This window comes from Micromonospora sp. LOL_024 (assembly GCF_048060415.1).
GTDB lineage: Bacteria > Actinomycetota > Actinomycetes > Mycobacteriales > Micromonosporaceae > Micromonospora.
On sequence record NZ_JBHMIS010000028.1, the window covers coordinates 1 to 57,671 of the forward strand.

Here is a 57,671-nt window from a genome sequence, read left to right on the forward strand (position 1 = left end):
GTCGCTCACACGACCTCATAACCGCCGTGACCAGCAGTTACCCCAGAACGCAATAGCCCTGGCCCCGGAGCAGGCCGCCTTCCTGACATTCCTGACCCGGCTACTCGACGCCCGACACGCGGTCGAGGTGGGCACCTTCACCGGGCTCTCCTCGCTGGCGATTGCCCGAGGGCTGGCCGAGGGCGGGCTGCTGACCTGCTTCGACATCTCCGAGGAGTACACCGGCATCGCCCGCCGCTACTGGGCACGAGCCGGCGTCGACGACCGGATCGACCTGCGCATCGGGCCGGCCGGCAAGACTCTGCGGGACCTGCCGAACGAGCGTTACCTGGACTTCGCCTTCATCGACGCCGACAAGACTGGCTACCCGGTCTACTGGGCCGAACTGGTGCCCCGGATGCGGGCCGGCGGCGTGATCGCCGTCGACAACGTGCTGCGCAGCGGCCGGGTGGTGGCGCCGCAGAGCGTCGACGACCGTGCGATCGCGGCATTCAACGACGAAGTGCTCGCCGACGTGCGAGTGGATGCGGTGATGCTGCCCATCGCCGACGGCCTGACCCTCGCCCACGTGCACTGACATGCGTGCGCCCGCCAAATGCCCGTCAGCGGACGCTGCGGGCGAACTGGCGGGCCGCCCAGTAGACGCCGGCAGCGGCGAGCACCGCGATGATGCTCAGCCCCTGCCACACCCGGTCGTCGCCGACATCACCGTTGAACAGCGCCCGAGTGCCGTCGACCGCCCAGGAAAACGGGTTCCACTTGGCGACGCCCTGCAACCAGCCCGGAGCGAAGGCGAGCGGCAGCAGGATGCCGGAGAGCAGCAGCACCGGCTGGGCAACAGTGTTCATCAGCGGCGCCAGGGCATCCTCGCTCTTAACCTTGAGAGCGACGCCGTAGGAGACCGCCGAGGTCATCAGCGCGATCAGGGCGAGCATCAGGAACGCCAGCAGCAGGTCGCCGATGAACACGCGCAGGTCGAACAGGAGCGCCAGCAGTGTGATGATGACCGCCTGCGCCAGCAGCGACACGACGTCACGCAGCGAGCGGCCGAGCAGCAGGGCAAGCCGGCTGACCGGGGTGACCCGGGACCGCTCGATCACCCCGGCCCGCAGTTCGGCGATCAGGCCGAAGCCCTGGAAGAGGCCACCGAAAATGGCCAGCAGCACCAGCAGCCCGGGCACAAAGATCTTGTAAGCCTCGGCCTGGGTGGGTGCGCCGAGCGCGGGTTTGAGCAGGGGGGCGAAGAGAAGCAGGTACATCACCGGTTGGAAGATGCCGACGAAGACCCACACGGGATTGCGGAGCAGCAGGTGCAGCTGCCGCTGGAAGATCAGCCAGGTGTCGCGGGCGAGTTTCATCAGTTCTCCTGGTCGGGGTCAGGACTCGCGCAGCGAGCGGCCGGTCTTGGTGAGGAAGACGTCGTCGAGGCTCGGGCGGTGCAACTCGATGGACTTGAGGTCGAGCCCGGCACCGTCGATCCGGCGCAGGATCCGGGGAATGGCGGTGGCGCCGTCGTCGACGAAGAGCCGCAGGCCGCCCTCCTCCAGGGTTTCCAGCCGGCTCACGTACTCCTCGCCGTCGAGCAGCTTCTCGGCCTCACCGGTCGCGACGATGTCCAGGCCGACCAGCACGACGTCACCGGAGATCTCCCGCTTGAGGTCGGTCGGAGTCCCCTCGGCGACCAACTCGCCCTGATCCATGATCGCGATGCGGTCGCAGAGCGCGTCGGCCTCGTCCAGGTAGTGGGTGGTGATGAAGACGGTCATCCCGTCGGCGCGCAGCCGCCGAATCTCGTCCCACATGTGTGCCCTGCTCTGCGGGTCGAGCCCGGTGGTGGGCTCGTCCAGGAAGACGATTTTCGGCTCGTGGATGATGCCGAGCGCGATCTCGACGCGGCGCCGCTGGCCGCCGGAGTAGGTCTTGCATTTGCGGTCGGCGAACTCGGTGAGCTGGAACGCCTCCAGGGCGCGGGCGGCCCGCCGGTGCGCCTCGGCCTTGCCGATGTCGTACATCCGGGCCTGGAGCACCAGCTCCTCGCGTGCGGTGGACTCGTCCCAGGTGCTGCCGCCCTGGGCCACGTAGCCGATCCGGCGGCGTACCTCGCCCGGATCCTTCAGCAGGTCGGCACCGGCGATGGTGGCCTGGCCGCCGTCGGGTTCGATCAGCGTCGCCAACATCCGCAGGGTGGTGGTCTTGCCTGCGCCGTTCGGGCCCAGGAATCCGAAGATCTCGCTGGCCGGCACGTCCAGGTCGACGCCGCGTACCGCCTCGACGGTCTTCGTCTCCCGACCGGCCCGGCTGCGGAACGACTTCCGCAGCCCTCTGGTCTCGATCATCTTTGCTCCCCGCTCGTGCTCCCCGCCGATGACCTTCGTCGGCCACCATAGTCACCGGCAGTCGACCACATCGGTGTGACACCACGCCGCGACCAGCCTGGCCGGACGTGCGCCATCCCACACTGAGCGATCGTTAGGGCCGCTGGGGTGGCCGATAAACTCCCGGTCAGTAACCCGCCGGGAGGAGCCACCAAGGTGCGCAAGGTACTCATCGCCAACCGGGGCGAGATCGCTGTCCGGGTCATCCGCGCCTGCCAGGACGCCGGCCTGGGCAGCGTCGCGGTGTACGCGGACTCTGATCGGGATGCCCTGCACGCCACGCTCGCCGACGAAGCGTACGCGTTGGGCGGCGACACCGCAGCCGATTCCTACCTGAGCATCGGCAAGCTGATCGAGGTGGCCACCCGCTGCGGCGCCGACGGCGTGCACCCCGGATACGGCTTCCTCGCCGAGAACGCCGACTTCGCCCAGGCTGTCCTCGACGCCGGCCTGACCTGGATCGGCCCCGCCCCGCAGGCGATCCGCGACCTCGGCGACAAGGTCACCGCCCGGCACATCGCCCAGCGGGCCGGCGCTCCTCTGGTGCCCGGCACCGCCGACCCGGTCGCCGGCCCCGACGAGGTGGCGGCCTTCGCCGTCGACCACGGCCTGCCGGTGGCGATCAAGGCGGCCTTCGGCGGCGGCGGGCGCGGGCTGAAGGTGGCCCGCACGATGGAGGAGATTCCGCAGCTGTTCGAGTCGGCCACCCGCGAGGCGGTCGCCGCCTTCGGCCGAGGCGAGTGCTTCGTCGAGCGGTACCTCGACCAGCCGCGGCACGTCGAGGCGCAGGTTCTGGCCGACCAGCACGGCAACGTGATCGTGGTGGGTACCCGGGACTGCTCGTTGCAGCGCCGGCACCAGAAGCTGGTCGAGGAGGCGCCTGCGCCGTTTCTCACCACCGCGCAGCGGGCTCAGATCCACGACAGCGCCAGGGCGATCTGCCGGGAGGCCGGCTACCACGGTGCCGGCACCGTGGAATACCTGGTGGGCAACGACGGCACCGTTTCCTTCCTGGAGGTCAACACCCGGCTACAGGTGGAGCACCCGGTCACCGAGGAGACCGCCGGCATCGACCTGGTGCGCGAGCAGTTCCGTATCGCCGACGGCGAGAAGCTGCGGTTCACCGAGGACCCGATCGCGCGCGGACACTCCATCGAGTTTCGGATCAACGGCGAGGACCCGGGCCGCAACTTCCTGCCCGCCCCCGGCACGGTCACCGCACTGCGGCTGCCCACCGGCCCCGGGGTGCGGGTGGACACCGGGATTTCGGCCGGCGACGTGGTCGGCGGCAACTTCGACTCCCTGCTGGCCAAGCTGGTCGTCACCGGCGAGACCCGGACCGAGGCGCTGGAGCGGGCCCGCCGGGCGCTTTCCGAGATGGTTGTCGAGGGGATGGCGACGGCGCTGCCCTTCCACCGCCTGGTGGTCCGGGATCCCGCCTTCACCGCCGAGCCGTTCAGCGTGCACACCCGCTGGATCGAGACCGAGTTCGCCAACACCGTGCCACCGTTCGCCGCCGCCGGGGCCGTCGCGGTGCCGGCCGAACGCGAGACCGTCGTGGTGGAGGTGGCCGGCAAGCGGCTGGAGGTCAGCCTGCCCGCCGGGCTCGGTGGCGGTACGCCCAGTTCCGCGTCGGCCGTGCGGAAACCTGTCCGACGCGCCGGCGGTGCCACCGTCGGTGCGGCGGCGAGCGGCGACGCGCTCGGCTCGCCGATGCAGGGCACCATCGTGAAGATCGCGGTCGCCGACGGGGACACCGTCGCCGAGGGGGACCTCGTCGTGGTGCTGGAGGCGATGAAGATGGAGCAGCCGTTGTACGCGCACAAGGCGGGCACGGTCAGCGGCCTCTCGGCCGAGGTGGGCGCGGTGATCACCTCTGGCGCCGCCATCTGCACCATCGCCTGAGGGGTGGGGGGCTCAGCGGGGGGCGTCGGCGGCGACCGCGCAGACGGCGGTGCTCACCGCGGTCAGCACCGGCGAGTCGAGCCGCCGGTGCTGCCGGTGGAACGCCTTCGTACTGTGGTTCACCGCGCTCGGTGCGGGTACGTGCCGGCTCGTCCCGCTGCTCGCGCGCACCCGAATCTGACGGTCCTCGACGGCGTGATCGCGGTGGTGATGGTCGCAGTGGCCGTGGCCCTGCTACCTGGTTGAGCAATGATGGCCGGGTGCAGTTCCTTGATGGCGCGATTCCCGGGTACGACCTGACCTACAACGACGTTTTCATGGCACCGGCCCGTTCGAAGGTGGGCTCGCGGCTCGATGTCGACCTGGCCACCGGCGACGGCACGGGCACCACCATCCCGCTGGTGGTGGCGAACATGACGGCGGTCGCCGGCCGGCGGATGGCGGAGACGGTGGCCCGGCGTGGCGGCATCGCGGTGATCCCGCAGGACATCCCGATCGACGTGGTGGCCGAGGTCGTCGCCTGGATCAAGCAGCGGCACCTGGTGCACGACACCGCGATCGCGCTGGGGCCAACCGACACCGTCGGTGACGCCATCCACCTGTTGCCGAAGCGGGCGTACGGCGCGGTGATCGTGGTCGACGAGGCGGGCCGGCCGATGGGCGTGGTGACCGAGGCCGACACCGTCGGCGTGGACCGTTTCGCCCAGCTGCGGCACGTGATGTCAGCCGAGTTGCACACCGTGCCGGCCGACGCGGACCCGCGTACCGGCTTCGACCGACTCTCGGCCGGACGGCGCCGGCTGGCACCCGTCGTCGACGGCGAGGGACGGCTGGTCGGCGTGCTGACCCGGCCCGGCGCGCTGCGGGCGACGCTCTACCGGCCGGCGGTGGACGACCTCGGCCGGCTGCGGATCGCGGCGGCGGTGGGCATCAACGGTGATGTGGCCGGCAAGGCCGCGGCGCTGTTGGAGGCGGGAGCCGACACCCTGGTCGTCGACACCGCGCACGGCCACCAGGAACGGATGATCTCCGCCCTGCGGACCGTACGCGGGCTCGACCCGGCCGTCCCGGTGGCCGCCGGGAACGTGGTCACCGCCGAGGGGGTACGCGACCTGGTCGAGGCGGGTGCGGACATCATCAAGGTCGGCGTCGGGCCGGGCGCGATGTGCACCACCCGGATGATGACCGGGGTGGGCCGGCCACAGTTCTCGGCGGTGCTCGACTGTGCGGCGGCAGCCCGCGAGCTGGGCCGCCACGTGTGGGCCGACGGTGGGGTACGGCATCCCCGGGACGTGGCGCTGGCGCTGGCCGCCGGGGCGTCGAACGTGATGATCGGTTCCTGGTTCGCCGGCACCTACGAGTCCCCCGGTGACCTCTACACCGACGAGGAGGGCCGGCGCTACAAGGAGAGTTTCGGGATGGCCTCGGCGCGCGCGGTCAGCGCCCGGACCGCCGAGGACAGCCCTTACGACCGCGCCCGTAAGGCGATCTTCGAGGAGGGCATCTCGTCGGCCCGGATGTACCTGGACCCGACCCGGCCCGGGGTGGAGGACCTGATCGACGAGATCATCTCGGGGGTGCGCAGCGCGTTCACCTACGCCGGTGCGCGCAGCCTCGAAGAGTTCCACGAACGGGTGCTGGTCGGCGTCCAGAGCACCGCCGGCTACACCGAGGGGATGCCGCTGCCGACCAGCTGGTGAAAGCTGGCCGGCACCCGGTCTCAGTCGATGGGCAGCAGGTCGCCGGTGCGGGCGGCCACCACTGCGGCGACCAGGCCGATCATGTCCGACTCGGGCAGCGGTTCCAGTGCCCGGCCGTCGCGTAGCCGCAGCGCCACCCGGCCGTCGGCCGCCTCCCGCGCGCCCAGCACCGCGACGTACGGGATTCGTCGGCGGGCCGCGTCACGGACCCGGGCGCCCAGCGATCCACCATGGTCCACCTCGACCCGTAGCCCCACCTCGGTGGCTCGACGGGCCAGGTCGACGGCCACGCCGGCCTGACCGTCGCCGACCGGCAGGACCACCATCTGCACGGGGGCGTACCAGGCCGGGAAGGCTCCCTGGTGCACCTCGATCAGGTAGGCGAAGAGTCGCTCCATGCTGCCGACAAGGCTGCGGTGCACCATCACCGGCCGCCGCCGCGCCCCGCCCGAGTCGTGGTACGACAGGTCGAACCGCTCCGGCTTGTCGAAGTCGAGTTGAACGGTGGAGATGGTCAGCTCCCGCCCGGCGGCGTCCAGCACCTGGATGTCGATCTTCGGGCCGTAGAAGGCCGCCTCGCCCGGCGCATCGGTGTAGGCCACCTGACCGAGTGCGGCGCGGAGCAGTTCCTCGGCCCGGGCCCAGTCCGCGTCGCCGCCGACGTACTTCTCCCCCGGCCCGCGCCGGGACAGCCGTACGCCCGCCGGACGCACCCCGAGCGCGTCGTGCGCCGCGCGGATCAGCCTGAGGATCTCCGACACTTCCTGGCCGACCTGCTCCAGCGCGCAGAAGTTGTGCGCGTCGTTGAGGGTGATGGCGCGTACCCGGGACAGCCCGCCGAGGACCCCCGAACGCTCCGCCCGGTACATGCCGCCGATCTCGGCCACCCGCATCGGCAGGTCCCGGTAGGAGCGGCCACGGGTGCGGTAGACCAGTGCGTGGTGGGGGCAGAGCGCCGGGCGCAGCACCAGCTCGTCGTCGGCCTCGCCGAGCCGCATCGGCGGGAACATCTCGGCGGCGAAGTAGCCGAGATGCCCGGAGGTCTCGAACAGTTCGCGCCGGCCCAGCGGCGGGGTGTGCACGTGCTGGTAGCCGGCTCGGCGTTCCAGGTCACGCAGGTACTCCTCGATGGCGTGCCGGGCGGCGGCGCCGGCCGGCAGCCAGATCGGCAGGCCGGCACCGGTGAGCGGATCGGTGGCGAACAGGTTTAGGTCCCGGCCGAGCCGGCGGTGGTCGGTCATGTCGCGCTCCTTGGCGGTACGCCCCGACGCGACCTTCACCCACGACGTACGAGGCCCCGGGCGGTTCGCCCGGGGCCTCGGTAGACGGAAGACGTCAGTGCGGCGCGCCAGGCTTCCCCGGCGTCGTCGTCAGCACCGCACCACACATGCCGTGACCGTACTCCCGCGCCACGCGCCGCCGCACCTCGTTAACCGGGCGGCCCGGACGCAGGCCCGCGCTTCGGGGTCGAGCGGCGATCGGGTGGATCGGGGCCGGGCCGCTGGCACGGGACCTGCCAGCGGCCCGGCGGCGGCTCGGGCATCAGGAACGCGGGACCTGATGCTCACCGGGCCACGCGCCGACAACGGTACGCTGCCGGAAGACGATCTGGCGACCGCCCAATTCCAACCACCTTCGTCGATATTCAGATGGTCGGCCGAGTGCCCGCCGACACCTGCGACCCCGTTGAGGCGAGGTGTCGCTGGTCACGGCCGGCCAGGGCAGGTCGGGGTGACGCCCGACACGCCGTCAGGATCGGAACGTTCCGATCGGAGAAGTTCGCGAGGTGGCGCAGGTGCCCGAACTACTCACCCAGGTGGCGTCGCCGGGCCTAGCGTACCTCGCACTGTTCGGCCTGCTGCTCGTGGACGCCTTCGTACCGGTGGTGCCCACCCAACTGCTGATGCTCACCGGCGGCGCGCTCACCGTGCACGGCGGGTTGAGCCTGCCGTGGACCGTCGCCGCCGGAGCACTCGGCGTGCTCGCCGGGGACCTGGGCTGCTACCTGCTGGGCCGTGGCGCACCGGGACGGCGGCCACCCCGGCCGGTCGGCACCGGGCGTACCCGGCGGATGGCCGGCCGGGTCACCCGAGGCCTGCGCCGGTCCGGGCCGGTGACGATCCTGCTCTGCCGCTTCGTGCCCGGCGGTCGGATGGCCGCCTGCTTCGCTGCCGGCCGCAGCCGGTACCCACTTCGGTTCTTCCTGCCCTACGCCACCGTCGCGGCGGTCGCCTGGGCCTCCTACGGCGGGCTGCTCGGGCACCTGGGCGGTGCGGCGCTGACCGGGTCCACCTGGCAGATGGTGGCGATCGCGGCGGTGGCCGCCGCCGGCTTCGCGCTGACCGGCTGGGCGCTCGCCCTGGTCGCCGCCCGGCTGACCCGGGCCCCTGCCGGGACGCCCGCCGACTGAACGGACCGGCGGGCGGCCACCCGGACCCGGCCAGGGAGATGCCCGATCACGGGTAGGGGTGGTCCCTGGGATCGATTTCGGTGCTCGTCCCGGATCCGCCTGGGGTGTCGCCAACGACAGGCTGAGGTATGCCCGGAAACCGAAACGGCGGGGTACTGGCTCTCGGCGGGATCGCCCTCGCGGCCCTGCTCGCGATCGTCGGACACCTGGGGGTGGACGGCTTGGACCCGGTGAGCCTGACCGTCAGCGACTACGCCGTCTCCGACTCCGGCGGAGTCATCCACGTGGCCATGCTCCTGCTCGCCGCCGCCTCCGCGATGCTCGTCCCGGCCCTACGCCAGCTCGGTGCGCCCGGAGTGACCCGGGTAGGCGCGGTCGGCGGTGGAGAAGCCCGTGCCGGGCGGCGGGGAATGGTCGCCGAGGTGCTGTTGGCGGCCTGGGCGGGTGGGCTGCTGGTGGCGGGGTTGGTGCCGACGAATCCGCCTGGCACCGAGATGAGCACCGCCGCATACGTGCACCGGTACGCCTCGGTGGTCGCCTTCCTGGCCCTGCCGGTCGCCGGCTGGCTGCTCGCCGCCCGGCTCCCCACCGACGCCCGCGCCCGCCACTGGCTGCGCGCGCTGACCCTGGCCAGCCTGCTGCTGGCCGCCGCCATGGTCTGGTCCGCCTATCCCGGAGACCGAGCCCTGTACGGCCTGATCGAGCGCGCCCTCATCCTCACCGAAGTCGCCCTGCTGACCCTCCTGGCCGTCATCCTCGCCCCCGCAGCCGTCGATCATGCAGTTGTGGCACCCCGCGAAAGCCGCGAACCGGCACAGATCAACAACCACAACTCCATTATCGGCGAGCCGGATGGGGTGGGGGTCACTCCAGTTCGTGGAGCATCAGTTGGCGGGCGGCCTCGGTGACCGAGCCGGAGAGGCTCGGGTAGATGGTGATCGTCTGGGCCAGCTCGTTGACGGTGAGGTTGTTCTCGACCGCCATGGTGATCGGGAGGATCAGCTCGCTGGCCTTGGGGGCGACCACCACACCGCCGATCACCTGGCCGCTGGCCGGGCGGCAGAACAGCTTGACGAAACCGTCCGCGATCTCGTCCATCTTCGCCCGGGCGTTGCCACCCAGCGGCAGCATCACCTGACGGGCCGGCACCCTGCCCGCATCCACCTCGTCCTGCGACACGCCGACCGTGGCCAGCTCCGGATCGGTGAAGACGTTCGCCGCGACGGTACGCAGCCGCAACGGCCGGACCGCCTCGCCGAGCGCGTGCCACATGGCGATCCGGCCCTGCATGGCGGCGACGCTGGCCAGCGGCAGTACCCCCGTGCAGTCGCCGGCCGCGTAGATGCCGGGCACGTTGGTCCGGGAGACCCGGTCCACCGTCACGTACCCGCCGCGGGCCAGCTCGACGCCGTACTCGGCCAGGCCCAGTTCGGCGGTGTTGGGGATCGAGCCGACCGCGATCAGCGCGTGCGAGCCGGACGCCTTACGGCCGTCGGAGAGCTCGACCTCGACGCCACTGTCGGTGCGGCGGACGCCCTCGGCGCGGGAGTTGTTCAGGATGCTCATGCCCCGGGTCCGGAAGACCTGTTCGATCGACTGGGCGGCGTCGGCGTCCTCGTGCGGCATCACCCGGTCCCGGCTGGAGACCAGGGTCACCTCGACCCCCATCGCCAGGTACGCGCTGGCGAACTCGGCGCCGGTCACCCCGGAGCCGACGACGATCAGGTGTTCCGGCAGCTCAGGCAGGTCGTACACCTGCCGCCAGGTCAGGATGCGCTCGCCGTCGGGTACCGCGGTGGGCAGTTGGCGGGGGGTGGCGCCGGTGGCGATCAGCACCGTGCCGGCGTCGATGGCGTACGCCGCCTCCTCACCGTCCGGCGTGACGATCACCCGGTGGGTGTGACCGAGCGCGTCCTCACCGAGCCGGGCCCGCCCGGCGACGAAGGTGACCCCGGCCTTGAGCAGTTTGGCGTGGATGTCGGCGGACTGCGCCAGAGCGAGCCGCCTGACCCGCTCGTGGACCGTCCGGGCGTCGACGGTGACCGCTTCCAGGCCGTCGGAGTGCACCCCGAACACCTCGGTGTCGCGGTACCCGGTCACCACCTCGGAGCTGGCGATGAACGTCTTCGACGGTACGCAGTCGGACAGTACACAGGCACCTCCGGCGCCGTCGGTCTCCACGACGGTGACGTCGGTGCCCAACTGGGCGGCCACCAGCGCCGCCTCGTAGCCCGCCGGCCCCCCGCCAATGATCACGATCCGGCTCACCACGACCGCCCTTCGTCGATGCTCACAGTGACTTTCTTCTCCCCGACACGTCCGACACGCACCGCCGTGTTCTCCTCCGGCCGCCGGCCGGGCTATCGTCATCGCCGTGCGTCACTACGCCGCCTACGGCTCGAACCTGGACCCCGCTCGGATGCGGGCCTACTGTCCGCACTCCCCGATGGTCGGCATCGGTTGGCTGGAGGGCTGGCGGCTCACCTTCGCCGGCGATGACGTGATCGGCTGGGAGGGCGCGGTCAGCTCCGTGGTCGAGTCTCCCGGCGACCGGGTGTTCGTGGCGCTCTACGACATCCACCCGTACGACGCGGCCCAGTTGGACGAGATCGAGGGCGTCACCTCCGGCACGTACCGGAAGCTGACCGTCCGCGTCTCGACGCTGGACGGCGAGGTGACCGCCTGGGTCTACGTCTTCGACGGCTACGAGGGTGGCCTGCCCACCTCGTGGTACCTGTCGGAGATCGCTAACGCTGCTGAGAAGGCGGGCGCGCCCGACGACTACGTCACCGAACTGCGGTCCCGCCCCACCGGCACCGCATCGGCGTAGCGCGTCTCCCACTCCCCCAGTCTGCTACCGCCCGCCATCGCGGCAGGCGGCGACCCCGAACCTGGGGGGATCCATCACAGCCCGGTACGGCCCACGCCGCCGCGCCGATGCCCGCCCCGACGCCGTGCGGTCGCGGTTTCAGCGTTGGGTGTGCGCCCGCGCGACGGCCAGCAGCTCGACCAGTTCGGCACCGTCGACCGGGCCGAGCGCCACGAACGCGGGCGCGACGAGGCGGTCGGTCACCGCCTCGGCCCACAGCCGCCGCCGCACCAGCGGCCCGACCGATGGGTACGGCGGCGGCCAGCCGCAGGCCATCGCGCCGTTCTCGCCCTCGGGACCGGCCAGCACCGCCTCCAACGGGGTCATCCCGCTGGCGCGTACGGCGACCAGGTGGGCGCCGGTGAAGTGTTCCCGCATCAGGCGCAGCCCGACGGCCAGCCGGGCGCCGGCGCTCCGGGCGTCTGACGGCATGGCCCGCCAGGCCGCGAAGAGTGGCATGGCGCTGGCGTCGGCCGCCGCTACGGCCTGCTCCACCAGCGCCGCGAGCCGGTCGGCGAAAGGCAGGTCGGACAGGGTCTCCTCGCCCCACCGGGCACACTCGGTCAGGCTGGCGGCGGCCACCTCGGAGGGTCGTACGGTGCGGATCGCGGCGTCCCACCCGTCGGCCACGGCCTCGGGGGCGATGAAACCGAGGGCGGCGGCCACCGTCTCGGCCCGCACGTCACCCAGCGCGCCGGCCCGCCCGGTGATGTAGAACGCCCAACCGGAGATGCCGAGCAGCCGTGCCCGGCGCAGCGTGGTGGGACAGCGGTTGTACTCCTCGCCGAGCGCGAGCACTCCCGGCTTGCCTGCGGTGGCGACCTGTTCCGGTGTCATCCGTCACCGGCCGTGTGGGATCCGACCGAAGGTCCGGCCGTGTGGGATCCGACCGAAGGTCCGGCCGTGTGGGATCCGACCGAAGGTCCGTCCATGGGGGATCAGTCTGCCGGTCTGTCGCCCACCTCGGCATCCCCCTCCTCGACGTCCAACGCCTCAATCGCGGCCTCGACCTCGCCGCTGCGGCGTCGGGCGGCGCTGGCGGCCCGTTCGGCGGCCCGTCGGGCCAGCCGGGAGCGGCTGAGTTCCTGTTCGGCGACGGCCCGGCGACGTTCCAGCTCGGCCAGCTCCGTCTCGACCGCATCCAGGGCGGCGACCCCGTCGCGTTCGGCCGCCACCGCGCCGGCCAGCTCCGTCTCGGCCCGTTCCTGGTCGGTACGCGCCAGCGCCAGCTCCTTCTCCACCGCCTTGCGGCGCCGGGCCCGATCGGCGCGGGCGGCCCGCTCGGCCTGTTCGGCGCGGACCACGCCCCGATCCGGCGCCCGTTGCCGGGCCGGCGGGACGACCGGCGGCTCATCCCCGCCGGTGACCAGGCGCAGCTGTGGCCGGGGCACCTCGCCGAACCCGGCGTAGTGGACCGAGCGCAGCAGCCGCCCCGAACGCACCTGTTCGGCGACCTCGACGTCGGAGAGGGCGGCGTTGAGGGTCGCCTCGACCTCGGCCAGCGGCAGCTTCCCGCCCGGCGGGGCGCCCGCTGCGTCGGCGGCGAGCCGGCGTACCTCGGCGACGAGCGCGCCCACCACGGCCCGCCGCTGAGCGGACAGCTCCCGCAGCCGCGGGCCGCGCAGCTCGCGCTGGGCCTCGCGGAGGGATTCGGCCAGGTGCGCCAGGTCGGCCACCAGGTCCGGCCGTTCGAGGGCGAGCAGGTTGACCAGCCAGGCGGCCACGGTGGGCCGGCGGAGCCGGGCTATTTCGCGGGCGGTACGTGGGTCGCCGGCACGGCGGGCCTGCGCGGCGGCGGTGTCCCGGACGGTTACGAACCGCTCCGGTGGCGTGCGGTAGAGCTGCTCGACGAGGTCGGACGGTGGACCGGACATCGGCTCAGCCGTCGATCCGACTGCCCGGCTCCAGCCGCTGGTACTCGCTGCCGGACAGCGCGGTGTACTGCCGGTCGAGCACCGCGTAGCCGTTGCCGTTGAGTAGGGCGTCGTGCAGCGCGAAGACCCGCCGCGGGGCTACCGCCCGGATGAAGTCGACCACCTCGGAGAACTTCGACCAGGGCGCGTGTATCGGGGCGAACAGTGTGTCGACCTGGACGTCGTCCGGGGCGAACAGGGCGTCGCCCGGGTGGTAGACGACGTCGTTCAGGAGATATCCGAGGTTGTCGATCACCGGGATGTCGGGGTGGATCACCGCGTGTCGGCCACCGTAGGCGCGTACCGGGACACCTGCGGCGGTGAACGACTCGCCGGGGGTGACCGGGCGCAGCGCCTGCGCCGCGTCGCCGAGGGTGCCGGCCAGCGCCGCCGGGCCGTGGATGACGATCGGGCGTCGCTCCAGCTGACGGTTGACCGCCTCGACGTCGAGGTGGTCCGGGTGCTCGTGGGTGATCAGCACCGCGTCGGCCCCGTCCAGCACTTTCGCCGGCTCGCTGAACACCCCGGGATCGACGACCAGCACACCACCGTCGTGCTCGACCCGCAAACACGAGTGAGCGTACTTGGTGAGCCGCATCGTGATGCCTCCTTATCGAATCGTGATGTCCTCAGCGCAGTCTGCCGGAACCCGTGTGGTGGCGCGCGACGTCCGAGCTATCACCCACCCGGGTCTGAGGAAGGGGAACGGGATGACGAAGAACAGCACCCGCCGTCGCGGGACCACGGCGGTGTCCGCGTTGGTGACGCTGCTGGTGCTCGCCGGCTGCGGTGGTGGCCGCGGCGGCGACGATTCAGAAACGGCGGGCATGGCGGCCGACGCGGTCGCGCCGGCCCAGGAGGGTGCCGCCGCCGTGCCGGGTGAGGCCGTTGCGCCCGACAGAGCCCAGGGCGAGGTCGCTGCGCCCGGCAGGGCCCAGGGCGAGGCCGGGGCGGCGACGGACACCCGGGTCGACCAGCGGGCCATCATCTACACCGGTTCCATCCGGGTGCAGGTGGACGACGTGGATGCCGCCGCGCGGGACGCCACGGCTGCGGCCACCCGGGTCGGCGGCTTCGTCGGCGGGGACCAGCGCAGCAGCTCCGACGCCGACGCGGTCGCCGAGTTGGAACTGCGGGTGCCGGCGGACCGCTTCCACCCGGTGGTGGAGGAGCTGGCGGGCCTCGGTCGCCAGGAGCGCCGTGAGATCGGCACCCAGGACGTCACCGAGGAGACCATCGACCTCGACGCCCGGATCACCAGCCAGCGTGCCCGGGTCGAGAGCGGGCGGCGGCTGCTCGCCCAAGCCAACTCGATCAGCGACCTGGTGAGCATCGAGAACGAGCTGGCCCGCCGGGAGGCCGACCTCGCGTCGTTGGAGGCGAAGAAGCGGCGGCTGGGCGACCTGACCGCACTGTCCACGATCACGGTCACCCTGGTGGGGCCGGGCGTCACGACCGCCGTGGAGGAGGAGAACCAGATCGGCTTCCTGGTCGGGCTCGACGGCGGCTGGAAGGTCTTCCTGGCCTCGATGACCATCCTGCTCACCGCGCTCGGGGCGGTCCTGCCGTGGCTGCTCGTCCTCGGCGTTCCGCTGGGGGCGGTGTGGTGGCTGAGCCGCCGGCGGCATCGGAGCCGGGACCCGCTGCCGGAGCTCGTCGCGCCGGCCGACACGCCGCCGCCGAGTGTCAGCGCACCGCCGCCAGTGCCTGGAGCGCGGTCTGCACCATGAGCCGTACGCCGGCCGGGATGGCGCGTTCGTCCACGTCGAACGACGCCCGGTGCAGGTCCACGTTCGGCCCGGAGCGGCCGACCCCGAGCCGGGCCAGGGCACCGGGGACGTACTCCAGATACCAGGAGAAGTCCTCACCGCCCATGCTCTGCGGGGTCTCCGCGACGCCCTCCGGGCCGAGCGCGGCAGTGGTGGCCGCGGTCAGCACCCCGATCGCCCGCGCGTCGTTGCAGACCGGCGGCCGCCCGCGCAGGTACTCCAGATCAACCGTGGCTCCGGTCGGGGCGATGACGTCCCGGACCACCTGAGAAACGATTTTCGGCGCTGACTCCCAGGCGTCGCGGTCCATCACCCGCAGCGTGCCGGAGGCGGACGCCTCGGAAGGGATGACGTTGTACCGGGTGCCGGCGGAGGCGTGACCGAAGACGAGCAGCAGCCCGCTGTTGGCCGGTACCCGGCGGCTGACCAGGGCGGGCACCTCGGTGATCAGCCGGCCGAGCGCGTCGACCAGGTCGACGGTCAGGTGCGGGCGGGCGGTGTGCCCGCCCGGACCGGTGAGCCGGACGGTGACGTTGTCGGCGGCGGCGGTGATCGGCCCGACCCGTAGGCCCACCTGCCCGACGGGCAGGTTGGGGTCGCAGTGCAGCGCGAAGATCTGCGTCACGTCGTCGAGACCGCCGGCCTCGATCACCTCCAGCGAGCCGCAGGGCAGGATCTCCTCGGCGGGCTGGAAGATCAGTCGTACCCGGCCGGGCAGCTCGCCCAGGTCGGCGAGCTGCGCGAGCAGCATGCCGACACCCAGCATGACGGTGGTGTGCACGTCGTGCCCGCAGGCGTGGCAGACCCCGTCGACCGTGGAGCGGTACGGCACGTCCTTGACGTCGGTCAACGGCAGCGCGTCGATGTCGGCGCGCAGCGCGATCACCGGCCCGTCGGGGCGGCCGTTGATGTCACAGATGACTCCGTTGCCCTTGGGTAGCAGGCGCGGGTGCAGCCCGGCCAGGGTGAGTTCCCGGGCGATCAGGGCCGCCGTCTCGAACTCCGCGCCGGACAGTTCCGGATGCGAGTGGATGTGACGGCGCGTGGCGATCAGGCCCGGTACCCGGAGGGCGAGCAGGTGATCCAGCTCGAAGGGAAGGGGCAGGGAACCGGACGGTCCCGCCGGCCAGGACGGCGCCAGCTGGTTGCCGGTTGGCATCGTCAACGCACTCGTCACGTCGAATTCTCTTCGATCACTAGGAATGGATGGATCATCGGGAACAGCTGACAGCAGCGTAGACCTCCGACGGTAACTCTGCGCAACCTCGTTCCGGTGATGGTCGGACCGCACAGCGTCACGTATGCCCTGCTGAGAGCGCCCGGAGGTGTGCTGGACAGCAGGTAGATCGCGCTCGAACGCCACCATTCGCCCCCCACCTCCTACAACGCGTAATCATGTCTGCGGCTTGAGAATCTCTCCGAAACCCATCGCCGTCGTTCCGAATTGTCGCATTAGTCGCGTCAATGAACTGACCGTACGACAATTACCCGACCACGCTCGGCGACCGACACCCGAGGACGCTCACATGCCCGGACGTCATCCGACCGCACAACATGTGCGTCCACCTGATCACGGGAAGCGGAATACCCGGGACCGACCGGTCGACACGCTGCGCGACCGGAACGGGCGGACAGGAAGGCGCGACGCGGCGGATCAGAAGCGGTCGGTGGGGCGGTACCGACCCCAGACCTCACGCAGCGCGCCACACACCTCACCCACGGTGGCCCGCTCGCGCAGCGCCGCCTTCATCGGGTGTAGTACGTTCGAGGTACCAGAGGCCGCCGTACGCAGCTCGGCCAGGGCCCGCTGCACGGCGGCGTCGTCCCGCTCGGCCCGCAGCTTGGCCAGCCGATCGGCCTGCGCCGCCTCGATGGTCGGGTCCACCCGCAGCGGCTCGTAGGGCTCCTCCGCGTCGATGGTGAACCGGTTGAGTCCGACCACCACCCGCGCCCCCGAGTCGATCTCCTGGGCGATCTCGTACGCGGACTGCTCGATTTCCCGCTTCTGGAAGCCGGCCTCGATTGCGTCCACCGCCGACCCGTGCTCGAAGACCCGGGCCATCAGCGCGTCCGTCGCCGCCTCGATCTCGGCGGTCATCGCCTCCACCACGTATGACCCGGCGAACGGGTCGACGGTGGCGGTCAGGTCCGTCTCGTACGCCAGCACCTGCTGGGTGCGCAGCGCCAGCCGGGCCGCCTTCTCGGTGGGCAGGGCGATCGCCTCGTCGAAGCTGTTGGTGTGCAGCGACTGCGTGCCACCGAGCACCGCGCCGAGCCCCTGCACCGCTACCCGGACCAGGTTCACCTCGGGCTGCTGGGCGGTCAGTTGCACGCCCGCGGTCTGGGTGTGGAAGCGCAGCATCAGCGACTTGGGGTTGAGCGCACCGAACTCGTCGCGCATCAGCCGGGCCCAGATCCGTCGGGCCGCCCGGAACTTCGCCACCTCCTCCAGCAGGGTGGTGCGGGCGACGAAGAAGAACGACAGCCGGGGGGCGAAGTCGTCCACGGCCAGGCCGGCGGCGATCGCGGCACGCACGTACTCCACGCCGTTGGCCAGCGTGAAGGCGATCTCCTGTACCGGCGTGGCCCCGGCCTCGGCCATGTGGTAGCCGGATATGGAAATCGTGTTCCACTTCGGCACCTCGCTGCGGCAGTAGCCGAACGTGTCCGCGACCAGCCGCAACGAGGGCTTCGGCGGGAAGATGTAGGTGCCCCGGGCGATGTACTCCTTGAGGATGTCGTTCTGGATGGTGCCGTTGAGCGCCGAGCCCGGCACCCCGTTCTCCTCGGCGACGAGTTGGTAGAGCAGCAGCAGCACCGAGCCCGGGGCGTTGATCGTCATCGAGGTGGAGACCTTGTCCAGCGGGATGCCGGCGAAGAGCAGCCGCATGTCCTCGATGGAGTCGATGGCCACGCCGACCTTGCCCACCTCGCCGTGCGCGATCGGGTCGTCGGAGTCGTAGCCCATCTGGGTGGGCAGGTCGAAGGCGACCGACAGGCCCATCGTGCCGGCCCGCAACAACTGGTGGTAGCGCGCGTTGGACTCGGTGGCGGTGCCGAAGCCGGCATACTGGCGCATGGTCCACGGTCGGGAGGTGTACATGGTGGGATAGACCCCGCGGGTGTACGGAAACACTCCCGGCGCGCCCAGCCGGGAGTCCAGGTCTCCGGGGAGGTCGGCCGCCGTGTAGACGCCCTTGATCGGGAAACCGGACTCGCTCGACCGTTCACTCATTACCGGATGGTAGGACGACCAGGGCGGGTTCCGCGTGAGGGATACCGCACACCACGTCGTCACCGCGCGACAAGAGGTGAGTGGTCGCACACGTACCGTCGAGTAACGGAAACGTCCGCCGCGCCGGCTTTCGCATCGGGCGTCTGAACCAGCAAGATAGGGGGGTTGTGTCCCAGCCCTCTCGACTTCCCCCGGTGGCATTTCTGTGACTCAGATCCCGACGTGGAGCGGCGGACCGATCAGCATCCCCACCAACGGACGCGCGACAACCGGCACCGTCATCGGCGACCGGTACTCGCTTCGTTCCGCGGTGGGCAACGGTGGCATGGGCACGGTGTGGCGGGCCACAGACACACTTCTGCGCCGTGACGTGGCGGTCAAGGAGGTCGTCCTCCCGCCGGGACTGGCCCCGAGTGACCGCGACGCGATGTACGAACGCACCCTGCGCGAGGCACGCGCCGCCGCCGCCATCGCCCACCCGGCCGTCGTGCAGGTGTACGACGTGGTCACCGAGGCCGGCCGGCCGTGGATCGTGATGGAGTTGCTCGACGCCCGCAGCCTCGCCGACATGGTGATCGAGGATGGACCGATCACCCAGCGGGTCGTCGCCAAGATCGGGATCGCGCTGCTCGGCGCGCTCGAAGTGGCGCACGCGATCGGGGTGCTGCACCGCGACGTCAAGCCCGCCAACGTGCTGATCTGCTCGGACGGGCGTTGCGTGCTGACCGACTTCGGCGTCGCCCGGATGCCCACCGACGTGCAGCTCACCACCCCGGGCATGGTGCTCGGCTCACCGCACTTCATCTCGCCCGAGCGCGCCATGGGGCAGGAGTTCGGGCCGCCGAGCGACCTGTTCTCCCTCGGCGTGACCCTCTACACGGCGGTGGAGGGCCGGCCACCCTTCGACCGGGGCGACCCGATCGAGACGATGCACGCCGTGGTCGAGGACCCGCCGGCTCCGCCGCAGCGCAGCGGCCCGCTCACCCGCGTGCTGATGGGCCTGCTGGAGAAGGACCCGGCTCGCCGGCTGGACGTGCACACCGCTCGCGCCATGCTGCGTGAGCTGCTGGCCGGCCCACTGAGCAACGCCGCCGCCGGAGTCAACTCGATGACCGACCAGTACTCGGTGATGCCGGTGCCGCAGCCCACGCCGATCAGCGCGCCGGCCGCGCCGCCGCAGGCCGCCCTCTCCGGGCAGATCGGCGGCCGGGCGATGCTCGGTCCGGGTGAGTCGCTGACCGACCGACTTGCCGCGCTGCGCCGGGGTGAACGCCCCGGTCAGGGCACGGTGGCCGGCACCAGCGCGATGGACGACACCAGCGCCCACCAGGTTGCCCGACCGGGACGGCAGGGTGCCGCCCCGCCCGGTGGCCGCACCTACGGCGGTGGCGACGCCACCCAGCGGATCGGCGGCGGTGGCGACGCGACCCAGCGGATCGGCGGCGGTGGCGACGCCACCCAGCAGCTCGGCGGCTACGGTGCCGCACAGTGGCCGGCCGCGCCCAGCCAGCCGTACGGCGCCCGGCCTGCGGAGCCCGGCGGCAGCAGCCCACTCGACCGGGCGAAGGCCGCCGGCAGCCGGGCGGTCGGCACCGTGAAGGGCTGGCCGCGCAAGATGCAGCTGGCCGCAGCCGGTGGCCTCGCGGTGCTGCTGCTGATCAGCATCGTGGCGCTCTCCGGCGGCGACGACGACGCACCGCCGGCCGCCCCCGTCGCCGAACCGTCCAACTCCGCCGAGGCGGGCCCCGCCATCGAGATGCAGGAGCACTCGGGACGCGGGGTGCAGATGCAGGTACCCAAGGGCTGGAAGCGGGCCGCCCCGTCCGGCGGCGTCTACATCGACTACACCGACCCGGAGGACAGCGGTCGCCGGGTGCGCATCCTCAACGAGAAGTGGAGCGGCACCTCGGCCCGCTGGGCGGAGGTCGCCGAGAACGGCCTCAAGACCCGGTCGACGTCCTGCGTCAAGCCGTACACCCAGATCTCGATGGCGGAGAAGGAGCTGGCCGGCAAGCCGTCGGCCGAGTTCGAGTACACCTGCGGCGAGGGCGACGACATGCGGCACGGTGTGTGGCACGGGGTGGCCCACGACGGCCGGATCTACTCGTTCTACCTCACCTCGAACGACTCCCGCTTCGAGGAGAGCAAGCCGATCTACGACGAGATGTTGGAGTCGTTCCAGATCACCTCGGCCGGCTGAGCCAGGGGACACGTCCCTGGTGATCCGCCGCCGTGCTATCAAGAGGCAATGGCGGCGGAGACCACTGACATCAGCACCATCCGTGAGCGGGCCGAACGTTGGCTCGCCGACGACCCCGACCCGGCCGGTCGGGCGGAGCTTCGGAGGGTGCTCGACCAGCTACCGGGCAGCGCGCCGGAGCTGGCCGACCGGTTCGCCGGGCCGCTGACCTTCGGCACCGCCGGGCTGCGCGGACCGCTGCGGGCCGGCCCGAACGGGATGAACCTCGCGGTGGTCACCCAGGCCGCCGCCGGGCTGGTCACCTGGCTCGCGGCCCAGGGCGGCGCCGGCCCGCTGGTGATCGGGTACGACGCCCGGCGCGGCTCGCACGAGTTCGCCCAGCAGACCGCCCGGGTGGCGACCGGGGCGGGACGCCCCGCGCTGCTGCTGCCCCGTCCGCTGCCCACCCCGGTGCTCGCGTACGCGGTGCGGCGCCTGGGCGCGGTCGCCGGGGTGATGGTGACCGCCAGCCACAACCCGCCGCAGGACAACGGCTACAAGGTGTACCTCGGTGCCGAGCTGGGCGGCGCACTGGGCGCCGGTGCGCAGATCGTGCCGCCTGTCGACGCCGACATCGAGGCGGCCATCCGGGCGGTCGGCCCGCTGATCCAGGTACCGCTCGGCCCTGCCGGTCAGGTGCTAGGCGACGACGTCGTCGCCGGGTACGTCGCGCGGGCGATCGAGGTCGTCACGCCGGGCGGTCCCCGGGACCTGACCGTGGCGTACACCCCGCTGCACGGCGTCGGCGCGGCGGTGCTCACCGCCGCGTTCACCGCCGCCGGTTTCCCGGTGCCCGGCGTGGTGCCGGACCAGGCGGAACCGGATCCGGACTTCCCGACCGTCAGCTTCCCCAACCCGGAGGAGCCGGGCGCGGTGGACCGGCTGGTCGCGCTCGCCGACCGCACCGGCGCCGATTTGGCCATCGCCAACGACCCCGACGCCGACCGCTGCGCGGTCGTGGTCCGGACCGCGAGCAGCGAGCCGGACGGCACTACGCAGGGCGCTCCAGGTGCGGGTGGACGCTCGGGCTGGCGGATGTTGCGCGGGGACGAGGTGGGCGTGCTGCTCGCCGACCACCTGATGCGACGCGGAGTGACCGGCCTCTACGCCACCACCATCGTCTCCTCGTCACTGCTGCGGGCCCTCTGCGCCGCGCGGGGCCTGCCGTACGACGAGACGCTCACCGGGTTCAAGTGGATCGTGCGGGCCGGCGGTGGGGCCGAGCCGCTGGTGTTCGGCTACGAGGAGGCGCTCGGTTACTGCGTCGCCCCGGAGCACGTCCGCGACAAGGACGGCATCACCGCCGCGCTGACCGTCGCCGAGCTGGCGGCCGACCTCAAGGCGCGGGGCCGGACCCTCACCGACCGGCTCGACGAGCTGGCCGCCGAGTTCGGCGTGCACCACACCGACCAGCTCTCGGTGCGCGTGGACGACCTGCGGCTGATCGCCGACGCGATGGCCCGGATCCGGGCGGCGACCCCGACCACGCTGCTCGGCCAGCCGATCACCGAGGCACAGGACCTGCTGCCGGACGCCGACGTGGTGATCCTGCGTACCGACTCCGCCCGGGTGGTGATCCGCCCCTCCGGCACCGAACCGAAGCTCAAGGCGTACCTCGAAGTGGTGGAGCCGGTCGCGGCCGGCGACGTGGCGGCGGCGCGTGCTCGCGCGGCGAACGCCGTAACCGCGCTCCGCACCGAAACCGCGCACGCCCTGGGCATGTGAGGAGGGCCCCTATTAACGCTTGCGGTATAGGGGCCCCTTCCAACACCGCCGACCGAATACACCCCGCAAACACTTGCTCACGCACCGCTCGCCCATTTAGCATCAACCGACGCCATTTCCCCGCATAAGCGCGGGCCGATTCTGGGTGGCGTTTCTTCACCGACAGGAATTGGTTGCATCTGGGGCTGAGAGGTGTTGCACGATGCATGCAACAAACGGCTCGACCGTTCCGCGACGGCAGCTCGGCAGGCTGCTCACCCAGCTCCGGGTGGATGCCCGGGTGAGCATCGAGGCTGCGGCCGAGGAGCTGGACTGTTCCCGACAGAAGATCTGGCGGATCGAGCGGGGGCTGACCCCGGCGAGAGGGCCGGACGTGCGCCTGCTCTGCGAGCTGTACCGGGCGACCCAGGACCAGGCGAGCGTGCTGCTCGGGCTGGCCGAGGTCAGCAGGGCCGAGGGGTGGTGGCACGCCTACGGCCGCGCCATTCCGGCCTGGTTCTCGCTCTACGTCGGGCTGGAGAACGTCGCCAGCAGCGTGCGGCACTACAACGCCGAACTGGTGCCGGGGCTTTTGCAGACCCCCGACTACGCCACCGCGCTCTTCCTGCACAACCGGCCGGAGCTGGGCGAGGCGGAGCGGAAGAAGGCGGTGAACTTCCGGATCCAGCGGCAGGGGCTGCTGGCCCGGCGGCTGCCGCCCGCGCCGGAGCTGACCGTGGTGCTCAGCGAGGCGGTGCTGCGCCGCCCGGTGCCGGGCCGGCCGGTGATGGCCGACCAGCTGCGGCACCTGCTGACCGCCGGCCAGCGGCACAACATCTCGATCCGGCTGCTGCCGCTGGCCGCCGGCCCGCCGCTGGCCGCCGAGGCCGGCACCTTCGTCCTGCTCGATTTCCCGGCCGCACCGCTCGGCGGCCCCTCCGAGCCGCCGACGGTCTACGTGGAGGGGCTCACGGGCGCGCTCTACCTCGACCAGCCGAGCGAGATCGCCGCCTACGAACGGGGGTGGAAGGGGCTGGAAACCGCCGCCCTCGGCGAGCGACAATCGATGGAGTTCATCGATGCCATCCTGGGAGAGTGCTATGAATGACCTGACCGGCGCGCGGTGGCGCACCAGCACCCGCAGCGGCACCAACGGCGGCGACTGCGTCGAGGTCGCCGACAACCTGCCGGACGTCGTCGGCATCCGCGACAGCAAGGACCCGACCGGCCCGGCCCTCACCGTCGCGCCCGCCACCTGGTCCGCCTTCGTCACCGCCGTCCGGGCCGACCACCTGACCCACTGACCAGTTATACGACAATCAGGTGACGCGCGGTTTGCCGTTACCGCAGCAGGCGCCAACATCGCCGAATCCCTGCCATTCGATGGCTCTTCGGCGGCGACCGAACGCGAGAACCAAGTGATTTCACACCGACATGAAATGTCTCTGTGAAATCACGCTTGGCAAGAAGATGAGCACCCGGGCCGGCGGGTCAGCGGCAGTGCCGGCGGTTCAGCAGCGGGGCCGACGGGTCAGCGGCGGGGGCCGAGGGCGGCTTCGACGGCGCGGCCGAGCGCGGCCACCACCAGGCCGACCGAGGGGCGGACCACCGAGCCTTCGAGGCCGACCTCGCCGGAGAAGCCGGCCCCGGTCGCGATCGCCTCCAACCGGCGGCGGGCGTCGGCGGCGGCCTCGCCGCTGACGCCGAGCGCGGTTTCCATCCGGAGTACGGCCACCAGGGTCGCCAGCGCCGCGGTCCGCTCGTCCGGGGCAACGCCGGTGAGCGCCTCGGCCAGCCGCTGCCGGGTCTCCGCCTCCACCGACGGGTCCACCACCGGGTAGCGGTGCACGTGGATGAAACCCAACTCCGTCTCGTCCACGTCCCGGACGACGCCCTGGGCACAGAGGTCACCGAGGATCCTGTCGCGGAGGCCGTGGCGCAGCCGCTGCACCCAGGATGAGGGGCTGTGCGGAGTGTCCCCCGTGATCTTGGCCAACACGGCGTCGGTGACCGGCTCGCCCGTCGGCGTCGGATCCACGGCGGTCAGCGCCCCGTCGGCGTACGCGATCCGCCCGGCCAGGGCCAGCTCGATCAGCACGGCGGCGGCCATCCCCAGGTCGAGGCTGATCCGTGGCAGGGTCGCCTTGCCGGTCTCGTCGTCGTACGCGAGCAGGAGCAACTCCTCGGCGAGCGGCACACCAGTCATGGCCCGAGAGGCTAGCCGCTGGACGCCACCGACCGCAGCACAAACCCGCCGCGGCGTGGATCAGAACCGGGGCATGCCGCCGAACTGCCGGTCACCGGCGTCACCGAGGCCCGGCACGATGAACATGCTGTCGTTGAGGCCGTCGTCGATGGCGGCGGTGACCAGGCGCAGCGGCAGGCCGGACCGCTCCAGCCGGGCGATGCCCGCCGGGGCGGCGAGCACGCAGAGCACGGTGATCTCGGTGCAGCCACGCTCGGCCAGCAGCCGGCAGCAGTGCTCCAGCGACCCGCCGGTGGCCAGCATCGGGTCGAGGACCAGCACCGGCAGGCCGGCGAGGTCCCGGGGCAGGGATTCCATGTAGGCGCGCGGCTCGAACGTCTCCTCGTCGCGGGCCAGCCCGACGAAGCCCATCGAGGACTCGGGCAGCAGACCGAGCGCGGCGTCGGCCATGCCCAGGCCGGCCCGCAGCACCGGCACCAGCAGCGGCGGGTTGGCCAGCCGGGTGCCCTCGGTGCCGGTCACCGGGGTCTGCACCGGGTACGTCTCCACCGGGAAGGAGCGCGCCGCCTCGTACACCAGCATGGTGGTGAGTTCGTGCAGCGCCGCCCGGAACGAGGAGGAGTCGGTGCGTTCGTCCCGCATGGCGGTCAGCCGCGACTGGGCGAGCGGGTGGTCAATGACGAGTACGTCCACGATCGCCCAACCTACCTGTCCTGGCTTTCGGTGCGCGGACCCCGGCCCGGACCAGCGACGTCGCCCACTCGTCAGCGGCCCGACCAACCAGTGACCAAGATCACTCGTAGTTTGTCCGCGTAGACTCCGAATCATGACGGCGACAACGACGTCGGCCCGGTCGGACCTCTCCGCGCTGGGACGATCCGAGACCGCTCTGCGGACCTTCCTACACGGCCTACCGGGCGTGGACCAGGTCGGCGCGGAGCAGCGGGCAGCCCAGCTCGGCACCCGATCCATCAAGACCAGCGCCAAGGCCCAGGCGATCGACCTCGCGATCCGGATGGTCGACCTGACGACGCTGGAGGGCGCGGACACACCCGGCAAGGTGCGGGCACTCGCCGCCAAGGCGCTGCGGCCGGATCCGGCCGACCCGTCCTGCCCGCACGTCGGCGCGGTCTGCGTCTACCCCCTGATGGTCCCGCACGTGGCCGAAGTCCTTCGCGGCAGCGGCGTACACCTGGCCAGCGTGGCCACGTCGTTTCCGTCGGGCCAGGCGCCACTTCCGATCAAGCTCGCCGACGTCCGTGCGGCCGCCGAGGCCGGCGCCGACGAGATCGACATGGTGATCAACCGCGGTGCGTTCCTGGCCGGCCGCTACTCCGAGGTGTACGACGAGATCGTCGCCACCAAGGAGGCCGCCGGGGACGCCCACCTGAAGGTGATCCTGGAGACCGGCGAACTGGTCACCTACGACAACGTTCGCCGCGCCTCCTGGCTGGCGATGCTGGCCGGTGGCGACTTCATCAAGACCTCCACCGGCAAGGTGCCGGTCGCGGCCACCCTGCCGGTGACCCTGGTGATGCTGGAGGCGGTCCGCGACTTCCGGGCCGCCACCGGCCGGCAGGTCGGCGTGAAGCCGGCCGGCGGCATCAAGACCACCAAGGACGCGATCAAGTACCTGGTCATGGTCAACGAGACCGTCGGGCCGGACTGGCTGGACCCGGACTGGTTCCGGTTCGGCGCCTCCAGTCTGCTCAACGACCTGCTGATGCAGCGCACCAAGCTGACGACCGGCGTCTACGCCGGCCCCGACTACTTCACCCTGGACTGAACGCGATGTTCGAATACGCACCCGCACCCGAGTCCCGCTCGGTGGTGGACATCAAAGCCTCCTCCGGGCTGTTCATCAACGGGGAGTTCGTCGACCCCACCGACGGCGGCAGCTTCAAGTCGATCAATCCGGCCTCCGAGGAGGTGCTGGCCGAGATCGCCGAGGGCGGCCCGCAGGACGTCGACCGGGCCGTCCGGGCCGCACGCCGGGCGTACGAGAAGGTCTGGGGTCCGATGACGGGCCGGGACCGGGCGAAGTACCTGTACCGGATCGCCCGGATCATTCAGGAGCGCTCGCGTGAGCTGGCGGTGCTGGAGTCGCTGGACAACGGCAAGCCGATCCGGGAGTCCCGGGACGTCGACCTGCCGCTGGTCGCCGCGCACTTCTTCTACTACGCCGGCTGGGCCGACAAGCTGGAGTACGCCGGGTTCGGCCGGAGGCCCACGAGCCAGCACAGCGGGTCGCACCCGCAGCCGCTCGGCGTGGCCGCGCAGGTCATCCCGTGGAACTTCCCGCTGCTGATGCTGGCCTGGAAGATCGCCCCGGCCCTCGCGGCCGGCAACACGGTGGTGCTGAAGCCGGCCGAGACGACCCCGCTGACCGCGCTGCTCTTCGCCGAGATCTGCCAGCAGGCCGACCTGCCGGCCGGGGTGGTCAACATCGTCACCGGCGCGGGCGAGACCGGCCGGGCGCTGGTCGAGCACGAGGGCGTCGACAAGGTCGCCTTCACCGGCTCCACCGACGTGGGCCGGGCCATCGCCCGCGCGGTCGCCGGCAGCCGCAAGAGGCTCACCCTGGAGCTGGGCGGCAAGGCCGCGAACATCGTCTTCGACGACGCGCCAGTCGACCAGGCGGTCGAGGGCATCGTCAACGGCATCTTCTTCAACCAGGGGCACGTCTGCTGCGCCGGTTCCCGGCTGCTGGTCCAGGAATCCATCGCCGAGCAGGTGCTCGAATCGCTCAAGCGCCGGATGGCCCTGCTGCGGCTCGGTGACCCGCTGGACAAGAACACCGACGTCGGGGCCATCAACTCGGCCGCACAGCTCGCCCGGATCCGGAAGCTGACCGAAGCCGGTGCCGCCGAGGGCGCGCAGCAGTGGGCGCCGCCGTGCGAGCTGCCGGAGCGGGGCTTCTGGTTCGCGCCGACCATCTTCACCGGGGTCACCCAGGCACACCGGATCGCCCGAGACGAGATCTTCGGACCGGTGCTCTCCGTACTGACCTTCCGCACCCCGGCCGAGGCGGTGGAGAAGGCGAACAACACGCCGTACGGGCTGTCGGCGGGGATCTGGAGCGACAAGGGTTCCCGGATCCTCTGGATGGCCGACCGGCTGCGCGCCGGGGTGGTGTGGGCCAACACGTTTAACAAGTTCGACCCCACCTCGCCGTTCGGCGGCTACAAGGAGTCGGGCTACGGTCGCGAGGGCGGCCGGCACGGGCTGGAGGCGTACCTCGATGTCTGAGCGGGTCACCGTACGCAAGACGTACAAGCTCTTCGTCGGCGGGAATTTCCCGCGCAGCGAGTCGGGACGGTCGTATCTCGTGCAGGACTCCAACGTGTCGCTGGCCTCCCGCAAGGACGCACGGGACGCCGTGGTGGCCGCCCGCGCGGCCGTCAAGGGCTGGGCCGGCGCGACCGCGTACAACCGGGGTCAGATCCTCTACCGGGTCGCCGAGATGCTGGAGGGCCGCCGCGAACAGTTCGTCGCCCTCGGCGTAGCCGGCGACGAGGTGGACGCCGCCACCGACCGCTGGGTCTGGTACGCGGGCTGGTCCGACAAACTGCCGCAGGTGTACGGCGGCGCGAACCCGGTGGCCGGGCCGTACTTCAACCTGTCGGCACCCGAACCCACCGGCGTGGTGGCCGTGGTGGCCCCCGAGGCGCCGGCACTGCTCGGCCTGGTCAGCGTGATCGCCCCGGCGATCGTCACCGGCAACACGGTCGTGGTGGCCGCGTCGCCAGCAGCCCCGCTGGCCGCAGTGACCCTGGCCGAGGTGCTGGCCACCTCCGACCTGCCCGGCGGGGTCGTCAACATCCTGACCGGACGGCTGTCGGAGACCGTGCCGACCCTCGCCGCGCACATGGACGTCAACGCCGTCGACCTGGCCGGGGTGACGGAGCCGGAGCTGGCGGCCGACCTTGAGGTCAGGGCGGCGGAGAACCTCAAGCGGGTGCTCCGGCCAGTGCCGACGGACCACGACTGGTCGGCCGATCCCGGTCTGCGACGGATGACGGCGCTGCTGGAGACGAAGACGGTCTGGCACCCGAAGGGGGTTTGACTCACCTCGCTCGCGGGTCTCCGGGACCGGCGTGGTTCGAGTGGAGGGGTGGAGTTGGGCGTGGGATGGGGAGGGGTCTACTACGAGGGGTAGGATTTTGGGGTGACTCGGCTGGGGGATCTTGAGCGTGCGGTGATGGACGTGCTGTGGGACACGGTGCCCGCCACGTCCGGTGGGGTGACGGTGCGCGAGGTCGCCGACGCGCTGGCCGGTCGCGAGTTGGCCTACACGACGGTGATGACGGTGCTGGACCGGCTCGCCGGCAAGGGCATGGTGCAGCGCGAACGGGAGGGCCGGGCGTGGCGTTACCGGGCCGCGGCCAGCCGGGAGGCGTACATCGCCCAGATCATGCTCGACGCCCTCGACCTCGGCGGTAGCCGGGACGCGGCGCTGGTCCGGTTCGCCCGCTCGGTGACGGGTACGGAGGCCGACGTGCTGCGTGCCGCGCTGGCCGCCGAGGCCGCGATGGGGTCGACCGGGCCGGGTGACGGTGCGGCGTTGACCGATCGGGTCGAGGCACCCGCGACGGACCGAACGGGTCGGGCCGACGAGGCCGCGGAGCGGTAGGGCGACGACATGGCGCAGACCCTGCATTTCGCTGCCTCGATGCTCGCCTGCTGGCTGATCGCGCAGGTACTCGCCCGCTCCACCTGGACCTGGCGTAGCCCGCGGGTGGCGATTCTGTGCTGGCAGGCGGTCGGCCTGGCGGCCGGTCTCTGCGCGACGGGCCTGCCGATCGCGTTCGGGCTGGCCGAATACGACCGGGGTACCGGTAGCGCCGTGTTCGCGCTCGCGAACGACCTGCGGCACAGCACGCTTCCGGTGGGTGTCGGCGTGGTGAACCTGGGGCTGGTCGGGGTCGGTCTCGGCATCGGCGCGGTGCTGCTGACCACGACGGTACGCAGCGTCCACGGCACGGTACGCGCCCAGCGTCGGCACCGGGACCTGCTGACGTTGGTGGCTCGGCGAGATCCGAACGTCCCCGGGGCGCTGGTGCTCGACCATCCCGGCGCGGCGGCGTACTGCCTGCCGGGGGTGAGGCCCCGGGTGGTGGTCAGCGCCGGCACGCTCAGCCTGCTCGACCGCGCCGAGTTGGAGGCGGTGCTGACCCACGAGCGGGCGCACGCCCAGGAGCGGCACGATCTGGTGCTGCTGCCGTTCACCGCGTTGTGCCGGGCGTTGCCGTGGCTGCGCTGGGTGCGTGAGGCGCACGAGCGGGTCTCGCTGCTGGTCGAGATGCGCGCCGACGACAAGGCTCGCGAGCGGCACGCGGAGGTCTCGCTGGCGGGTGCGTTGCGCCGGTTCGCCGCCGCCGGCAGCCGGATCACACCGGCCGGCACGCTCGGCCTCGGCGACCGGGACCTGGACGTGCGGGTGCAGCGACTGCTGGTCGCCGAGCGCCCGCCCCGGCTGCTCGGTGCCGCCGCGCTGGCCGTGGCCACCACCGTGGCCGCCCTGCCCATCTCGCTTTTTCTCAGCTGACCATCCTGAACTGACTTTGGCTGGCACCGGCTACACGGCGTCACTGACGGTGACCGATGCGGCGGCCAGCACGGCGACCCTGCGCCTGCTGGCCTGGCTGACGGTCCCGCTCGTGCCCGCCCTACTAGGCTTCCAGGCGATGAGCTGGTGGATTTTCCAAGGACGGACCGACGGTCGGGCACTGGTGTACGGGTGAACCGCCGCCCCTTCGACCCACGGCTGCTGCACCGGGTCCCAGCGGCCCGACGCGACCTCGCCCTGCTCGCGCTGCTCGGCGTGCTCGCCGCCGGACTGGTCGTGGCGCAGGCCACGGCGCTGGCCGTGTTGCTGGCCACGGCGTTCACCGGGCAGCTGGACCAGGCCGCGCTGGCCGGTCTCGTCGCCGCCGTCGCGGCCCGCGCGCTGGTGGTGTGGGCGCAGGGCGTCGCGTCGGCGCGGGTGGCCGCCACGGTCAAGGCGGCGCTGCGGGCCGACCTGCTCGGAGCGGTGGCCCGACACGGACCCGGCTGGGTCGCCGGGCAGCGGGCCGGGCAACTGGCCACGCTCGCCGGTCGCGGGCTGGACGCGCTCGACGCCTACTTCACCGGATACCTGCCGCAGCTCGTACTGAGCATCACCGTGCCGGTCGCGGTGCTGGGCCGGGTCTTCCTCGCGGACTGGAGCTCGGCGGTGATCATCGCGCTGACCCTGCCGCTCATCCCGATCTTCGGCGCGCTGCTCGGCTGGCAGGCCCAGGCCGCCACCGAACGCCAGTGGCGACGGCTGTCCCTGCTCGGCGGGCACTTCCTGGACATGGTGGCCGGACTTCCCACGCTTCGTGCGTTCGGCCGGGCCCACGCGCAGACCGACTCGGTGCGCCGGATGGCCGACGGCCACCGGTTGGCCACCATGAAGACACTGCGCATCGCCTTCCTCTCCGCGCTGGTGCTGGAGTTGGTCGCCACACTGTCGGTGGCGCTGGTCGCGGTCCCGGTCGGCATCCGGCTGCTCGACGGCGGTCTCGTCCTGCAGACCGCGCTGCTGGTGCTGCTGCTCACCCCGGAGGCATACCTGCCGCTGCGGGCGGCCGGCAGCCGGTTCCACGCCAGCATGGAGGGGCTCAGCGCGCTGGACGAGGCGCTCACCCTCTCCGGCTCCGCGCCGGACCCGACGAGCCGGCCGGGAAGGCTGCCGGAGGGCCGCGGCGAGATCCGGTTCGAGTCGGTGACCGTCGCGTACGAGCGCACCACCGCGCTGCGGGACGTCACACTGACCATCCGGCCCGGCGAACGGATAGCGATCATCGGCCCGAGTGGTGCTGGCAAGAGCACCCTGCTCGGCCTGCTGCTCGGCTTCGTGACGCCCACCGCTGGGCGGGTCACCGTCGGCGGGGTCGACCTGGGCGACGCCGACGGTGACGGCTGGCGCCGGCAGGTGGCCTGGGTACCGCAGCGGGCCCACCTGTTCGCCGCGTCGCTGGCCGACAACATCCGGCTCGGCACCCCGGACGCGCCGCCCGGCGCGGTCGCCGCCGCCGTGCACGCCGCCGCCCTGGACGACGTGGTCGCCGCACTGCCCGACGGCCTGGAGACGTTGCTCGGCGAACGCGGACACGGCCTGTCCAGCGGTCAGCGGCAGCGGGTGGCGCTGGCCCGCGCGTTCCTGCGGGATACCCCGGTGGTCCTGCTCGACGAGCCAACCGCCCGCCTCGACGCCGCCGCCGAGGCGGCGGTGCTGTCGGCCACCCGGAGGCTGGTCGCCGGACGCACGGCACTGCTGGTCGCCCACCGGCCCGCGCTGCTACGAGACGCTGATCGAATCCTGCGGATCTCCGACGGCCGGGTCACCGTACTGACGCCATCGCGGGCGGCGGAGGCCCGATGAACGCCGGAATCGGCCGTCCCCCCGAGCTGGCCGTGCTGCGGCTCGCCCGGCCCTACCTGAGGCGCCTGGTCGGCGCCGGGCTGCTGGCCGCGGCGACCGAACTCGCCGGGTTGGCCCTGATGGCCAGCGCGACCTGGCTGCTGATGACCGCAGCCGGCCAGCCTCCGCTGGATCGGCTCACCGTGGCGATCGTCGCGGTGCGGGCCCTCGCGGTCAGCCGGGGCGTGCTGCGCTACACCGAGCGGCTCGCCGGCCACGACGCGGTGTTGCGCCTCGTCACCGACGTCCGGGCGCGGGTCTTCGACGCCCTGGCCGGCAGGCGCGGCGCCCCGCCGCGCAGCGGGGACGCACTGAGCCGGCTGGTCTCCGACGTGGAGGCGGTGCAGGACCTGCTGCTGCGGGTGGTCGTGCCGGTCGCCGCCGCCGGGCTGGTGAGCGTGCTGGCCGTCGGCCTGGCCGCGCTCGTCTCGCCGCCGGCAGCGCTCGCGCTCGCCGCCGGTCTACTGGTGGCCGGGGTGGCCCTGCCGGCGCTGGCCGGCGCCCTGACCCGGCAGGCCGCCGCAGAGGTGGCGCCGCTGCGGGGGGCGCTCGCCGTCGACGCGGTCGATCTCACCCATGGCGCCGCCGACCTGGCTGCCTTCGGGGCCACCGCGGGGGTACTGGCCACGGCCGGGCGGCGGGCCCAGCGGCTGGCCCGGCTGGAGCGGCGACTCGCCGCGCTCGGCTACGCCGTCGACGCCGCCGGGGTCCTGGTCGCCGGGATCACCACCGGCGCGGTGGTGTACGTGGCGTTCAGTGCCGGCGTGGACGGCGTGCTGGTCGGTGTCCTGGCGGTCGGTGCGCTGGCGGTGGTGGAGATCGCCCTCGCTCTGGTCGGTGCCGCCCGGCAGTGGACCGGGCTACGTACCGGGTTGGCGCGCGTCGCCCAACTCCTGGAGGCCGTACCGGAAACCGAGCCCGCCGCAGCGGTTGGGCGGGCGGGCGACGGCGCAACGGTCGGGGACACAGCAGTCGGGGACGCGGTTCCGGCGGAGAGCGGCCGTGCCCGCGCCGCACCCGCCGTCAGATTCGACGGGGTTACCGTCCGTTACCGGCCCGGCGCGCCGGCCGCACTCGACGGGTTCGACCTCGCTGTGCCGGCCGGCCGTCGGGTCGCGGTCGTCGGCCCGAGCGGCGCGGGCAAGAGCACGCTGTCCGCCGTCCTGACCGGCGCGGTGCGTCCCGATGCCGGGCGGGTGACCCTGGACGGGCGGGACGTGTCGGGGTACCCGCCGGACGAGCTGCCCCGGCTGGTCGGCGGGCTGCTCGCCGAGGCGTACGTCTTCCACGCCACAGTCCGCGACAACGTGCTGCTCGGGCGCCCGGCCGCGGACGAGGACGCGCTGGTCGCCGCCGTCACCGCTGCCGGCCTGGCCGGCTGGATCGCCGCCCAGCCGGACGGCTGGAAGACGGTGGTCGGCGAGGAGGGCGGGCAGCTCTCCGGCGGTCAGCGGCAGCGGCTCGCACTGGCCCGCGCCCTGCTCGCCACGCCCGCAGTGCTGGTGCTGGACGAACCGACCGAGGGCCTGGACCCGGCCGCCGCCGACGAGGTGCTCGCCTCGACGCTGGCCGCGACCCCCGCCGCGCACTCGGTGCTGCTGATCACGCACCGGCTCAACGGCCTCGCCGAGTTCGACGAGGTCGTGGTGGTGGACGCCGGTCGGGTCGTCCAGCGCGGCCGGCACGCGGAGCTGGTCACGACCCCCGGCTGGTACCGCGACCAGTGGGTGTTGCAGCAGGCGGCCGAGAACGGCTACCTCGCCCTGTCGGGCTGACCCCTGCGGGATCTCACCGAAACCCAGACCTCGCCGTGCATGGCAGGGTGAAGCCATGCGGGTCGGTCCCGACGTGTCGGTCGAGAAACATCTGCGGCAACTCGCCGGTCGGGTGGGGGCGCCACCGGGGTGCGGGCATCCGTTACCCAGCGCAGCCAACTAGGGTATGTGCCCAGAGTCACCCATCGGCATCAGCACCGGTGGGCGGTAGCCCGACGTACACGGAGGTCACCGTGGCCCGCCAGTCGCCCCAACGACCGGACGCCGACGAACCCGAGCTCGATGACACGACCGGCCTCGCCGAGCCGGACGCAGCCGAGCCGGACGCAGCCGAGCCGGACGCCGACGCGCCGACCGGCGCCGACCGCGCACTCTGGGACGACCTGCGGATCGAACCGGTGGAGATCGCCCTGCCCGCCGGCACCGGGTTCACCCTTCGGGCGTACCGGCCGACGAGCGAGCTGACCCCCACCGACGTCGCCGAACGCGACGCCGACGACCCGTTCCTCGCCCGCCGCCAGGTCGTGGAGACCGACGAGGACGAGGACGAGGGTGACGTCGTCATCCTCGACGAGGACGTCGCGCGGGACTTCGCCGAGAGCGACGACGAGGAGAAGCGGGCCAAGCGCGACGACGAGGCCACCGAGGAGGAGAAGGACGCCGACGAGGCGGCTGCCGACGAGGACAGCGACGAGGACAGCGACGAGGAGGTGCCGGTCTTCCTGAGCCACCAGGGTCGGCTGCTGCTGTTCAAGACGGCCGAGTCCCTGGTGAGTTTCGTCCGGTCCGGCGCTCCAAACGACATGTCCCAGCTGGACAGTTGGCATGAACTGTCCGAACGGGTGGAACCCGCCGACATCGCACCACCCGACGAGGACGTCTACGAACTCGACCTTGTCGTGGAGAACCTCCGCGGTGGGCACGACACGTGGGATCCGACGCTGCTCATCGAGGCCGGCGAGGTCGCCCGCGACCTGGCGTACGCCCTCCGCCTGCCGGCCGTGCTCCACATGCTCTCCAGCGGCTCCAGCCTCGACGACCTCGACGAGGCGCTCCGCTCCTCGGTCAACGGCGGGTTCGGCGGCTTCATGGGTCGGCGTAAGCTGAGGAAAATCGGGGCACAAACCGCAAGTCTGGGTTGGCGCACGATCGTCGGGAAGATCTCTGCGATCGTGGACTGGCGCGACTGACCCGCACCAGGGAGCATCAGTCTCTGGCAGAGAAACCCCTGTGTCCCGGGAGGAGGACGACGCCGTGGCGCTCGTGCGCGTGTACTGCGGTCTGGCCTCGGCGGACCCGGCAGACCGACCGGTCTCGGCCGGATCGGCGCTGACGTCCGCGGTGGTCGACGACGCAGGCCGCCTGCTGCATGTCTGCGGGATCAGCGACGACCCGGAGGGCTACGCCCGACTGGTCACGCTGCTCGTGGAACGCTCGGGCGGGCCGAGCGGTGCGGCCATCGCAGCCGACAGCGACGACAACATCGTCACCTCGCTGCTCAGCGCGGCCGGCCGGCCGCTGGCGATCGCCGACGACGACTCGGTCGACGACTTCGCGGAGCGGTTCGCCGACGACGACTCGCTGGAGGAGATGCAGGCGCCGCCGGCCGTGCGGCGGGCCGTGGGCCTCGCCCGCTCCCTACAGGCCGGCGCGCTCTCGGCCGTCACGCTGCCCGCCCCTCGCGACCTCGCCGGCTACAAGCAGGTACTCGCCGCCCACGCCGCGCTGGCCACCGGACGACACTCCGCCGCCGCCGCACTGCGTGAGGTACTGCGCGAGCTCTACCCGGCGGCACTGCGGGCCTACCCCGACCCCGCCGAGCCGATCCCGCTGGCGGTGCTGGACGCGCTGCCCGAGCCGGGCATGCTCACCGACGCGGCCGGCCGTGGCCGCGACGCGGCGGTCACCGCCGACGCCGTCACCGCCCAACTCGCGGCAGACGGCACAGGTGACGCCGAGGCGATCGACGAGGCGGTCACCGCGCTGCGGGTCGCCATCTCCGAGACCCCACGCCGGGCCACGGTCAACCGGGCCCTCACCTCCGCCGCCGCGGAGACCATCCGGCAGGCGGTCGCCTCTGTACGGGCCTGCGACGCCGGCTGCGCCGCGCTGGTCGGCGCGCTGCGCGCCCGCTCTGCCGGTCCACCGCAGGCCACCGGCCGTAGGGCCGCGGCACGACGCGGCGAGACGGTCGGCGAGCTCTCGGCCGCCAGCGCGGCACCGGGGCTTCGTCCGGTCCGTCCCTCCGGGCCGGAGCCGGCTGGCGGACGTCGTGGCCTCCCCGAGCCCATACCGGGCAGTGCCCCACCGGCACCGCCCCGGCCACTCGGACCGCCGCCGGTGGCACCCTCCCCCGTCGCCCCGCCGCCGGTCGCGCCCGCACCGGTCGCGCCGGCAGCCGTCGCTGGCCCATCCGCCTCGGCGGCACCGTCGCACGGCGTCGGCTCCGGCCCGACGCGCGCCGAACACCGTCCGCTGCGAACCGACGGGCCGGCCAACCGGCCGGTCTCCGCACCGCCTCCGCCGCCGCCCGGGATCACCCCGATCGCGCCGGCTCAGCGCGGACCGATCCCGCCCGCCGAGGCGGGTGAGCCGTTCCGGCCGACCCTCACCACCGCGGCAATCAACAATGCGCGGGCCGAGCGCCAGCGCACCGTCATCCCGCCCCGACCGAAGACGAACGGGGAACCACCGGCGCCGACGGGTGGCTTCAGCGCCACCGACCTCAGTGTCCCGGTGCCGGCGCGCCGGCCCGAGGAGGAGAACACGGCCCCGGGTTCCCGCGCCAACTGGCCGCTGGTCAACAACCCGGAGAGCCGGGCCGACGGTCCGGCACGCAACCCGGACCTCGGTCCCTACGAGGACCGGGGCCGGCGCAGCGTCGCCGAGCCCTCCCCCGACCTCGACGCCGACCGCCGGGTCACCCCGCCGTGGCTCGCCGACGATCTGCCGCCGGAGCCGCCGGTGCTGCGGCTGGTCGAGCCACCGCCGCTGGCCGACCGGGCGCTGCGCGGCGGGGCCGAACAGCAGCCGGAGACCCCACCGCTGCGGCTGGTCGACCGGGAGGCCGCGGAGCGCGGCAACCGGATGGTGGAGCGACTCGACCTCCCGCCGGCGCGCCGGCCGGAGCCGTCGGTCGAACACCGACCGCCGCCGATTCCCGACGAGGGTGACGGCGATCTGCTGATCTTCGCCCAGGCCAGGTCCGCCTGGTTCGTCGGGCACGGCGAGGAAGCCGACCTGGAATGGTCGACCACGGCCGACACCGGTTGGCAGGCAGCCGAGCAGGCGGCCCGCCCAGCCGTCGGTGCGGAGACGATGGCAGGGCTACCCAAGCGGGTTCCGCAGGCCAACCTCGTGCCAGGCTCCCCGCTGCGTGAGGAGCGCCCACTACGGATCGTGCGGGACGCCGCCAGCCTCGCCGAGAACACCACCGGCTACTTCCGCGGCTGGCGCCGGGGGCAGGAGATCGGCGGGTTCGCGGTCGGCGGTAGGCCGGGACGGGAAGCCGCCGGCGGCTGGGACTTCAGCCGGGACACGGGCGACCGTGACGACGACCGGGAATACGAGTACCGCTCCGCCGGATACCGCTCCTGAACCTCGCCAGACCGGACTGTGGGCGCTACGCGGGGCCGGACACCGCGATCCCGTTCCGGAGCGCCCACAGCGGCTTCGCGCGGTCCCCTCCGGGCACGCAGCTGACTCACCAGGGCAGCCCGGCTGGTCGACAGCGTGCCCCCGGCAGGCCGCTGCGGCATCGACCGAAGCTGGTCACGGACAGCAACCAGCGCCCGGTGTCGACGGAAGCCTCACCGGGCGCTGGTACGCGCTCGTCAGGCCGGGGCGACGGCGCGCGTACGGCGCATCGTCAGCACGTACTCGACCAGCGAGATCAGCACGTGCTTCGTCGACTCCCGGTTCCGGGCGTCACAGGCCACCACGGGTATGTGCGAGGAGATCGCGAGCGCATCCCGGACGTCCTGCGGGTCGTGGTACTGCATCCCGTCGAAGCAGTTGATGGCCACCAGGTACGGCAGCCGCCGGTGCTCGAAGAAGTCGATCGCCGCGAAGCAGTCGGCCAGCCGGCGGGTGTCCACCAGCACCACCGCACCGATCGCGCCCCGGACCAGCTCATCCCACATGAACCAGAAACGGGTCTGACCCGGCGTACCGAACAGGTACAGGATCAGGTCACGATCGATCGAGATGCGACCGAAGTCCATAGCCACCGTGGTCGTCGTCTTACCCGGCACCTGCCGGGTGTCGTCGACACCGACCCCGGCGGAAGTCATGATCGCCTCGGTGGTCAGCGGCGTGATCTCCGAGACCGAGCCGACCAGCGTCGTCTTGCCGACGCCGAAGCCACCAGCAATAACGATCTTCGCCGACGTCACGCGACCGCTCGGGGTCGGCGGGCGGTGCGACATGTCAGAGCCTGCGAAGTCCACTCAGCACCCTCTCCAGCAATTCAGTGCCCACCGCGTCGTCCGAGTCGTCCAAAATGGTCGGCTCGTGGACTGCGACCAGGCCGTCCGTCGCCATGTCGGCGATGAGCACTCGGGCCACGCCGAGTGGAAGCTGCATTCTCGCCGCGATCTCGGCGAGTGACTGCACGCGTCCATCACAGAGCGCGGCAATGTACTGGTGCTCACGGCCTTGGCCGCCATTGCCAGTGGCAGCGGCCCGACCGCGCACCGTCGTCTCGACAAGCGCCTCCAGGGCGATGTCGAGGCGAGGACGGGTACGACCGCGGGTTACGGCGTATGGACGGACCAATGCGCCGGTCGGTTCGTCACGATCGGTCATGTCGCCGCTCACCTCCTTCGTACCCGGCACCGGCTTGCGCCGGTGCTACCCGTCGTGTGCAGTGTTGTTGCCAGTTGTTGCCCCGCCTGCCGACCGACCGGCGCGACGATCAGCCCATCATTCCCACAGCCGTACGCGACTGCGGGGTCAGGGCGTCGCCCACCCGGTCGACGAGCAGAGCCATCTCGTAACCGACCTGTCCCACGTCGCTGCTTCGCGCGGCGAGCACCGCGAACGACGAGCCGTCGGAAATCGACATCAGGAACAAAAAGCCGTTGTCCATTTCGACCACCGTCTGTAGCACGGCGCCACCCTCGAAGCAGCGGGCCGCGCCCTGGGTCAGGCTGACCAGGCCGGAGGCGATCGCCGCCAACTGGTCCGCCCGGTCCCGAGGGAGGTCTCGTGACGACGCCAGGAGCAGGCCGTCCGCGGAGACGGCTACCGCATGGGCGACACCGGGTACCCGATCGGCGAAGTTGGCCAGCAGCCAACCGAGGTCCTGCGTACTAGTCATCCTTCTTGCTCCTTCTGCCGACTCCCGGCCGCCGGGCCGGAGCGAGGCTGCGAGGATTGCTGCCCGCCCGAAGTTCCCTCCGGGCCGGTCGGGTTGTTGTCCGAGGGGCTGGTACGTCCCCGCTGGACACCCCGGTGGTAAGCGGAAAGCAGACCGCGAACCGACTCCGGGTTGCGTCGCTGCACCGAGGTGGTCGGCTTCTCCACCGCACCCGGTACGAGCTGCGCCATCGGCGTACGCTTCGGCAGCCCGGTCTCCGTGGTGCCGCTGGGCGGCACCTGGCTGGCCTTGGTGGCCGCCCGCCAGCCGTCGTCGGCGGCAGTCTGCCAGATGCTCTGCTGCGACGTCGGGCGGTGCACGGGCTTGTTCTCGGCTGCGCCGGGAGGCCGCCCGCCGCCCGCAGCGCCGTTTCCGCCCGCGGCTGTCGGAGTCTCTGCCATCGGTGCGCTACCTGTCGTCCCGGTCGGAGCCTGCGGTGCGGGTCGACCAGCGACGTCGACCGTCGAGATCTGTTGGGTCACCGTACCGGTCGTTGCCGGCTTCCGGTTGGCTGCCGGCTCCTCCGCGCCCGTACGACGGGTGCGGAACCACGCCGACTCCAGCTCCCGGAAGATCGGCAGCTCCATTGTCTCGTCCGCGTACCGCTGCCTGTTCTGGGCCTGCGGCGCGGGCGTCGCCGGTTGCGCGGCCGGTGCCGCCTGACGCTGCACGCGGGGCAACTCGGTGGTCATGTCCAGCGCGGCGGCCAGGCGCTCTGGCACGGGCGGGGCCGCCGGCTCTCCGGCCACCGGCGGCCATGCCGGCGGTGCGGGGGCGCCACTGGCGGCGGGTGCCGCCGAGACGGGTCGCTGGGGCAGCGGTGCGCCGGGCGGCGTCGACACCGGCGAGTTGTAGTTCGGCGAGCCCGAGATCGGGGACGACGACATGGGCTGCCCGGAGGCCGGAGCGGCCGAGACCGGCGGGGCGGAGTAGGGCGTGCCCGACACCGGCGGCGCCGAGACCGGCGGCACCGGCGGCGCCGACACCGCCGGCGGGGCGTACGGGCCGGCCTCGGGGCTGCTGGACAGTTGGCGCGGGATGTGCGGCTGCTGGCCGGTGCCGGTCGGGTCGTCGGTGGAGCGGCGCTGCGGCAACGGGTCGGCCGGATGGCCGTTCGGTGTCCGGGACCCGGAGTTGTCGCCGCCGGTGGCACCGGTCAGATCCGACCAGGCGGGCAGGTTACCCACGGTGGCCGGAGTGCCGGAGCCGTTGCGGTTGGCCGGGTCGAAGGGCCGGCCGCCGAGGGTGACCTGGTTGCCCGAGCCACCGGACGGACGAGCGGCGGGCACGTTGGCACCGTTACCGAGGGCGGGCAGCGCGCCGAACGTCGGCGCCGGCCCGGACGGACCGAACGCCGGGCTCTGCGGCAACGCGGGGCCGGCCGAGGCGGGCAGCGCGGGATGGTGCCCCCGCCCGGACAGCGCCCGGGGCACCAGCACGGTCGGCGGCAGCGTGACCTCGGCGACGGCGCCCCGGTCGCTGCCAGGACGCAGCTCGACCTTCACGCCGTGCCGGGACGCCAGGCGGGCGACCACGACCAGACCCATCATCCGGGAGACGGCGACGTCCACCTGTGGGGGCGTGCCCAGCCGCTCGTTGAGGTCGGCCAGCTGCTCGGCACTCATGCCGATACCCCGGTCCTCCACGTACAGCGAGGCGCGGTCGCCGACCCGGCGGGCCTCGACCAGCACCTGCGAGTCGGGCGGCGAGAACGCGGTGGCGTTGTCGAACAGCTCGGCGACGAGGTGGACCAGGTCGTTGACGGCGTGCGCGGCGACCTCGATGTCCCGGTCGATCACCCCGAACTCGATCCGGGTGTAGTGCTCGACCTCGGACTGCGCGGCCCGCAGCACGTCGATCAGCGCGGCCGGCTCCCGCTGTACGCGGGTCGAGTCGGCACCGGCGAGGACCAGGAGGTTCTCGTCGTTACGGCGCATCCGGGTGGCGAGGTGGTCCAGCTGGAACAGCTCGGCCAGCCGGTCCGGGTCCTCCTCGCCGCGCTCGAGCCGGTCGAGGTGGCCGATCAGCCGGTCGACCAGGATCTGGGAGCGACGGGCCAGGTTGACGAACATGGTCGCGACGGATGCCCGCAGCGCGGCCTGCTCGGCGGCGGTACGGACCGCCTCCAGGTGGACCGCGTTGAATGCCTCGGTCACCTGACCGAACTCGTCCTTGCTGCGCACCGGCAGCGGCTCGGCGATCTGGTTGGCCAGCTGGACCGGGGAGAGCTGCCCGGTGACCTGCGGGTCACGCAGCCGGGCCACCGCCTGAGGCAACCCGAGCCGGGCGATGGAGAGCGCGCCCTGGCGCAGCTCGCGCAGTGAACGGGCCATCGACCGGGCCAGCAGGAAGGCCAGGAAGATGGCCAACAGCAGCATCGTCAGCAGCAGCCCGGTCTCCAGGAACACCTGACGCTGCACGTCCGAGCGGAGCTGGCCGGCCTCGGTCACCACGTCGGAGTCGAACTTCGACTCCACCGAGCGGATCAGCTTGCCGTTGGCGACCAGCGCCGCGTCCCACTGCTCGGGGGTGAAGGAGATGCCGGCGAGGGTCTGGGAGGTGTCGGCGTTGACCTGGCTGATGTAGATCGTCGCCTGCCGGCGGTCACCACCGCCGATGGTCTGGGCGTGGAACTCCGCGTCCTCCTCGGTGGCGACCGCGGTGAAGCTCTGCTGCGCCTGCTGCTGACCGGTTTCGCTGGAGATGTAGTCGGTGCGCAGGGTCGCGCTCATGCCGTCCAGGATCAGGGCCCGGTGCACGACCACCCGGCGGATCGAGAGCCACTCCTTCTCCCGGGCCACGGCGGCCGCGGTCCGCATCCGGTCGCTCAGGTCGTTGTCGCCGGCCAGCTGGCTGGCCGAGTCCCGGATGGTGAGTACCTGGTTGATCAGCTCGTCGTAGGACTGCAGCGCGTCGGTGATCTTGAACTTGCCGTTGAGCACCTGGCTGCGGGTGCCCGGCAGGTCACCGAGGCCGTCGTCGATCTGACCGAGCAGGCTCTGCAGGCTGACGGGCAGGTCCGTGAGGTCGGACCGCTGCTGCGAGTAGGGACCCTTGGCGTCGTCCACCCGGGAGGCGACCTCGTTGTAGAGGGCGGTGTTCTGCTTTTTCTCCTCAGACTCGCCCTGACCCGCCTGTGGCGGCGCCACGCCGAGCAGCAGCACGGCTGCGGTCCGCTCGTCCTGCAGGCCGTCCACCAGCTCACCCGAGTGACCGATCAGCTCGGCGAGGTCGCCGGCCCGGTTGGCGTCGCTCAGGGCATCCAGGTGGTCTACCAGACCGCTGGTGCCCACGACGACCGTGGCGATGGTCGGCACGATCATGATGAGACCGAGCTTGGACCAGATCGGCATGTCGCGGAGCCGACTTGCCGGCCGGCTCAGACGCGACAGGAAGGAACCTGCCGTCTTCGGCCGTTTGCTCACGTCACCGCCCTCGTGATTGCAGCGTCCGCGTTGCCCCCGGACAACGCCCAGCAGCCGACCCGGCGGGTCAGACCATCCGAGATTCCATCACGTGACTCCGGAAAGAGAAAGCCCAGGTTGGCCCCAGCCGGAGGAGTAATGAGATGTTGATGCAATTTGATCGCGATCCGTCCACCAAGAGTCACTGAGCGTGACGAGCATCCCGCAACGAGTTGTCGCTCTTGTCGGGCCTCGCGGCTCCGAAAAGTCGTACATAGCGGGGACAAACGGGCCGCCGCTGCTCTGTTTGGACGATTTTTACTAGAATGGCGGTTACCCACCGTTACCACACTGGAACGGCCAGATCGACGGGGAGTCGCCCGGGTCGTGAGACGCCAGAGCGGCTGTCGAGGTGATCGACCAACTGGCCCGCCACGGTCGGGCGGACATCCCGGTCTATGCGATCAACGAGGACCGCAAGGTGGCCACTCGGCGCTCGGACCTGACCACTTCGCCACTCTTCGTGGCCGAAGGGATCTTCACCGCCGAGATCGTCGAGGAGTGCCGGCGACACCGGGCTCCTCGCCGCCGGGCACCCGCCCACTGAGCCGTCGACTCAAACCAGCAGCTTCGCGTACGCCGGCTTGATCACCTCGTCGATGATCCGCAACCGCTCGTCGAACGGGATGAAGGCGCTCTTCATCGCGTTGATGGTGAACCACTGCAACTCCCGCCAGCCGTAACCGAACGCATCGACCAGCAGGGCCATCTCCCGGGACATCGACGTGCCGCTCATCAGCCGGTTGTCGGTGTTGACGGTGACCCGGAACCGCATCTCCCGCAGGAGCCCGATCGGGTGCTCCGCGATCGACGTGGCAGCACCGGTCTGCACGTTCGACGACGGGCACAACTCCAGCGGGATCCGCTTGTCCCGCACGTACGCGGCCAGCCGCCCGAGCTTCGGCTCGGCACCGACGGTGATGTCGTCGACAATGCGTACCCCGTGGCCGAGGCGGTCCGCGCCGCACCACTGAATCGCCTGCCAGATCGAGGGCAGCCCGAACGCCTCGCCGGCGTGGATGGTGAAGTGGAAGTTCTCCCGCTGGAGGTACTCGAAGGCGTCCAGGTGACGGGTGGGTGGGAAGCCCGCCTCCGCACCGGCGATGTCGAAGCCCACCACACCCTGGTCGCGGTGCCGCACGGCCAGCTCGGCGATCTCCTGCGAGCGCGCCGCGTGCCGCATCGCGGTCAGCAGCGTGCCGACCCGGATCGGGGTTCCTGCCTCGGCGGCAAGGACACTGCCCTCGGCAAAGCCGGCCAGCACCGCCTCGACCACCTCGTCCAGGGTCAGGTTCTGCTCCAGGTGCTGCTCCGGGGCGAAGCGGACCTCCGCGTAGACCACACCGTCGGCGGCCAGGTCGAGAGCGCACTCCCGAGCCACCCGGCGCAACGCGGAGGCGGTCTGCATCACCGCGACCGTGTGGGCGAACGTCTCCAGGTAGCGCTCCAACGAACCCGAGTCGGCCGCCGCCGAGAACCAACGCCCCAACTCCGCCGGATCCGTGGTGGGCAGGTCGTGGCCGACCTCCGAGGCAAGCTCGACGATCGTCGCGGGACGTAGACCGCCGTCCAGGTGATCGTGCAGCAGCGCCTTCGGTGCCCTGACGATGTTCTCGTATCCGATACTCGCGCCCATCACCGCTCGCCCCGCTCGCAACCCATGCCCCGACCCTAGTCCGCGCCGCCCGGCCGTCGACCGTGGACCCGGCCGTGCACCTGCCTAGACTCGAGGCGTGAGGCAGCCGTGATGGATACCCGCGTCGTCGACCGGCTGCGCTGCCCCGTCTGTGACGAACCGCTCGCCGAGGCCGCCACCGGCGGTTCCCGGGCGTTGCGGTGCCCACGCCGGCACAGCTTCGACGTGGCTCGACACGGCTACGTCAACCTGCTCGCCGGCCGTACCCCACACGGCGGGGACAGCACCGAGATGGTCATCGCCCGGACGGAGTTCCTGTCCGCAGGCCACTACGACGTGATCTCCACCGCGCTCGCCGACGTCGCCCGCCGCGCCGTTCCCGACGGGGCGTACCCGCTGGTCGTGGATGCTGGAGCGGGCACCGGCCGGCACCTCGCGGCGGTGCTGGCGGCGCTGCCGGAGGCGGCCGGTCTCGCCCTGGACGTCTCCAAGCCGGCGCTGCGCCGGGCCGCCCGCGCCCATCCCCGCGGCACCGCGGCGCTCGCCGACACCTGGGCGCGGCTGCCGCTGGCGGACGCCTCGACGGCGGTGCTGCTCAACGTCTTCGCGCCGCGCAACGGCACCGAGTTCCACCGGGTGCTCGACCCGACGGGACGGCTGCTGGTGGTGACCCCTGCCGCCGATCACCTCGCCGAACTGGTCGAAGCCCTCGGCCTGCTACGGGTCGACCCGGCCAAAGCAGACCGGGTCGCCGCCAGTCTGGGCGGGCACTTCACCGAGGAGTCGGTGGCCGTGCACCGGCGGGTGCTGACGTTGACCGGCCCGGAGGTGACCACCCTGGTCGGCATGGGCCCGAGCGCCTGGCACACCGACCCGGCCGGGCTGGCGGCCCGGATCGCCGCCCTGGGCGAGCCGGTCGGAGTGACCGTGGCCGTCCGGCTCGGCGTCCACCGGCCACGCTGACCGCTAGGTGGAGAGGTCGACCTCTTCCCAGCCCGGCGGCTCCTCGTGGTACGGCCCGCGCAGAACTACCGCCCACTCCAGCGCCCACCGCCGCTGACCGATCGCGTTGGCGTCGACCAGGCCCGGCAACGGCCGACCGACCCGGTCCACCTCCAGGTACGCCCAGTCCAGGCAGTAGTAGAGGTCCAGCAGGGCCGCCGTGTCAGCCGGGTGCTGCGGCGCGGTGAGGATCCGGGAGCGCCACTGCCTGAAGGTCTCCCCGTCGGCGATGTTCGGCAGCCGCTCCACCAGCCGATCGTCGGTCGGCATGGTGGGATCGAGCTGCTTGGTAAGGCCGAGCACCCAGGCCAGCGAGAACAGCGCGTCGTGGTGCAGGACGAACGACCGGTGGTCGCCCTTGGCGCCGGTGACGAACTGGAACTCCGGCCCGGTGACCATCTCCAGCAGGTGCGAGGCGAGCAGCCAACTCATCGCGGCCTGGGGCGGCAGGCCGAAACAGCGGGCCAGGATCAGGTGCAGCACCGCGATCCGTGCCTCGATCTCCGCCGTGGAACGCAGCTCGATCTCGTCCCCCGGCTCCCAGACCAGCGGGAACTGTCGCGGTGGCAGGGGCAGCCGCAGCCGGGCCAACTCCTCCAGGCTCGCCTCTCGCACCTCGCGGGGATCGGGGGCAGGCACGATCACGGCAACATCCCTGTCTGCTCACGACGTCTCGGCGCCGACGGTCCCCCTGGCCTGCGAGAATAGCGGTCCCGAAGGCTGGGCACCATGGGATCTGACCAGGGTTTCGCTACTCGACGCGTTCGATCACCAACGGCACATCGACCGGCGGGCGCGCCGCGACGGTCACCGCTCGGGCGGCCTCCGCCAGCGCCGACGGGATCCGCTCCGCCTGCTCCGAACGCAACTCGTAGAGAGCTTCTCCGGCCCGGACCGGATCGCCGGGCCGCTTGTGCAGCAGCACCCCGGCCGGCACGCTGACCCGGTCCTCCTTGCGGGCCCGCCCCGCGCCGAGCCGCCACGCGGCCACCCCGATGGCGTACGCGTCCACCGCCGCCACGTAACCGTCCGTGTCGGCGCGTACCACCTCGACCTCGGCCGCCGCGGGCATCGGAGTGTCCGGGTCTCCGCCCTGCGCGCGGATCATCGACCGCCAGGCGTCCATCGCCCGCCCGTCGCGCAGCGCGGCTGCGGGGTCGGCGTCGGGCAGCCCCGCCGCGCCGAGCATCTCCCGGGCCAATGCCAGGGTCAACTCCACCACGTCGGGTGGTCCACCCCCGGCCAGCACCTCGACGGACTCGGTGACCTCGATTCCGTTGCCGATGGCCAGTCCGAGCGGGGTGGACATGTCGGTGAGCAGAGCGACGGTCCGCACACCGTGCGCGCCGCCCAGCTCCACCATCGTCCGGGCCAACGCGCGGGCGTCGTCGACCGACTTCATGAACGCGCCGGAGCCGACCTTCACATCCAGCACCAGGGCGCCGGTGCCCTCAGCGATCTTCTTGCTCATGATCGAGCTGGCGATCAGCGGGATGGCCTCGACGGTGCCGGTCACGTCGCGCAGCGCGTACAGCTTGCGGTCCGCCGGAGCCAGCCCGGACCCGGCGGCGCAGATCACCGCGCCGACGTCCCGCAGTTGGGCGGTGAACTCCTCGTTGCTCAGCGCCGCCCGCCAGCCCGGGATCGACTCCAGCTTGTCCAGCGTGCCGCCGGTGTGCCCGAGCCCGCGACCGGACAGCTGCGGAACTGCCGCCCCGCAGGCCGCCACCAGCGGGGTGAGCGGCAAGGTGATCTTGTCGCCGACCCCGCCGGTCGAGTGCTTGTCGACGGTCGGCCGGGTCACCGAGGACAGGTCGAGCCGCTCACCACTGGCGATCATCGCGGCCGTCCAGCGGGCGATCTCCGGGCCGGTCATCCCGTTCAGCAGGATCGCCATGGCCAGTGCCGACATCTGCTCGTCGGCAACCACCCCCCGGGTGTACGCATCCACCACCCAGTCGATCTGCCCGGCCGACAACACACCCCCGTCCCGCTTGACCCGAATAACATCAACAGCCGCAAAACCACTCATCTTCGAGTCCAATCACTATTCACACAGCCGGCAAGCCGCTAACCGACCGCCGCCCGTCAGACCGACGACGTACACACCGCGAAGACGGGGCTAACCGTTCCCGCAACGGACGCACGGAGCGTGCGACGCACGGGCCGGGGCCTGCCGTGCCCGGTGGAGGGATCAAGCCTGACCGCCCGGAGCCGGGTACGGCAGGCCCCGGCCCCAACCGCAACCGGTCGAGCTCAACCCCAGCGAACCGGAATCTCCGACGGCGGCTCGCCCTCACCCGCCCAGAAAATCGTGCCGGACACGTCCACCACCACCACCCGGGGCGTACGCGCCAACCCCCAGCCGATCGCCTCGCCCGGATCGTCCCAGCTCGGCCCCTCTTCCAGCACGCCGGTCTCGGCGCCGGCGTCGTCACCGGCCGAGCGCTCCCAGTAGGCCGTCCAGATCTGCTGGCCGCCCGAGAGGTCGGGATGCACGAAGACGGTGCCGCGCCCGCGCCAGGCGGCCAGCCGGTCGGGCACCACCGGCACCGGCCGCTCGCCGGTGACCGCCTCGATGTCGGCCACGTCGAAGGCGTGCGGCAGCAGTTCGGCCATCCGCAGCGGCCCGTTCCTCGCCTCGACGAGACATTCCGGCCCGCCCTGTTCCCAGAGCAACTGCCGGCAACGCCCGCACGGCATCAGCGGCTCACCGGTGGCGTCGACGCAGGACAATGCGACGATCCGGCCCCCGCCGGTGGCGTGCAGCGAGGAGACCACGCCGCACTCGGCGCAGAGCACCACGCCGTACGCCGCGTTCTCCACGTTGCAGCCGACCACGACCCGGCCGTCGTCGACGAGTGCCGCCGCCCCCACCGGAAACTTCGAGTACGGCACGTACGCGTGCCGCATCACCTCGGTCGCGGCGGCCCGCAGCCGTGCCCAGTCGATCTCCATGGTCCGCTCCCCTGGGTCAGCCCTTGATGTACGGCTTGCCGTCGGCGGCCGGCGCCCGCACCCGGCCGACCAGCCCGGCCACGGCCAGGATCGTCGCCAGGTACGGCAGCATGGCCAGGAACTGGCCGGGGATCACACTGTTGATCGCACCCAGATAGGTGGCCAGCTGGTCGGCGAAGCCGAAGAAGAGCGCGGCAAGCAGCGCTCCGGTGGGGCTCCATCGGCCGAAGATCAGTGCCGCCAGGGCGATGAAGCCCTTGCCGCCGATCATGTTCTTGGTGAACGAGTAGAGCGCCAGCGTGTACGAGGCACCACCGATGCCGGCGACCGCCCCGGCCAGGATCACGTTGCGGTAGCGCAGCCCGAGCACCCTGACGCCAAGGGTGTCCGCCGCCGTCGGGTGCTCGCCGACCGACCGGGTGCGCAGGCCCCACCGGGTCCGGAACAGGGCGATGTGGATCACGAGCACCAGCAGCAGGGCCAGGTAGAGGAAGATGTTGCCCCGGAACAGTGCCGGCCCGAGCACCGGGATGTCCGACAGCAGTGGGACCTCCCAGTTACTGAACCGCGGTGCGCTGTTGTAGCGGGCGGCGTCGGTCTGCATCAGCCGCTCGTAGAGGAAGCCGGTGATGCCGAGCGCCAGCAGGTTGAGCACGATGCCCATGACCACCTGGTCGACCAGGTAGCGGATGCTGAACACGGCCAGCAGCAGCGAGATGAACGACCCGCCGAGCGCGGCGGCGACCAGCCCCACCCAGACGCTGCCGGAGATGCTGCCGAACAGGGCACCGCTGAACGCCCCCATCAGCAACTGCCCCTCGATGGCCACGTTGACCACGCCGGAGCGCTCGCAGAGCACGCCGGCCAGCGCACCGAAGATCAGCGGCAGGGCGAGCAGGAAGGTGCCCCGCACGATGTTGACCAGCGGCATGAAGTTCTGCCCGGTCGGCGCGGCGGAAACCTGCCAGCACAGGAACGACACCACGAAGGCGACCAGGCCGACGGCGATCGCCGGGACGAACCAGCGTTTCGGTAGCCCGACGAGCATCGCCGCACCGCAAGCCAGCGTGATCAGGCCGAAGACGACCGCACCGACCGTGCCGTTGACCTCCAGCGCGGCGCCGGCCGCGTCCTCGCTGAGCGTGAATCGGGCCTGCTCGCCGGTGGCCAGCGCCCCGAACAGCACCGTGGCCAGCAGACCGAGGGCCAGCAGCACCAGGCCGACCTTGCGGGTACGGGTCCAGAAGCCCTCGTCGACCGGCGCGACCGCGACGTCGGAAACGGCCATGGTGGACATGCCTCACCAGCCCTTCGCGAGGCTCGTCTGCGTCCGGGCGGCCCGCGCCGCCCGGAGTTGGAAGATCGCCTTTACCAGGGCCGGCGCAGCGATGAAGATGACGATCAGTGCCTGGAGCACGGTGACCAGCTCCAGCGAGATCCCGGAGTACGACTGCATCCGGTTGCCGCCGGCCTGCAACGCGCCGAACAGCAGTGCGGCCAACGCCACGCCCCAGGGTTTCACCCGGCCGAGCAGGGCGACGAGGATGCCGTCGAAGCCGATCTGGGCGACGACCAGGGGGGTGAGTGCGGCGGCGGTGGTGCCCAGCACCATCTGCGAGCCGCCGAGCCCGGCCAGCGCCCCGGCGAAGACCATGACCAGCACGTACGTGCGGGTGACGCTGATGCCCGCCGTCCGGGCGGCGTCCGGGTTGGCGCCCACCGCCCGCAGCTCGAAGCCGAGCGTGGAACGGTTGAGCAGCCAGGCGACCGCCCAGGTGGCCAGCACGGCCACGATGATGCCCGCGTGCGCCCGCAGCCCGTCACCGAAGAGTCGCGGCAGTTGGGCGGAGCCGTCCACCGACCGGCTGATCGCGTCCGTCCGGTTCGGGTCCTGCACCCCGTTCTGCACGATCAGCCAGGTCAGGAAGTAGACCGATACGTAGTTGAGCATGATCGTGTTGATCACCTCGTGCGCGCCGGTCCGCGCCTTCAGGATGCCCGGGATGAAGCCCCAGACGGCGCCGCCGAGCGCACCGGCCAGCACCGCGACCAACAGGTGCAGCCCGGGTGGCAACGGCAGCAGGAAGCCGGCCAGCGCGGCCAGGATGACACCCATGGTGGCCTGCCCCTGGGCACCGATGTTGAACAGACCGCCTCGGAAGGCCAGCGCCACCGAAAGGCCGGTGAAGACCAGCGGAGCAGTGTAGGTGAGGGTCTCCGAGATCGGGCTCAGCGCAGAGTTGAAGCTGTTCGCGGCCGGGTCGAAGACGGAGCCCTTGAACAGGTTCGCGTACGCCTCGCTGACCAGCGTCCAACTGGCATTGATCGCGTCCGACGGGCGGGCCGTGATGTAGGCGTAGGTGGCCAGCACGTCCGGATCAGACACGATCATCAGGATCGCGCCGACGATCATCGCCAGCACCAGCGAGAGCAGGGTCACCGTGAACGTGTTGGCGGCCCACAGATTCTCCAGGAACAACCGCCCGAGGGTGGGTCGCTGCTCGGGCCCGCCGGGCGTGGCGGCCGACTCGGCACGTTCGGTGTTGCCGAGCGCGGTCCGGCCCGCCTGCTCCTCACTCGCCGGTTCCTTGTCCGGGGAGCCCGGCTGATCCGGGTCGCTCATGCCGGCACTCCGCTACGCTCCGTGCCGCCATGAGGCACCACCGCACTGAGCCTGATGATTCGCTCGCTGCGCACGCTCATGCCGGCACTCCGCTACGCTCCGTGCCGCCACGAGGCACCACCGCACTGAGCCTGATGATTCGCTCGCTGCGCACGCTCATGCTTTCCCGTCCTCGCTACCTTGACCCTCGGGGGCCGCAGCCACGCCGTCGGTGGTGGCCGTCGCGGCGCGGTCGGTGGTCGCGGCCGTGCCGCCGCCGGACACGGCGTCGGCGTCGGTGGTCGCCGCCTCGTCCAGTTCGGTGATCGCCACGCCGCCGCCCCCGGCGGCCGACGTGCGATCCGGGGAACCGCCCGGCGCGTCGGGGCTGATGCCCGCCATCAGCAGGCCGATCTCCTCGCGGGGGATGTCCGGCCCCACGATGCCGATGATCCGCCCGCGGTACATCACCGCGATCCGGTCGGCCAGCCCGATCACCTCGTCCAGTTCGCTGGAGACCACCAGCACGGCGGTACCGCTGTCGCGCTCGTCGATGACCCGGCCGTGGATGAACTCGATCGAGCCGACGTCGACGCCCCGGGTGGGCTGGGCGGCGATGAGGAGCTTCAGCGGCCGGGACAGCTCCCGGGCCACGATCACCTTCTGCTGGTTGCCGCCGGACAGGGTGCCGACCAGCGCCTCGGCCGACGAGGTACGTACGTCGAACTGCTCGATCCGCTCCCGCGCCGACCTCATGATCGCGTCCGGGCGCAGTGACAGGCCCCGACCGAACGGCGGCCGGTCGTACGTGTCCAGCACCAGGTTCTCGGCGACGCTGAACTCCTTGACCAGGCCGTCGACGCTGCGGTCCTCCGGCACGTAGCCGACGCCCGCCTGGAGCACCTTTTTGGTCGACCAGCCGTCGACCCGCTGGCCGGCGAGGCTGACCGTGCCGGCGAGCACCGGCCGCAGCCCCATGATCGCCTCGATCAGTTCGGTCTGACCGTTGCCCTGCACACCCGCGACGCCGAGCACCTCTCCGGCGCGTACGGTCAGGTCCACGCCGTCCACCGCACGGACCTGCCGGTCGTCGTCGACCACCAGACCGGAGACCTCCAGGACCGGTTCGCCCGGGGTGGCCGGGGACTTGTCCACGGTGAGCCGGACGGTACGGCCGACCATCAGCGCGGCCAGCTCGTCGCGGCTGGCCTCGGGCGACGCCGTGCCCACGGTCCGGCCGCGCCGGATCACGGTGATCCGGTCGGCGATCGCCTTGACCTCGCCGAGCTTGTGGGTGATGAAGACGATCGACTTGCCGGCGGCCTTGAGCGACCGCATCACGGCGAGCAGCTCCTCGGTCTCCTGCGGGGTGAGCACCGCCGTGGGCTCGTCCAGGATGAGCAGGTCGACGTCACGGGTGAGCGCCTTGACGATCTCCACCCGCTGCTGGATGCCGACCGGCAGGTCCTCGATCACCGCGTCCGGGTCGACCCGCAGGTTGTAGCGCTGGGACACCTCGGAGACCTCGCGCCGGGCCCGGCGCCGGTCCAGGAACCCGGCGATGCCGCCGCGCACCTGTTCCGCGCCGAGCATGATGTTCTCGGTGACGGTGAAGACCGGCACGAGCATGAAGTGCTGGTGCACCATGCCGATGCCGGCCGTGATCGCGTCGGCGGGGCCGCGCAGCTTCAGTGGCTCTCCGTCGACCAGGATCTCGCCCTCGTCGGGCTGGTAGAGCCCGTACAGCACGTTCATCAGGGTCGACTTGCCCGCGCCGTTCTCGCCGAGCAGGGCGTGGATCTCACCAGGCTCCACCGTCAGGTCGATGTGGTCGTTGGCGACCAGATCACCGAACCGCTTGGTGATGCCGCGCAGTTCGAGTCTCAGCGCAACCTCCTGAAGTGCGAAGCGATGGTGCAGCGTAGCTGCTGGCGAGCCAGGCGCGGCGTCGGCCGGACCGGTGGCGCGGACCGGCCGCTGCGGTGCGGCGGGTCTCCCCCCGCGCCGTAGCGGCCGGATCAGGTGTGGCGTGGCTCGCCGGCCGCTCCCGTGATCGTCCCACCGGGAGCGGCCGGCGGCGGGTCACTTCGGCTGGGCGGCCGACTCGACCTTGACGCTGCCGGCGGCGATGTCCGCCTTCAGCTTGTCGACCTCGGCCTTCAGCTCGGCCGGAACCTTGCTGTCGAAGTCGTGGTACGAAGCGATCGAGACACCCTCGTTGGCCAGGGTGCCGACGAAGCCCGGGTCCGCCTGTAGCTGCTCGCCGCCGGCGGCCTTGAGCACGGCCTCCTTGACCGCACCCGGGATGTTCTTCACCACCGTGGTGATGATCGCCGGGCAGTTCGGGGTGCTCTCGCAGCCGTCGACGTCCACCCAGATCGTGTTGTACTTGCCACCGGAGGCCTGGGCCGCGCCGGTGGTGCCGAGGCCGGCGCCGCCAGCGACCGGCATGATGATGTCCGCGCCCTGGGCGACCAGCGTGTCGCTGACCTTCTTGCCCTCGTCCTGCTTGACGAAGTCGTTGGTGAAGGAGCCGTCCTGGGTCTCCTTGTTCCAACCGAGGACCTGGACGTTCGCGCTCTTGGCCTGGTTGTAGTAGGCGACGCCGTCGGCGTAGCCGTCCATGAAGATGGTCACCGGCGGGATCTTCAGGCCGCCGTAGGTACCCACCTTGCCGCTCTCGCTCATACCGGCGGCGACGTAGCCGGCGAGGAAGGCGGCCTGGGCGGTGTCGAACTGCATCGGGTATACGTTGGCCACCCCCGGCGCGGCGTCGACGATGCCGAACTGCTGGTCCGGGTTCGCCTCGGCGATCTTCTTGGTGGCGTCGCCCATCAGGCCACCGACGGCCAGGATGAAGTCGCAGTCCTGATTGACGTACTGGGTGAGGTTCGGCTCGTAGTCCGCCTCGGCCTTGGACGCGACGTACTTGATGTCGATGTTGCTGTCTTCCGCCTTGGCCTCCTCCAGGCCCTTCCAGGCGGAGGCGTTGAACGACTTGTCGTCGATGCCGCCGACGTCGGTCACCATGCAGGCGCTGAACTTCTCGCCGCCGGAGCCGGCGTTGTTGTCCTCATCCGGGGCCTCGCCACAGGCGGCGGCGCTCAGTACGAGCCCACCCGCCGCGATGATCGAGGCGATCCGCATCCCACGCACCGAGCGCAAGACGTCTCCTTCCCATTGCGCACCGCGTGGTACGCGGTGGCAGCCATTGAGCCGGCCTGCGCAGAGCCGCCGGCGTCCCACGTTACGGGAGCAGAGCGTACGCCCCCGCCCACCTGCTGACCGAGAATCGTGCAGGACTGTTGGAGGCCTGTTACCGCCACGTAATGCTTGGGTGGGGCAGGTCACCCAGCGGGCCGGCAGGTGGTCGGACAGTTGCCGTCAAAGTCCCTGCCGGGCATCAGGCGAGCGTCCTGGCGATCATTGCCAGAAGACCGCCACAGCTGCGTTGACCAGGGTCAATCCGACGATGGCGAGGAAGTGCCCGCGGTTGACGTCGGACCGCTTCCGGGAGAAGAAGACCATGACGAAGATCAGCAGTGCGATGACCAGCTTCGTCACAATCTTCGCCGGTGCCGGCTCGTCGCCGTCGCGTAGTGGCGCGCTCAGGCCGATGCCGGTCAGCAGACCGATCACCGAGCCCCAGAGCATGGCCGGGTTGATCCGGATCTTGCCGGAGACGTACTGGGCGATCGCGCCGCCGAGCAGCAACGCGAACCCGATCAGATGGACATAGAGAAGGATGAGTCGAAGTGCTTCCACGCGCCCCATCCTGCCCCATCAACGACGGTTCGTAGTAGAGCCCACCCCGCCAGGTCTCCGCGCGCCACCCCAGCCCCCTCCCGCCGATCTAGGGCTAATCGCCGCAAGTTGACCTTCAGCGACGACGATGAGCCCTAGATCGGCGAGGGTCAGCCCTTCGTGCCGCCGGCGGTGAGGCCGGAGACGAGGTGTTTCTGGGCGAAGAAAAAGACCAGGCCGGCGGGGACGGTGACCAGGACGGCCGCCGCCGTCAGGTACTCCCACTGGGGGTTGAACTGCGGCACGAACTGCTGGAGCCCGTACGCCAGGGTGAACTTGTTGTCTGTTTGGATGAAGGCCGACGCGTACGCCACCTCGCCCCAGGCGGTGAGGAAGGTGTAGAAGGCGGTCACCGCCACGGCCGGGCGGGCCAGCGGAAGCACGATCCGCCAGAAGGTGGCGAACGGCCCGCACCCGTCCAGCGCCGCCGCCTCGTCCAGCGAGGTCGGGATGGAGTCGAAGTAGCCCTTCAACATCCAGGCGCAGAACGGCACAGCGATGGTCAGGTACGCGATGACCAGTGCGGGCATCGTGTTGATCAGCCCGAGCCGGGCCATGATCGTGTAGATCGGCACGATCAGGATGGCCACCGGGAACATCTGGGTGACCAGGAAGACCATCATCAGCGTCCGGCGCCCCGGGAAGTTGAACCGGGACACCGCGTACCCGGTGGTGGCCGCCAGGAAGATGCCGATGCTCATGGTGAAGGCCGCGACGATCACCGAGTTGAGGAACCACCTCGGGAAGTTCGTCTCGGTCAACACGTAGCTGTAGTTGGCCAGGGTGGTGTCCCGCAACAGGGTCAGCTCGCTGCTCTGGATCGCGTAGCCGGGCTTCAGCGAGGAGAGCAGCACCCAGGCGATCGGGCCGATCGCGATCAGCGAGGCAAGGATCAGCGTGCCGTGCAGCAGGACGGACATGGCCGGGCTTCGTCGGCTGCGGCCGGGTCGCTTCGTCGCCCGGGTTCTCGCCCCGGCCGGCCCGGTGACGGCGGTCGCCGTCGGCGGGGTGGTGGTCGTCTCGGGCATGGTCACCACACCTCGCCTTGCTTGCGCAGGGCCCGCCGGTAGAAGACCGAGAACACCAGCAGGATCGACAGGATCAGTACGCCGTACGTCGAGGCCAGCGAGTAGTTACGGATTCCCTCGAACGCCGCCCGGTAGGCGCCGGTCACCAGGATCTCGCTCTGCCCGGCCGGCTGCCCCTCGGTGACCAGGAAGATGATCGGGAACATGTTGAACGTCCAGATGGTGCCGAGCAGCACCACTGTCATGCTGACCGGCCGCAGGCCGGGCAGGGTGATGTTCCTGAACCGCTGCCAGGCCGAGGCCCCGTCGATCTCAGCTGCCTCGTACAGCTCGCCCGGGATGGTCTGCATGCCGCCGAGCAGCGCCACCATCATGAACGGCACGCCGAGCCAGATGTTGGTGACGATGGCGGTGAGCAGTGAGGTCCACCGGTCGGAGAACCAGGAGACCGGGTCGATGCCGACGGCCGAGAGCAGTGCGTTGGCCAGGCCGAAACGCTCGTTGAAGATGAACTTCCAGGCGAACGCGCTGACGAAGGCCGGCACCGCCCAGGGCAGGATCAACAGCACGCGGTAGAGGCTCCGGAACCGCATCGGCCGGTTGATCATGGTGGCCAGGCCGAGGCCGAGACCGAAGTGGAAGGCCACGCAGACGAACGTCCAGATCAGCGTGGTACCGGTCCACTGCCAGAAGTCGCCGACCTCGCCGGTGAGTACCCGGACGTAGTTGTCGATGCCGACGAACTCCCACTTGTTGGGGTTGTCGGCACAGACCTCACCACCGGTGATCGATCTGGTGCAGATCTCGGCGGCCTGGTTGGCCTCGGTGAGGCTGGTGAAGGAGAGCCAGATCCCGCGGAACAGCGGGTAGAAGATCAGAACCGCCAGGACGATGACGACGGGCAGCACCATCGCCCAGGCGTACCAGTGCTTCTCCCAGCTGCGGCGCAGCCGGGAGGGTCGAACGGATCGGCCGGGGGGCGTCGACGGCGCCGGATCGGCTGTCACGGTGGTCATCAGCTGCGCTCCATGAGGGGAGGTCCGGCAGGGCCCGCGACCGGAGACGGTCACGCGACCCTGCCGGGTGCCGAGAGGTCACCGGCGTGGGCCGGCGGTGAGGTCAGTTCTCGTACGCGGGAACGACCTCGGCCTTGTACTTGTCTGCGACGGTGTCCAGCGCGGCCTTCGGGTCCTTGTTCTGGATCAGGACCTCGGTGGCCATCTGGTCGAGCGGGCCGAAGAACTGACCGGCCTCGGGGATCCACGGGCGGCCCACACCGGCCTCCACGACCGGCTGGAACGCGGCGACGGTGGCGTTGTTCTTGACCGCGTCGAGCTGGTAGGCGGAGGTGCGGGTCGGCAGCAGGCCGAGCTTCTCCGACAGGAAGGCCTGCGACTCGGCGGAGCTCATGAACTTGACGAACGCGACGGCGGCGTCGATCTTCTCCTGCGGCATGCCGGACCAGATCACGTAGTTGTGGCCGCCGACCGGGCCACCGGCCGTGGCCGAGCCGGCCGGCACCGGGGCGACACCCAGGTTCTCCAGGCCGCCGAAGTCCGGTGCCTGCTGAACGTTGTTGACCTCCCACGGGCCGTTGATGATCATGGCGACCTTCTTCTCCTTGAAGAGGGTCATCATGGTGCCGTAGGAGTCGTTCGCGGAGGGCTTGACGGCCGCACCGCTGTCGATCAGGTCCTTTGCGATCGCCAGCCCCGCCGCGTTCTCCGCCGAGTTGATCACAATCTTCTGGTTGGCGGTGTCGACCAGGTCGCCGCCCTCGCCGTACATGAAGGGCAGGAGGAAGTAGCCGGCCGGGTTGACGTAGACGCCCTCGGCGTCGGTCTTCTCCTTGATGGCCTTCGAGGCGGTCTTCAGCTCGGCCCAGGTCTTCGGGGCCTCGCTGATGCCGGCCTTGCTCAGCAGCTCCTTGTTGTACATCAGCGCGAGGCTGTCGGTGACCTGCGGAACGCCGTAGGTCTTGCCGTCGTACTTGTTGGAGGCGAGCGGTGTCTCCAGGAAGTCGGCGGAGTCGGCGAGCAGCTCGGAGCCGTCCAGCGCGTAGAGGTAGCCCAACGAGGCGAACTCGGGCACCCAGGCGACCTCGGCCCGCAGGATGTCGGGCGCACCGCTGTTGGCCTGGGCCGCGGTCTTGAACTTGTTCTGCGCCTCGCCGAACGGGACCGACTGATAGTTGATCTTCACGTTCGGGTGGGTCTGGTTGAACTTGGCGATCAGCTCCTGGAACGCCGGACCCTCGTTCTTCGGGTC

Annotated in this window: 50 protein-coding genes (1 of these 50 running past the window's edge); 23 read left to right on the forward strand and 27 right to left on the reverse strand. The window is 71.4% G+C overall.

Annotated features, from left to right (window positions below):
• Positions 1-577 (forward strand): O-methyltransferase (locus tag ACFHWY_RS22425; protein ID WP_416582211.1); only part of this gene is annotated, 577 nt, incomplete at its 5' end.
• 25 nt (positions 578-602) lie between these two features.
• Here ACFHWY_RS22425 and ACFHWY_RS22430 read toward each other — a convergent pair.
• Complete coding sequence (locus tag ACFHWY_RS22430) at positions 603-1,358, reverse strand: ABC transporter permease (protein WP_416582212.1); 756 nt, start codon at positions 1,356-1,358, stop codon at positions 603-605.
• 18 nt (positions 1,359-1,376) lie between these two features.
• Complete coding sequence (locus ACFHWY_RS22435; RefSeq protein WP_416582213.1) at positions 1,377-2,336, reverse strand: ATP-binding cassette domain-containing protein; 960 nt, start codon at positions 2,334-2,336, stop codon at positions 1,377-1,379.
• Positions 2,337-2,531: 195 nt separating this feature from the next.
• Here ACFHWY_RS22435 and ACFHWY_RS22440 point away from each other — a divergent pair, with 195 nt between their 5' ends.
• Both ACFHWY_RS22440 and ACFHWY_RS22445 read left to right on the forward strand, forming a co-directional pair.
• Positions 2,532-4,280 (forward strand): acetyl/propionyl/methylcrotonyl-CoA carboxylase subunit alpha, encoded by a 1,749-nt coding sequence (locus ACFHWY_RS22440; RefSeq protein WP_416582214.1) that lies wholly within the window; start codon positions 2,532-2,534, stop codon positions 4,278-4,280.
• Between the two features lie 260 nt (positions 4,281-4,540).
• Positions 4,541-5,980, forward strand: coding sequence for a GuaB1 family IMP dehydrogenase-related protein (locus ACFHWY_RS22445; protein ID WP_416582215.1), 1,440 nt, complete (start codon positions 4,541-4,543; stop codon positions 5,978-5,980).
• Positions 5,981-6,000: 20 nt separating this feature from the next.
• Here the strand turns inward: ACFHWY_RS22445 and thrS are convergent, their stop codons facing one another.
• Positions 6,001-7,260: a threonine--tRNA ligase gene (thrS, locus tag ACFHWY_RS22450; protein ID WP_416582216.1), complete on the reverse strand. Its 1,260-nt coding sequence runs from the start codon at positions 7,258-7,260 to the stop codon at positions 6,001-6,003.
• Between the two features lie 515 nt (positions 7,261-7,775).
• Between thrS and ACFHWY_RS22455 the strand changes: the two genes are divergently transcribed.
• Both ACFHWY_RS22455 and ACFHWY_RS22460 read left to right on the forward strand, forming a co-directional pair.
• Positions 7,776-8,390 (forward strand): DedA family protein, encoded by a 615-nt coding sequence (locus ACFHWY_RS22455; RefSeq protein WP_416582217.1) that lies wholly within the window; start codon positions 7,776-7,778, stop codon positions 8,388-8,390.
• A gap of 128 nt (positions 8,391-8,518) precedes the next feature.
• Positions 8,519-9,298, forward strand: a complete 780-nt coding sequence (locus ACFHWY_RS22460) for a DUF998 domain-containing protein (RefSeq protein ID WP_416582218.1) — start codon at positions 8,519-8,521, stop codon at positions 9,296-9,298.
• Here the strand turns inward: ACFHWY_RS22460 and ACFHWY_RS22465 are convergent.
• On the reverse strand, positions 9,255-10,658 hold the full coding sequence (locus tag ACFHWY_RS22465; protein ID WP_416582219.1) for an NAD(P)H-quinone dehydrogenase: 1,404 nt from the start codon (positions 10,656-10,658) through the stop codon (positions 9,255-9,257). The two genes, ACFHWY_RS22460 and ACFHWY_RS22465, sit on opposite strands and share 44 nt — an antisense overlap.
• Before the next feature lie 106 nt (positions 10,659-10,764).
• Here ACFHWY_RS22465 and ACFHWY_RS22470 point away from each other — a divergent pair, with 106 nt between their 5' ends.
• Positions 10,765-11,220 (forward strand): gamma-glutamylcyclotransferase, encoded by a 456-nt coding sequence (locus ACFHWY_RS22470; RefSeq protein WP_416582220.1) that lies wholly within the window; start codon positions 10,765-10,767, stop codon positions 11,218-11,220.
• A 138-nt stretch (positions 11,221-11,358) separates the two neighbouring features.
• On the opposite strand, the gene ACFHWY_RS22475 is transcribed toward ACFHWY_RS22470, so the two are convergent.
• The 3 genes from ACFHWY_RS22475 to ACFHWY_RS22485 form a co-directional block, all read right to left on the reverse strand.
• Positions 11,359-12,096 (reverse strand): SCO6745 family protein, encoded by a 738-nt coding sequence (locus tag ACFHWY_RS22475; protein ID WP_416582221.1) that lies wholly within the window; start codon positions 12,094-12,096, stop codon positions 11,359-11,361.
• 101 nt (positions 12,097-12,197) lie between these two features.
• Complete coding sequence (locus ACFHWY_RS22480; RefSeq protein ID WP_416582222.1) at positions 12,198-13,133, reverse strand: hypothetical protein; 936 nt, start codon at positions 13,131-13,133, stop codon at positions 12,198-12,200.
• 4 nt (positions 13,134-13,137) lie between these two features.
• Complete coding sequence (locus ACFHWY_RS22485; protein WP_416582223.1) at positions 13,138-13,770, reverse strand: MBL fold metallo-hydrolase; 633 nt, start codon at positions 13,768-13,770, stop codon at positions 13,138-13,140.
• A 112-nt stretch (positions 13,771-13,882) separates the two neighbouring features.
• On the opposite strand from ACFHWY_RS22485, the gene ACFHWY_RS22490 reads away from it, so the two are divergent.
• Positions 13,883-14,902: a DUF4349 domain-containing protein gene (locus ACFHWY_RS22490; RefSeq protein ID WP_416582224.1), complete on the forward strand. Its 1,020-nt coding sequence runs from the start codon at positions 13,883-13,885 to the stop codon at positions 14,900-14,902.
• Here the strand turns inward: ACFHWY_RS22490 and ACFHWY_RS22495 are convergent.
• Positions 14,859-16,118, reverse strand: a complete 1,260-nt coding sequence (locus ACFHWY_RS22495; RefSeq protein ID WP_416582225.1) for an amidohydrolase — start codon at positions 16,116-16,118, stop codon at positions 14,859-14,861. The two genes, ACFHWY_RS22490 and ACFHWY_RS22495, sit on opposite strands and share 44 nt — an antisense overlap.
• A gap of 477 nt (positions 16,119-16,595) precedes the next feature.
• Positions 16,596-18,176 (reverse strand): acyl-CoA mutase large subunit family protein, encoded by a 1,581-nt coding sequence (locus tag ACFHWY_RS22500; RefSeq protein WP_416582226.1) that lies wholly within the window; start codon positions 18,174-18,176, stop codon positions 16,596-16,598.
• A gap of 205 nt (positions 18,177-18,381) precedes the next feature.
• Between ACFHWY_RS22500 and ACFHWY_RS22505 the strand changes: the two genes are divergently transcribed.
• From ACFHWY_RS22505 to ACFHWY_RS22520, 4 genes are all read left to right on the forward strand, one after another.
• On the forward strand, positions 18,382-20,376 hold the full coding sequence (locus tag ACFHWY_RS22505) for a serine/threonine-protein kinase (RefSeq protein WP_416582227.1): 1,995 nt from the start codon (positions 18,382-18,384) through the stop codon (positions 20,374-20,376).
• Between the two features lie 48 nt (positions 20,377-20,424).
• Positions 20,425-22,140: a phospho-sugar mutase gene (locus tag ACFHWY_RS22510; protein ID WP_416582228.1), complete on the forward strand. Its 1,716-nt coding sequence runs from the start codon at positions 20,425-20,427 to the stop codon at positions 22,138-22,140.
• Between the two features lie 202 nt (positions 22,141-22,342).
• Positions 22,343-23,227 carry a helix-turn-helix domain-containing protein gene (locus tag ACFHWY_RS22515; protein ID WP_416582229.1) on the forward strand — a complete coding sequence of 295 codons (885 nt, stop codon included), beginning with the start codon at positions 22,343-22,345 and terminating at the stop codon, positions 23,225-23,227.
• Positions 23,220-23,423 (forward strand): DUF397 domain-containing protein, encoded by a 204-nt coding sequence (locus ACFHWY_RS22520; RefSeq protein WP_416582230.1) that lies wholly within the window; start codon positions 23,220-23,222, stop codon positions 23,421-23,423. The genes ACFHWY_RS22515 and ACFHWY_RS22520 overlap by 8 nt, the downstream gene beginning before the upstream one ends.
• Positions 23,424-23,650: 227 nt before the next feature.
• On the opposite strand, the gene ACFHWY_RS22525 is transcribed toward ACFHWY_RS22520, so the two are convergent.
• Entirely contained in the window at positions 23,651-24,325 is a 675-nt protein-coding gene (locus tag ACFHWY_RS22525) for a GOLPH3/VPS74 family protein (RefSeq protein ID WP_416582231.1), read from the reverse strand.
• A gap of 60 nt (positions 24,326-24,385) precedes the next feature.
• Positions 24,386-25,018, reverse strand: coding sequence for a uracil phosphoribosyltransferase (gene upp, locus ACFHWY_RS22530; protein WP_416582232.1), 633 nt, complete (start codon positions 25,016-25,018; stop codon positions 24,386-24,388).
• Between the two features lie 133 nt (positions 25,019-25,151).
• On the opposite strand from upp, the gene deoC reads away from it, so the two are divergent.
• The 10 genes from deoC to ACFHWY_RS22580 all read left to right on the forward strand — a co-directional run bounded on the left by deoC (position 25,152) and on the right by ACFHWY_RS22580 (position 37,147).
• The gene (gene deoC, locus ACFHWY_RS22535) at positions 25,152-26,111 is read left to right on the forward strand and encodes a deoxyribose-phosphate aldolase (RefSeq protein WP_416582233.1); all 960 of its coding nucleotides are present in this window, start codon (positions 25,152-25,154) and stop codon (positions 26,109-26,111) included.
• 5 nt (positions 26,112-26,116) lie between these two features.
• Positions 26,117-27,574: an aldehyde dehydrogenase family protein gene (locus tag ACFHWY_RS22540; RefSeq protein ID WP_416582234.1), complete on the forward strand. Its 1,458-nt coding sequence runs from the start codon at positions 26,117-26,119 to the stop codon at positions 27,572-27,574.
• Positions 27,567-28,391, forward strand: coding sequence for an aldehyde dehydrogenase family protein (locus ACFHWY_RS22545; protein ID WP_416582235.1), 825 nt, complete (start codon positions 27,567-27,569; stop codon positions 28,389-28,391). Before ACFHWY_RS22540 ends, ACFHWY_RS22545 begins: the two co-directional genes overlap by 8 nt.
• Positions 28,392-28,493: 102 nt before the next feature.
• Positions 28,494-28,958: a BlaI/MecI/CopY family transcriptional regulator gene (locus ACFHWY_RS22550; RefSeq protein WP_416582236.1), complete on the forward strand. Its 465-nt coding sequence runs from the start codon at positions 28,494-28,496 to the stop codon at positions 28,956-28,958.
• Between the two features lie 9 nt (positions 28,959-28,967).
• A complete protein-coding gene (locus ACFHWY_RS22555; protein WP_416582237.1) occupies positions 28,968-29,873 on the forward strand; it encodes a M56 family metallopeptidase in 906 nt (301 codons plus the stop codon).
• A 16-nt stretch (positions 29,874-29,889) separates the two neighbouring features.
• Complete coding sequence (locus tag ACFHWY_RS22560; RefSeq protein WP_416582238.1) at positions 29,890-30,069, forward strand: hypothetical protein; 180 nt, start codon at positions 29,890-29,892, stop codon at positions 30,067-30,069.
• The gene (gene cydD / locus ACFHWY_RS22565; protein ID WP_416582239.1) at positions 30,066-31,736 is read left to right on the forward strand and encodes a thiol reductant ABC exporter subunit CydD; all 1,671 of its coding nucleotides are present in this window, start codon (positions 30,066-30,068) and stop codon (positions 31,734-31,736) included. Before ACFHWY_RS22560 ends, cydD begins: the two co-directional genes overlap by 4 nt.
• Complete coding sequence (gene cydC, locus ACFHWY_RS22570) at positions 31,733-33,550, forward strand: thiol reductant ABC exporter subunit CydC (protein WP_416582240.1); 1,818 nt, start codon at positions 31,733-31,735, stop codon at positions 33,548-33,550. The genes cydD and cydC overlap by 4 nt, the downstream gene beginning before the upstream one ends.
• A 200-nt stretch (positions 33,551-33,750) precedes the next feature.
• Positions 33,751-34,740 (forward strand): DNA primase, encoded by a 990-nt coding sequence (locus ACFHWY_RS22575; protein ID WP_416582241.1) that lies wholly within the window; start codon positions 33,751-33,753, stop codon positions 34,738-34,740.
• Positions 34,741-34,780: 40 nt separating this feature from the next.
• Positions 34,781-37,147, forward strand: coding sequence for a transposase (locus tag ACFHWY_RS22580; RefSeq protein ID WP_416582242.1), 2,367 nt, complete (start codon positions 34,781-34,783; stop codon positions 37,145-37,147).
• A 236-nt stretch (positions 37,148-37,383) separates the two neighbouring features.
• Here ACFHWY_RS22580 and ACFHWY_RS22585 read toward each other — a convergent pair whose 3' ends face one another.
• The 4 genes from ACFHWY_RS22585 to ACFHWY_RS22600 form a co-directional block, all read right to left on the reverse strand.
• Positions 37,384-37,977, reverse strand: a complete 594-nt coding sequence (locus tag ACFHWY_RS22585; protein WP_416582243.1) for a GTP-binding protein — start codon at positions 37,975-37,977, stop codon at positions 37,384-37,386.
• Position 37,978: 1 nt separating this feature from the next.
• Positions 37,979-38,356 carry a DUF742 domain-containing protein gene (locus ACFHWY_RS22590; RefSeq protein WP_092380833.1) on the reverse strand — a complete coding sequence of 126 codons (378 nt, stop codon included), beginning with the start codon at positions 38,354-38,356 and terminating at the stop codon, positions 37,979-37,981.
• Between the two features lie 109 nt (positions 38,357-38,465).
• Positions 38,466-38,870 carry a roadblock/LC7 domain-containing protein gene (locus tag ACFHWY_RS22595; RefSeq protein ID WP_416582244.1) on the reverse strand — a complete coding sequence of 135 codons (405 nt, stop codon included), beginning with the start codon at positions 38,868-38,870 and terminating at the stop codon, positions 38,466-38,468.
• Complete coding sequence (locus tag ACFHWY_RS22600; protein WP_416582245.1) at positions 38,867-42,334, reverse strand: nitrate- and nitrite sensing domain-containing protein; 3,468 nt, start codon at positions 42,332-42,334, stop codon at positions 38,867-38,869. Before ACFHWY_RS22600 ends, ACFHWY_RS22595 begins: the two co-directional genes overlap by 4 nt.
• A 391-nt stretch (positions 42,335-42,725) precedes the next feature.
• Between ACFHWY_RS22600 and ACFHWY_RS22605 the strand changes: the two genes are divergently transcribed.
• On the forward strand, positions 42,726-42,920 hold the full coding sequence (locus tag ACFHWY_RS22605; RefSeq protein WP_416582246.1) for a hypothetical protein: 195 nt from the start codon (positions 42,726-42,728) through the stop codon (positions 42,918-42,920).
• Positions 42,921-42,929: 9 nt separating this feature from the next.
• Here ACFHWY_RS22605 and ACFHWY_RS22610 read toward each other — a convergent pair whose 3' ends face one another.
• Entirely contained in the window at positions 42,930-44,009 is a 1,080-nt protein-coding gene (locus ACFHWY_RS22610; protein WP_416582247.1) for an adenosine deaminase, read from the reverse strand.
• A gap of 111 nt (positions 44,010-44,120) precedes the next feature.
• On the opposite strand from ACFHWY_RS22610, the gene ACFHWY_RS22615 reads away from it, so the two are divergent.
• On the forward strand, positions 44,121-44,972 hold the full coding sequence (locus ACFHWY_RS22615) for a putative RNA methyltransferase (protein WP_416582248.1): 852 nt from the start codon (positions 44,121-44,123) through the stop codon (positions 44,970-44,972).
• A gap of 3 nt (positions 44,973-44,975) precedes the next feature.
• On the opposite strand, the gene ACFHWY_RS22620 is transcribed toward ACFHWY_RS22615, so the two are convergent.
• The 11 genes from ACFHWY_RS22620 to ACFHWY_RS22670 form a co-directional block, all read right to left on the reverse strand.
• On the reverse strand, positions 44,976-45,656 hold the full coding sequence (locus ACFHWY_RS22620; protein WP_416582249.1) for a DUF4272 domain-containing protein: 681 nt from the start codon (positions 45,654-45,656) through the stop codon (positions 44,976-44,978).
• Between the two features lie 106 nt (positions 45,657-45,762).
• Positions 45,763-47,043, reverse strand: coding sequence for a thymidine phosphorylase (locus ACFHWY_RS22625; RefSeq protein WP_416582250.1), 1,281 nt, complete (start codon positions 47,041-47,043; stop codon positions 45,763-45,765).
• Positions 47,044-47,267: 224 nt separating this feature from the next.
• The gene (locus ACFHWY_RS22630; RefSeq protein WP_416582251.1) at positions 47,268-47,969 is read right to left on the reverse strand and encodes a cytidine deaminase; all 702 of its coding nucleotides are present in this window, start codon (positions 47,967-47,969) and stop codon (positions 47,268-47,270) included.
• 16 nt (positions 47,970-47,985) lie between these two features.
• Entirely contained in the window at positions 47,986-49,266 is a 1,281-nt protein-coding gene (locus tag ACFHWY_RS22635) for an ABC transporter permease (RefSeq protein WP_416582252.1), read from the reverse strand.
• Between the two features lie 3 nt (positions 49,267-49,269).
• Positions 49,270-50,592: an ABC transporter permease gene (locus tag ACFHWY_RS22640; RefSeq protein ID WP_416582253.1), complete on the reverse strand. Its 1,323-nt coding sequence runs from the start codon at positions 50,590-50,592 to the stop codon at positions 49,270-49,272.
• A gap of 156 nt (positions 50,593-50,748) precedes the next feature.
• Positions 50,749-52,491, reverse strand: coding sequence for an ABC transporter ATP-binding protein (locus tag ACFHWY_RS22645; RefSeq protein WP_416582260.1), 1,743 nt, complete (start codon positions 52,489-52,491; stop codon positions 50,749-50,751).
• A gap of 162 nt (positions 52,492-52,653) precedes the next feature.
• The gene (locus tag ACFHWY_RS22650; protein WP_416582261.1) at positions 52,654-53,718 is read right to left on the reverse strand and encodes a BMP family lipoprotein; all 1,065 of its coding nucleotides are present in this window, start codon (positions 53,716-53,718) and stop codon (positions 52,654-52,656) included.
• A 276-nt stretch (positions 53,719-53,994) separates the two neighbouring features.
• Positions 53,995-54,336 (reverse strand): hypothetical protein, encoded by a 342-nt coding sequence (locus ACFHWY_RS22655; RefSeq protein WP_416582254.1) that lies wholly within the window; start codon positions 54,334-54,336, stop codon positions 53,995-53,997.
• Between the two features lie 149 nt (positions 54,337-54,485).
• Positions 54,486-55,403, reverse strand: coding sequence for a sugar ABC transporter permease (locus tag ACFHWY_RS22660; RefSeq protein ID WP_416582255.1), 918 nt, complete (start codon positions 55,401-55,403; stop codon positions 54,486-54,488).
• Between the two features lie 2 nt (positions 55,404-55,405).
• The gene (locus tag ACFHWY_RS22665) at positions 55,406-56,419 is read right to left on the reverse strand and encodes a carbohydrate ABC transporter permease (RefSeq protein WP_416582256.1); all 1,014 of its coding nucleotides are present in this window, start codon (positions 56,417-56,419) and stop codon (positions 55,406-55,408) included.
• A gap of 103 nt (positions 56,420-56,522) precedes the next feature.
• Positions 56,523-57,671, reverse strand: the 3' portion of a protein-coding gene (locus ACFHWY_RS22670; RefSeq protein WP_416582257.1) for an extracellular solute-binding protein. The gene runs 153 nt beyond the window's last position; the window shows 1,149 of its 1,302 coding nt (coding positions 154-1,302); the start codon falls outside the window, past its right edge; its stop codon occupies positions 56,523-56,525.

Excerpts from the sequence above, each read along its gene's own strand:
- deoC (WP_416582233.1), top strand. The coding sequence starts at position 25,152 with ATGACGGCGACAACGACGTCGGCCCGGTCGGACCTCTCCGCGCTGGGA.
- ACFHWY_RS22665 (WP_416582256.1), bottom strand. The coding sequence starts at position 56,419 with ATGACCACCGTGACAGCCGATCCGGCGCCGTCGACGCCCCCCGGCCGA.
- ACFHWY_RS22475 (WP_416582221.1), bottom strand. The coding sequence starts at position 12,096 with ATGACACCGGAACAGGTCGCCACCGCAGGCAAGCCGGGAGTGCTCGCG.
- ACFHWY_RS22480 (WP_416582222.1), bottom strand. The coding sequence starts at position 13,133 with ATGTCCGGTCCACCGTCCGACCTCGTCGAGCAGCTCTACCGCACGCCA.
- cydC (WP_416582240.1), top strand. The coding sequence starts at position 31,733 with ATGAACGCCGGAATCGGCCGTCCCCCCGAGCTGGCCGTGCTGCGGCTC.
- ACFHWY_RS22545 (WP_416582235.1), top strand. The coding sequence starts at position 27,567 with ATGTCTGAGCGGGTCACCGTACGCAAGACGTACAAGCTCTTCGTCGGC.
- ACFHWY_RS22435 (WP_416582213.1), bottom strand. The coding sequence starts at position 2,336 with ATGATCGAGACCAGAGGGCTGCGGAAGTCGTTCCGCAGCCGGGCCGGT.
- ACFHWY_RS22485 (WP_416582223.1), bottom strand. The coding sequence starts at position 13,770 with ATGCGGCTCACCAAGTACGCTCACTCGTGTTTGCGGGTCGAGCACGAC.
- ACFHWY_RS22460 (WP_416582218.1), top strand. The coding sequence starts at position 8,519 with ATGCCCGGAAACCGAAACGGCGGGGTACTGGCTCTCGGCGGGATCGCC.
- ACFHWY_RS22590 (WP_092380833.1), bottom strand. The coding sequence starts at position 38,356 with ATGACCGATCGTGACGAACCGACCGGCGCATTGGTCCGTCCATACGCC.
- ACFHWY_RS22660 (WP_416582255.1), bottom strand. The coding sequence starts at position 55,403 with ATGCCCGAGACGACCACCACCCCGCCGACGGCGACCGCCGTCACCGGG.
- ACFHWY_RS22630 (WP_416582251.1), bottom strand. The coding sequence starts at position 47,969 with ATGGAGATCGACTGGGCACGGCTGCGGGCCGCCGCGACCGAGGTGATG.
- ACFHWY_RS22585 (WP_416582243.1), bottom strand. The coding sequence starts at position 37,977 with ATGTCGCACCGCCCGCCGACCCCGAGCGGTCGCGTGACGTCGGCGAAG.
- ACFHWY_RS22625 (WP_416582250.1), bottom strand. The coding sequence starts at position 47,043 with ATGAGTGGTTTTGCGGCTGTTGATGTTATTCGGGTCAAGCGGGACGGG.
- ACFHWY_RS22635 (WP_416582252.1), bottom strand. The coding sequence starts at position 49,266 with ATGTCCACCATGGCCGTTTCCGACGTCGCGGTCGCGCCGGTCGACGAG.
- ACFHWY_RS22525 (WP_416582231.1), bottom strand. The coding sequence starts at position 24,325 with ATGACTGGTGTGCCGCTCGCCGAGGAGTTGCTCCTGCTCGCGTACGAC.
- ACFHWY_RS22490 (WP_416582224.1), top strand. The coding sequence starts at position 13,883 with ATGACGAAGAACAGCACCCGCCGTCGCGGGACCACGGCGGTGTCCGCG.
- ACFHWY_RS22555 (WP_416582237.1), top strand. The coding sequence starts at position 28,968 with ATGGCGCAGACCCTGCATTTCGCTGCCTCGATGCTCGCCTGCTGGCTG.
- ACFHWY_RS22520 (WP_416582230.1), top strand. The coding sequence starts at position 23,220 with ATGAATGACCTGACCGGCGCGCGGTGGCGCACCAGCACCCGCAGCGGC.
- ACFHWY_RS22610 (WP_416582247.1), bottom strand. The coding sequence starts at position 44,009 with ATGGGCGCGAGTATCGGATACGAGAACATCGTCAGGGCACCGAAGGCG.
- ACFHWY_RS22510 (WP_416582228.1), top strand. The coding sequence starts at position 20,425 with ATGGCGGCGGAGACCACTGACATCAGCACCATCCGTGAGCGGGCCGAA.
- ACFHWY_RS22540 (WP_416582234.1), top strand. The coding sequence starts at position 26,117 with ATGTTCGAATACGCACCCGCACCCGAGTCCCGCTCGGTGGTGGACATC.
- ACFHWY_RS22595 (WP_416582244.1), bottom strand. The coding sequence starts at position 38,870 with ATGACTAGTACGCAGGACCTCGGTTGGCTGCTGGCCAACTTCGCCGAT.
- ACFHWY_RS22500 (WP_416582226.1), bottom strand. The coding sequence starts at position 18,176 with ATGAGTGAACGGTCGAGCGAGTCCGGTTTCCCGATCAAGGGCGTCTAC.
- ACFHWY_RS22650 (WP_416582261.1), bottom strand. The coding sequence starts at position 53,718 with ATGCGGATCGCCTCGATCATCGCGGCGGGTGGGCTCGTACTGAGCGCC.
- ACFHWY_RS22640 (WP_416582253.1), bottom strand. The coding sequence starts at position 50,592 with ATGAGCGACCCGGATCAGCCGGGCTCCCCGGACAAGGAACCGGCGAGT.
- ACFHWY_RS22430 (WP_416582212.1), bottom strand. The coding sequence starts at position 1,358 with ATGAAACTCGCCCGCGACACCTGGCTGATCTTCCAGCGGCAGCTGCAC.
- ACFHWY_RS22615 (WP_416582248.1), top strand. The coding sequence starts at position 44,121 with ATGGATACCCGCGTCGTCGACCGGCTGCGCTGCCCCGTCTGTGACGAA.
- ACFHWY_RS22515 (WP_416582229.1), top strand. The coding sequence starts at position 22,343 with ATGCATGCAACAAACGGCTCGACCGTTCCGCGACGGCAGCTCGGCAGG.